Annotated in this window: 50 protein-coding genes and 1 tRNA gene (2 of these 51 running past the window's edge); 40 read left to right on the forward strand and 11 right to left on the reverse strand. The window is 45.0% G+C overall.

Translation table 11 applies throughout. The features are described 5' to 3' along the window. Positions 1-1818: the 3' portion of an acyl-CoA dehydrogenase gene (locus VC28_RS15815; RefSeq protein WP_231591791.1), read on the forward strand. Its footprint begins 600 nt before the window's first position; the window shows 1818 of its 2418 coding nt (coding positions 601-2418); its start codon lies beyond the left edge, outside the window; the stop codon is at positions 1816-1818. A gap of 94 nt (positions 1819-1912) precedes the next feature. On the opposite strand, the gene VC28_RS15820 is transcribed toward VC28_RS15815, so the two are convergent. Next, positions 1913-3256, reverse strand: a complete 1344-nt coding sequence (locus VC28_RS15820) for a GGDEF domain-containing protein (protein WP_049631496.1) — start codon at positions 3254-3256, stop codon at positions 1913-1915. Positions 3257-3349: 93 nt separating this feature from the next. Continuing rightward, positions 3350-4222 (reverse strand): glycosyltransferase family 2 protein, encoded by an 873-nt coding sequence (locus tag VC28_RS15825; RefSeq protein WP_156184345.1) that lies wholly within the window; start codon positions 4220-4222, stop codon positions 3350-3352. A gap of 147 nt (positions 4223-4369) precedes the next feature. Between VC28_RS15825 and VC28_RS15830 the strand changes: the two genes are divergently transcribed. The 26 genes from VC28_RS15830 (at position 4370) to VC28_RS15955 (ending at position 32357) form a co-directional block, all read left to right on the forward strand. Beyond that, positions 4370-6064 (forward strand): GspE/PulE family protein, encoded by a 1695-nt coding sequence (locus tag VC28_RS15830; RefSeq protein ID WP_049631497.1) that lies wholly within the window; start codon positions 4370-4372, stop codon positions 6062-6064. 5 nt (positions 6065-6069) lie between these two features. After that, positions 6070-7260: a type II secretion system F family protein gene (locus VC28_RS15835; RefSeq protein ID WP_049631498.1), complete on the forward strand. Its 1191-nt coding sequence runs from the start codon at positions 6070-6072 to the stop codon at positions 7258-7260. Between the two features lie 66 nt (positions 7261-7326). Next, on the forward strand, positions 7327-7764 hold the full coding sequence (gene gspG / locus VC28_RS15840; RefSeq protein ID WP_049631499.1) for a type II secretion system major pseudopilin GspG: 438 nt from the start codon (positions 7327-7329) through the stop codon (positions 7762-7764). A 41-nt stretch (positions 7765-7805) separates the two neighbouring features. Then, positions 7806-8198 carry a pilus assembly FimT family protein gene (locus VC28_RS15845; RefSeq protein WP_049631500.1) on the forward strand — a complete coding sequence of 131 codons (393 nt, stop codon included), beginning with the start codon at positions 7806-7808 and terminating at the stop codon, positions 8196-8198. Beyond that, entirely contained in the window at positions 8195-8647 is a 453-nt protein-coding gene (locus tag VC28_RS15850; RefSeq protein WP_049631501.1) for a PulJ/GspJ family protein, read from the forward strand. Before VC28_RS15845 ends, VC28_RS15850 begins: the two co-directional genes overlap by 4 nt. Continuing rightward, a complete protein-coding gene (locus tag VC28_RS15855; protein ID WP_082191570.1) occupies positions 8634-9239 on the forward strand; it encodes a prepilin-type N-terminal cleavage/methylation domain-containing protein in 606 nt (201 codons plus the stop codon). Before VC28_RS15850 ends, VC28_RS15855 begins: the two co-directional genes overlap by 14 nt. Next, positions 9226-10290, forward strand: a complete 1065-nt coding sequence (locus VC28_RS15860; RefSeq protein WP_049631503.1) for a type II secretion system minor pseudopilin — start codon at positions 9226-9228, stop codon at positions 10288-10290. Before VC28_RS15855 ends, VC28_RS15860 begins: the two co-directional genes overlap by 14 nt. Then, a complete protein-coding gene (locus tag VC28_RS15865; RefSeq protein WP_156184346.1) occupies positions 10244-11317 on the forward strand; it encodes a hypothetical protein in 1074 nt (357 codons plus the stop codon). Before VC28_RS15860 ends, VC28_RS15865 begins: the two co-directional genes overlap by 47 nt. Then, positions 11307-11930, forward strand: coding sequence for a hypothetical protein (locus VC28_RS15870; protein ID WP_049631505.1), 624 nt, complete (start codon positions 11307-11309; stop codon positions 11928-11930). The genes VC28_RS15865 and VC28_RS15870 overlap by 11 nt, the downstream gene beginning before the upstream one ends. After that, a complete protein-coding gene (locus tag VC28_RS15875) occupies positions 11927-12448 on the forward strand; it encodes a hypothetical protein (protein ID WP_049631506.1) in 522 nt (173 codons plus the stop codon). Before VC28_RS15870 ends, VC28_RS15875 begins: the two co-directional genes overlap by 4 nt. 159 nt (positions 12449-12607) lie before the next feature. Beyond that, positions 12608-14887, forward strand: coding sequence for a type II secretion system protein D (locus tag VC28_RS15880; RefSeq protein ID WP_082191571.1), 2280 nt, complete (start codon positions 12608-12610; stop codon positions 14885-14887). A 200-nt stretch (positions 14888-15087) separates the two neighbouring features. Beyond that, positions 15088-16479, forward strand: coding sequence for a hypothetical protein (locus VC28_RS15885; protein WP_049631508.1), 1392 nt, complete (start codon positions 15088-15090; stop codon positions 16477-16479). A 105-nt stretch (positions 16480-16584) separates the two neighbouring features. After that, complete coding sequence (locus VC28_RS15890) at positions 16585-16857, forward strand: DUF4160 domain-containing protein (protein WP_197085548.1); 273 nt, start codon at positions 16585-16587, stop codon at positions 16855-16857. Then, positions 16854-17093: a DUF2442 domain-containing protein gene (locus tag VC28_RS15895; RefSeq protein WP_049631509.1), complete on the forward strand. Its 240-nt coding sequence runs from the start codon at positions 16854-16856 to the stop codon at positions 17091-17093. Before VC28_RS15890 ends, VC28_RS15895 begins: the two co-directional genes overlap by 4 nt. Before the next feature lie 149 nt (positions 17094-17242). Further along, positions 17243-18241, forward strand: coding sequence for a glycosyltransferase family protein (locus tag VC28_RS15900; protein WP_049631510.1), 999 nt, complete (start codon positions 17243-17245; stop codon positions 18239-18241). Positions 18242-18262: 21 nt separating this feature from the next. Beyond that, entirely contained in the window at positions 18263-19111 is an 849-nt protein-coding gene (locus VC28_RS15905) for a sulfotransferase family protein (RefSeq protein WP_049631511.1), read from the forward strand. Further along, complete coding sequence (locus VC28_RS15910; protein ID WP_049631512.1) at positions 19108-19878, forward strand: sulfotransferase family protein; 771 nt, start codon at positions 19108-19110, stop codon at positions 19876-19878. The genes VC28_RS15905 and VC28_RS15910 overlap by 4 nt, the downstream gene beginning before the upstream one ends. 20 nt (positions 19879-19898) lie before the next feature. Next, complete coding sequence (gene rfbA, locus VC28_RS15915) at positions 19899-20804, forward strand: glucose-1-phosphate thymidylyltransferase RfbA (protein ID WP_049631513.1); 906 nt, start codon at positions 19899-19901, stop codon at positions 20802-20804. Next, positions 20804-21352 (forward strand): dTDP-4-dehydrorhamnose 3,5-epimerase, encoded by a 549-nt coding sequence (gene rfbC, locus VC28_RS15920; protein WP_049631514.1) that lies wholly within the window; start codon positions 20804-20806, stop codon positions 21350-21352. Before rfbA ends, rfbC begins: the two co-directional genes overlap by 1 nt. Further along, complete coding sequence (rfbD, locus tag VC28_RS15925; protein ID WP_231591792.1) at positions 21349-22245, forward strand: dTDP-4-dehydrorhamnose reductase; 897 nt, start codon at positions 21349-21351, stop codon at positions 22243-22245. Before rfbC ends, rfbD begins: the two co-directional genes overlap by 4 nt. 39 nt (positions 22246-22284) lie before the next feature. Continuing rightward, positions 22285-23352, forward strand: coding sequence for a dTDP-glucose 4,6-dehydratase (rfbB, locus tag VC28_RS15930; RefSeq protein WP_049631515.1), 1068 nt, complete (start codon positions 22285-22287; stop codon positions 23350-23352). Between the two features lie 8 nt (positions 23353-23360). Further along, positions 23361-24152, forward strand: a complete 792-nt coding sequence (locus VC28_RS15935) for an ABC transporter permease (RefSeq protein WP_049631516.1) — start codon at positions 23361-23363, stop codon at positions 24150-24152. Between the two features lie 9 nt (positions 24153-24161). Further along, on the forward strand, positions 24162-25403 hold the full coding sequence (locus VC28_RS19340; protein WP_082191572.1) for an ABC transporter ATP-binding protein: 1242 nt from the start codon (positions 24162-24164) through the stop codon (positions 25401-25403). A 310-nt stretch (positions 25404-25713) separates the two neighbouring features. Then, on the forward strand, positions 25714-26331 hold the full coding sequence (gene cysC / locus VC28_RS15945) for an adenylyl-sulfate kinase (protein WP_369799059.1): 618 nt from the start codon (positions 25714-25716) through the stop codon (positions 26329-26331). A gap of 24 nt (positions 26332-26355) precedes the next feature. Beyond that, positions 26356-29796, forward strand: a complete 3441-nt coding sequence (locus VC28_RS19885) for a glycosyltransferase (protein WP_197085549.1) — start codon at positions 26356-26358, stop codon at positions 29794-29796. 11 nt (positions 29797-29807) lie between these two features. Next, on the forward strand, positions 29808-32357 hold the full coding sequence (locus VC28_RS15955) for an acyltransferase family protein (protein ID WP_049631518.1): 2550 nt from the start codon (positions 29808-29810) through the stop codon (positions 32355-32357). A 17-nt stretch (positions 32358-32374) separates the two neighbouring features. Here VC28_RS15955 and VC28_RS15960 read toward each other — a convergent pair. From VC28_RS15960 to tviB, 4 genes are all read right to left on the reverse strand, one after another. Then, a tRNA-Arg gene (locus VC28_RS15960) sits at positions 32375-32451 on the reverse strand. Positions 32452-32529: 78 nt separating this feature from the next. Next, positions 32530-33444 (reverse strand): XrtA system polysaccharide deacetylase, encoded by a 915-nt coding sequence (locus tag VC28_RS15965; protein WP_049632462.1) that lies wholly within the window; start codon positions 33442-33444, stop codon positions 32530-32532. Between the two features lie 37 nt (positions 33445-33481). Further along, positions 33482-34492, reverse strand: a complete 1011-nt coding sequence (locus VC28_RS15970) for an NAD-dependent epimerase (protein ID WP_049631519.1) — start codon at positions 34490-34492, stop codon at positions 33482-33484. Between the two features lies 1 nt (position 34493). Further along, positions 34494-35768, reverse strand: a complete 1275-nt coding sequence (tviB, locus tag VC28_RS15975) for a Vi polysaccharide biosynthesis UDP-N-acetylglucosamine C-6 dehydrogenase TviB (protein ID WP_049631520.1) — start codon at positions 35766-35768, stop codon at positions 34494-34496. A gap of 86 nt (positions 35769-35854) precedes the next feature. On the opposite strand from tviB, the gene VC28_RS15980 reads away from it, so the two are divergent. The 7 genes from VC28_RS15980 (at position 35855) to VC28_RS16010 (ending at position 45565) form a co-directional block, all read left to right on the forward strand. Continuing rightward, positions 35855-37393, forward strand: a complete 1539-nt coding sequence (locus tag VC28_RS15980; RefSeq protein ID WP_082191573.1) for a TIGR03013 family XrtA/PEP-CTERM system glycosyltransferase — start codon at positions 35855-35857, stop codon at positions 37391-37393. Between the two features lie 68 nt (positions 37394-37461). Then, positions 37462-38079 (forward strand): XrtA/PEP-CTERM system exopolysaccharide export protein, encoded by a 618-nt coding sequence (locus VC28_RS15985; protein ID WP_082191574.1) that lies wholly within the window; start codon positions 37462-37464, stop codon positions 38077-38079. A 44-nt stretch (positions 38080-38123) separates the two neighbouring features. After that, the gene (locus tag VC28_RS15990; RefSeq protein WP_049631522.1) at positions 38124-39644 is read left to right on the forward strand and encodes an XrtA system polysaccharide chain length determinant; all 1521 of its coding nucleotides are present in this window, start codon (positions 38124-38126) and stop codon (positions 39642-39644) included. A 25-nt stretch (positions 39645-39669) separates the two neighbouring features. Continuing rightward, positions 39670-40455 carry a tyrosine-protein kinase family protein gene (locus tag VC28_RS15995; RefSeq protein WP_049631523.1) on the forward strand — a complete coding sequence of 262 codons (786 nt, stop codon included), beginning with the start codon at positions 39670-39672 and terminating at the stop codon, positions 40453-40455. Between the two features lie 15 nt (positions 40456-40470). Further along, positions 40471-41775, forward strand: coding sequence for a hypothetical protein (locus tag VC28_RS16000; RefSeq protein ID WP_049631524.1), 1305 nt, complete (start codon positions 40471-40473; stop codon positions 41773-41775). Positions 41776-41838: 63 nt separating this feature from the next. Then, positions 41839-44466, forward strand: a complete 2628-nt coding sequence (locus tag VC28_RS16005; protein WP_049631525.1) for a tetratricopeptide repeat protein — start codon at positions 41839-41841, stop codon at positions 44464-44466. A 70-nt stretch (positions 44467-44536) separates the two neighbouring features. Beyond that, on the forward strand, positions 44537-45565 hold the full coding sequence (locus VC28_RS16010) for a GNAT family N-acetyltransferase (RefSeq protein ID WP_049631526.1): 1029 nt from the start codon (positions 44537-44539) through the stop codon (positions 45563-45565). Between the two features lie 15 nt (positions 45566-45580). Here the strand turns inward: VC28_RS16010 and VC28_RS16015 are convergent, their stop codons facing one another. Genes VC28_RS16015 through VC28_RS16030 form a run of 4 tightly spaced genes read right to left on the reverse strand, consistent with a single transcriptional unit; the run spans position 45581 to position 50127 of the window. Next, positions 45581-46876: a FemAB family XrtA/PEP-CTERM system-associated protein gene (locus VC28_RS16015; protein WP_049631527.1), complete on the reverse strand. Its 1296-nt coding sequence runs from the start codon at positions 46874-46876 to the stop codon at positions 45581-45583. A 24-nt stretch (positions 46877-46900) separates the two neighbouring features. Then, positions 46901-47908 carry a polysaccharide deacetylase family protein gene (locus VC28_RS16020; RefSeq protein WP_049631528.1) on the reverse strand — a complete coding sequence of 336 codons (1008 nt, stop codon included), beginning with the start codon at positions 47906-47908 and terminating at the stop codon, positions 46901-46903. Between the two features lie 3 nt (positions 47909-47911). Beyond that, positions 47912-48919 (reverse strand): polysaccharide deacetylase family protein, encoded by a 1008-nt coding sequence (locus VC28_RS16025; protein ID WP_049631529.1) that lies wholly within the window; start codon positions 48917-48919, stop codon positions 47912-47914. Positions 48920-48951: 32 nt separating this feature from the next. Further along, positions 48952-50127 carry a carboxylate--amine ligase gene (locus VC28_RS16030; RefSeq protein ID WP_049631530.1) on the reverse strand — a complete coding sequence of 392 codons (1176 nt, stop codon included), beginning with the start codon at positions 50125-50127 and terminating at the stop codon, positions 48952-48954. 209 nt (positions 50128-50336) lie between these two features. On the opposite strand from VC28_RS16030, the gene VC28_RS16035 reads away from it, so the two are divergent. The 6 genes from VC28_RS16035 (at position 50337) to VC28_RS16060 (ending at position 57067) form a co-directional block, all read left to right on the forward strand. Then, the gene (locus tag VC28_RS16035; protein WP_049631531.1) at positions 50337-51458 is read left to right on the forward strand and encodes a glycosyltransferase; all 1122 of its coding nucleotides are present in this window, start codon (positions 50337-50339) and stop codon (positions 51456-51458) included. 23 nt (positions 51459-51481) lie between these two features. Further along, positions 51482-52057, forward strand: a complete 576-nt coding sequence (locus tag VC28_RS16040; RefSeq protein WP_049631532.1) for an arsenate reductase/protein-tyrosine-phosphatase family protein — start codon at positions 51482-51484, stop codon at positions 52055-52057. Positions 52058-52097: 40 nt separating this feature from the next. Continuing rightward, positions 52098-53081: an acyltransferase family protein gene (locus VC28_RS16045; protein ID WP_197085550.1), complete on the forward strand. Its 984-nt coding sequence runs from the start codon at positions 52098-52100 to the stop codon at positions 53079-53081. 15 nt (positions 53082-53096) lie between these two features. After that, the gene (locus VC28_RS16050; protein ID WP_049631534.1) at positions 53097-54374 is read left to right on the forward strand and encodes an O-antigen ligase family protein; all 1278 of its coding nucleotides are present in this window, start codon (positions 53097-53099) and stop codon (positions 54372-54374) included. Between the two features lie 623 nt (positions 54375-54997). After that, the gene (locus VC28_RS16055; RefSeq protein ID WP_156184347.1) at positions 54998-55774 is read left to right on the forward strand and encodes a hypothetical protein; all 777 of its coding nucleotides are present in this window, start codon (positions 54998-55000) and stop codon (positions 55772-55774) included. 132 nt (positions 55775-55906) lie between these two features. Beyond that, a complete protein-coding gene (locus VC28_RS16060) occupies positions 55907-57067 on the forward strand; it encodes a glycosyltransferase (RefSeq protein ID WP_082191576.1) in 1161 nt (386 codons plus the stop codon). Here the strand turns inward: VC28_RS16060 and VC28_RS16065 are convergent. Further along, on the reverse strand, positions 57048-57671 hold the 3' portion of the coding sequence (locus VC28_RS16065) for a CapA family protein (protein WP_231591894.1). It continues 384 nt past the right edge of the window; only the last 624 of its 1008 coding nucleotides appear in the window; its start codon lies beyond the right edge, outside the window; the stop codon is at positions 57048-57050. The two genes, VC28_RS16060 and VC28_RS16065, sit on opposite strands and share 20 nt — an antisense overlap.

Genomic DNA, 57671 nt, shown 5'->3' on the forward strand with positions numbered 1-57671 from the left:
GCCGTTACCGCGATGGTGCCCAACTCCCTTGGCCCAGGTGAGCTGTTGGTGAAATACGGCACCGAAGAGCAGCGCCAACGCTGGCTGCCCGGCCTTGCCAATGGTACTGAAATTCCCTGTTTTGGCCTGACTGGCCCAGAGGCGGGTTCCGATGCAGGCTCAATTCCCGATACCGGTATTGTGTGCAAAGGCATGCATGAAGGGCAGGAAGTCATCGGCCTCAAGCTCACTTTCAGCAAGCGCTGGATCACCCTTGCGCCAGTAGCCACGGTGGTTGGTTTGGCGTTCAAGCTGTCTGACCCTGAAGGTTTGCTGGGCGATCCATCCAAAAAAGAATACGGCATTACCTGTGCGCTGATCCCCGCTAAACACCCGGGTGTGGAAATCGGCCTGCGCCATAACCCCGGCTCGCCGTTTATGAACGGGCCGATTTTCGGTACCGATGTATTTATCCCGCTGGATTGGATTATTGGTGGCGCAGCCATGGCCGGTAAGGGCTGGCGCATGCTGATCGAATGCCTGGGTGCCGGTCGCGGTGTTTCATTGCCGGCGCTGTCTACTGCCAGCGGCGAAATGAACTATCGCCTTGTGGGTGCCTACGCGCGCATCCGCCGCCAGTTCAATATGGAAGTGGGCAAGTTTGAAGGTGTGCAAGAAGCCTCCGCTGAAATTGCCGCGAGTGGTTATGCACTGGAGGCGATGCGTCAGTTGGTCACCAAAGGTTTGGAGACCGGTGCGCCGTCAGTAATGACCGCGATGGCGAAATACCATGCAACTGAATTGATGCGGAAATCAGTTGAGCACTCAATGGACATTGTGGGTGGCCGCGCAATCCAGAAAGGCCCACGCAACTTTTTGGTGGCCTCTTATCACTCGGTGCCCGTGGCGATTACCGTAGAAGGCGCAAACATTTTGACCCGCTCGCTGATGATTTTTGGTCAGGGCGCAATGCGCTGCCATCCGTTTTTGTTTGAAGAAATGCAAGCCATGCAGCTGGAAGATTCAGCGGAAGGTTTGAAGAAGTTCGACAAATTGTTCATCAGTCATTTGGGCCACATTTGCAACAATATGCTGCGCACCAAAGTGCTCGGCATTCTCGGTGGCCGTTTAAGCAGCGTGCCTGCCAATGCCGATGATTTCAGTAAACGTTGGTATCAACGCATTAATTTGTTGAGCGCTGCGCTGGCATCCATGTCGGATATCGCACTGGGTATTTTGGGTGGCAATTTAAAACGTCGCGAGCTTTTGTCTGCGCGTTTGGGTGATGTGCACAGCCAATTATTTATCGCCTGTGCGATATTAAAATTCCACTCCGCGCATCCGCGCACCCGCGCAGAAGATGCCCATGCGGAATATGCATTGACGCGCGCGTTGTATATCGCACAAGAAGCGCTGCGCGATTTTGCTGATAACTTCCCGCAAAAATGGATCGCCAAAATGATCCGCTTTGTGACTATGCCGTTTGGCAATATTGTCAATAAACCCAACGATAATTTAATTCGTGAGTTGGGTGATTTGATTATGGAAGAAAATCCGGTGCGTCAAATGCTCGCGCAATATTTGTATGTGAGCCATGATCCACAAGACGCTGCAGGCCGCGTAGAAAGTACCTACCAATTGCTGCTGTCATTAGGGCCTGTGTGGCATGCGTTTCTCAAAGCCAAAAACAGCGGAAAAATTTCCGGTGCAACAACGGAAGAATTGGCAAAAGATGCGGCGGCAAAAAATATTATCCAACCGCACGATGTTGCTAAAGTGGTGGAATACGATGCGCGCCGCTTCGATTGCTTGTTAACCGATGCATTTGAGAAGTTGTAAACACGGTCGTCAACCCAAGCAATAAAAAACCCCGCAGTGCGGGGTTTTTTATTGTGCCTGCATTTAGCTGTACTTACATTGAACCGTGCTTGCATTAAACCGGTAAATTATCTGTTGCCATCACGCAACAATTCCGCCCTTGGGTTTTCGCGGCGTAGAGTGCGTTGTCTACCCGTTTGAAACAGGTGGCAAAATCCTCATTGTCCCGTTTTTCGCTCACGCCAACACTAATAGTAACGCACAAGGGGTTGTGCTGCTCAAATAGGGTTTCATTAATCAATACCCGAATTTTCTCCGCCAGAATGAACGCCGTTTCTTTGGTAGCGTCCGGCATGATGACGATAAATTCTTCGCCGCCCCAACGCCCCAGAAAATCGTGTTGATTAATGTGTTGGTTAATAATCGCTGCAATATTTCTTAAGACCCGGTCACCAGCATCGTGCCCGCGCCTATCGTTAATCCGTTTGAAATGATCTATATCAATCAGCATTAATGCAAAATCAGGCAGTGCTCGCCGTTTGTCGGAATTTTTATGAAGGCTGATTAACGAACTAATAATGTTGTCGATTCCAAAACGGTTATAGGTTTGTGTGAGTGCATCCACCGTGGAGAGGTGGCGGAATTTATCTTTTTCTAACTGCAAACGCGCATTTTTATCGCTGAGTTGGTGAATGATGCTGACATCGTGCTTGCTTTGTTTATTGAGCTGGATCAACTTGATAATGGCATAGAAAAAAATGCCCAGCATCCAACAGAAAAGAATGAGCAAATACCAGTGTTCGGCAGAAATCCACTCGCCTGCAAATTCGATTTTTTCAATTTGCATGTCGTGGTTGCCCGGTTCCATGCCTTCGACATAATCGATACCCAATGTCATTGCATTGTGCATATCCGGGCGCGATAACTCGCGCGGTATGTCGTAATCCGTTAACCACCAGTCAGCAACAGAAAATTCATCCAAGCCTATGTGTAATTCATTTTCCAGATCGCCGGTGTGAAGATTGATGTAGTTGAATTTGGTGCTGTTAGCATCTTGGGTGTTGGAATACGCCGGATCAAAATTGCGGATATACACGCGCAACCGGTGCGCACTGCCGGTGTAGCGGAGTTTCAGGTTCAAATGTGTGTAACCGGAAAGATCGATGCCGGTATCGAGTGCTTTTTCAAACAGCGCGTTAAAACTGCAAGCAAAATAGTCGCTGTTGGTGATATGAGGGTAATTGCAGCGCCAGATACTCTGGTCTTGATCGAGCCAAAACGCTGCTGGCGCATTATCACCCGCACTGTTGCCCTGCGCAGAAGAGTAAAAATATACATTGATGTCTGAGTTGGGCCAGACGGTAAAGCGCTTTTGCGGAAAAAATTGTTGCGCAAACACCGCTACCAGCGTGAGCAGGATGGCTACTAACAGCGCGGAGTTAAAACTCTTGTCATTCATGGTGAGCGTGATGTCGCAACCGGTTAACCCGAACGTAAAGAAAGCCTTTCAAGTATTGATGAAATGAGGGAATTGTCCAGCAAGGCTCTGCCATCAACGCCTGCGAATAAGGCTGCGCAGTGCGATCAGCGCAAATCGTGCCCAGATGGCAACTAACACCAACGCCAGTAGTGGCAGCGCAGGAGCGGTGTGAAAAAATTTAAGATAAAAACGGCTCATGCCTTTGTGCTTGTGCCATTCCACAAACAGTGGGCGCGATTTGCTGCAAGTGCCTTGATCGTGGGTGATGGGTGCTGAAGGCACAAAGAGAATGTCCCAGCCGGCGCGGATAAAGCGCATGCACCAATCCAGATCTTCACAGTGCAAAAAATACCCTACATCCCACAGACCGACCTGCGCAATTGCCTCGGGTTTAACCAGCATGCATGCGCCGGAAATCGCCTCGACGGTGATAGGGCTGTCGGGCAGTGGTTGCTGGTGCAGGTTAAAATCCACCAACAGCGATGGCCAGCGCTTGGCGAGCGCTTGCAAACCAAATGCGCGTACCAGCGTGCGGCTTGGGGTCGGTGTCAAACGGCGGCCGCCGGCTTGTTCGCTGCCATCGGGGTTCAATAACAAACCGCCCACCATGCCTGCCTTGGGATTACGGGTGAGCTCCTCAAAGAGTTCGGCAACGCTGTTGTTGCCACAAATGCAATCGGGGTTGAGGAAAAACCAGTAAGGGTGCTGCGCTGCGCGTGCACCTATATTGCAGGCTGCGGCAAAACCGAGGTTGGCGGTATTGCGGATAATCCGCACGCGCGCATCGCCCGCAAACTGCGCTTCAACCAATGCGATGCTGTTATCGCGTGAGGCGTTATCCACCAGAACCACGTCGCTCACCTGATCGATAACAGACCGGATGCAGGCCACTAAACCCGGCCCGGCGTTGTAATTGACGATGATGGTGGAGATGGGAGGTGCCACAGTGATATCCGCTTGGGTAAAAGTCCGCGAGCATAGCGGATGTGCGGACGGACTGCATCCGCAGGCTGCATGGGCAAGTGGCGCATTTTGCAGTAGTATGCCAAGCCATTTATGCCGTAAGTGCAAAGACAAGAGTGAAGTTGAAACGTGGATAAACTGATTGGCGAAATGCTCATCGAGCGCGGACTGGTTCAGCCCGACGACATCAAAAAAGCCCTGCAATTACAGCAGTCGGTGGGTGGGCGTATTGGTGCCGGTTTGGTGCGTATGGGCGCAATCGCCGAGGAGCAGTTGCTTGAAGTCTTGTCGCAGCAACTGGAAATTCCGGTGGTGCAATCCGGTAAGGGTTTGCCCGATGCCAGCGCGCTCTACAGTTTTATCCAGCAGTCCCGCTTGGACATCAATTGGTGTATCGATAACCGCGTATTGATCTGGAGCCCGGCCGAACAGCAATTGCATTACACCGGTCGCGATCCGCTTTCCCCGTTTGTGCGCGATGTACTCGCCTATCACTATCCGGAATTCGCCATTCAGCCTTGCCTGTTATCCAGCCACAGTCTGGACATCCTGATCGATTATTTGCGCAAAGAGCTCAATGCCGAGCGCTTTTTCTCGGAAGGCAGCGAAACCAAAGGCCTGCGCGAACTTGCAGAAGAAGCACCGGTAGTCGAGTTGGTAAACAACATTTTCTCCAAAGCCGTGGCCTTTAACGCCTCGGATATCCACCTTGATCCGCAGGAAGAAGTCTTCCGCGTGCGCTTGCGTGTGGATGGTGTATTGCAAACTCATCTGGAGCAGCCGATTGACCGCTACCCGGCGGTGGCCTCGCGGGTAAAGCTTATTTCGGAAATTGATATCGCCGAGCGCCGCCTGCCGCAAGATGGCCGTATCACCACCCGCGTCAACGGCCGCGAGATGGATGTGCGCGTGTCTACTTTGCCCGGTGTGCACGGTGAATCCATCGTTATGCGTCTGTTGCCTAAAGATCGCAAAGAGCTGTCGCTTGCTACCTTGGGATTGGAGCAGGACCATCTGGATCTGGTGGGCTCGCTGATGCAGGAAGCGAACGGGATTGTATTGGTAACCGGGCCGACCGGTTCCGGTAAATCCACCACGCTCTACGCTGCCCTGCAGGAAGCGACTGACGGCACACGCAAAATCCTCACTGTGGAAGATCCGGTCGAATACCAGTTGCCGGGCATCACCCAGGTACAAGCTCATGCCGAAATTGGCTACACCTTTGCCAAAGCCCTGCGCGCGTTCTTGCGTCAGGACCCGGATGTGATCATGGTGGGTGAGATCCGCGATCTGGAAACCGCGCAAATTGCGATCCAGTCAGCACTCACCGGCCACCTGGTGTTATCCACTTTGCACACCAACGATTCGCTTTCCGCGTTCACTCGTTTGATCGATATGGGCGTTGAGCCATTTCTGGTGGCTGCGCCTATCAAGGCCGTACAAGCCCAGCGCTTGGTGCGCAAAGTCTGTAAACACTGCGCCAAACCAACGCAGGTTCCGGAATCGATCAGTGCCGAATTTGCCAAGCTTGAGCGCGGCTTTCTTGGCGAGCATTTTGTACCGATCTGGATGGAAGCTGTCGGTTGCGCCGCCTGTAACCACACTGGCTACTCCGGCCGTATGGGGGTGTACGAGATAGTCCCGATTTCGCCGGAGCTGCACGACATGATTATCGCCAACACGCCAGTGACCGAAATGCGCAAACTGGCGCGCAGGCAAGGCCATAGATCCATGTATCAGGACGGCTTGATCAAAGCCGCCAAAGGCCTGACCACGGTAGAAGAAGTCATGCGGGCAACCAATATTGATGCGGATTCCGAGTAGCGGCCATGCAATTTAGTTACAAAGCCCTCGACCAGCAGCAATCGGTGATCAGCGGTGTTATCGAAGCCACTGACGAACGCGAAGCTGCGCGCCTGATCCGCGAGAAAAACCTGCAACCCCTGACGGTGGCACCCCATGAGGAGTCCTCAGGGAATATCCGCAAAAAACTCGGGCGTGAGGAAATTACCGTCTCCCTGTTCGAGTTGACCACCATGCTCGAATCGGGCGTTTCCATTGCCGAAGCCCTGCAGTCGCTGCAGGAGGCGGATTCCCACCCGCAGCTGCGCAAATTTTATCGCTCAGCGTCAGAGCAGCTTCAACGAGGAGCCAGTTTTGGGCAGGCGCTACGTGCGGCAGATCTAAAATTACCGCCGTATTTCATTCAATTGGTTGAGGCGGGCGAAGCATCCGGGCAGTTGGGGCAGACCATGCGCCGCGGTGTGGAGCAAATGGAATATGACCTGTCGGTGGTCAATGAACTGCGCAATGCGCTGATTTACCCGGCGGTATTGGTGCTCACCGGTATCAGCGCTGTGGCACTTATCTTTATTTTTGTAGTCCCAAAGTTCGCCAATTTGATGGATGGCAAGCAAGAGTTGCCGATGCTGGCGACGGCAGTGCTATCGACGGGCTTGTGGCTCAATGAAAACTTCTATTGGGTTGCGGCAGCGGTCGTGGTGCTGGGTGCAATGTTGGCGATGCAGTTTGCAAAACCCGAAGTGCGCCAGACACTGTTGGATAAAATGTCCGGCCTGCCAGTGTTTGGTCGCTGGCTGGCCGAATCCGATATCGCCCGCTGGTCATCGGTCATGAGTGCCATGCTCTCCAGCCACATTGAACTCACGCGGGCATTGGATTTGGCGCGCGCCAGCGTCAAAAATTCGCGCCGCAACAAAGCTCTGCTGGCGGCGTTGAATGCCGTGCAATCCGGCGGCAGTTTGTCCAAGGCGTTGCAGGACAACCAAATCCTGAATGCCACCGCCTACAACCTGATCCGCGCGGGCGAAAAAACCGGCCGTCTTGCCGAGATGCTGCAAGCCGTCGCCAAAATTTATGAAAACTCCGGCAAAAACCGGATGAAACGCTTGTTGTTGTTAATCGAACCCTTGGCGATTGTGTTTATCGGGATTGCCGTGGGGGTGATTATTCTGGGGTTAATCCAGGCGATCACCAGCGTTAACGACGTAGCTATTTAAGAAATCCCCTAGCCCTTTTTAAAAGGGGCTGGGGGATTAACCATGAACATTTTTAAGAGAGACGTTATGCGTAATACACACACTCGCCAACGCGGCTTCACCATGATCGAACTCTTGGTGGTACTGGTTATCCTTGGTCTGCTGGCGGGTCTCGTCGGCCCCAAAATGTTTGGCAAGGTCGATAGCGCCAAAGTCAAAACCGTGGAAACCCAGCTCAAATTGCTGAAATCGGCGTTGCAAACCTATCGCCTGGATATGGGCGAATACCCCAGCACCCAAGAGGGCTTGGGCGCGATTATCCGCTCGCCCGACAGCGCGCGCGCCCAGCAAAACTGGAAAGGGCCTTATCTGGATGAAGAAATTCCGCTCGATCCATGGGGAACTGCCTACCAATATCGTCGCGAAAAAAATGGCCTGCAGGATTTCACCCTCTATTCATTGGGTGCCGATGCCAAACCCGGCGGTGAAGGTCTGGATGCCGACATAGGTTTGGCGACCAAATAATCCTTTTTCTCGCCAGTAGAAATCCCAACAGCAGAAACCCTATGAACCCGCGCGCCGGATTTACCCTTATCGAATTGTTGGTGGTACTGATGATTCTCGGGCTCACCAGCGCGCTGGTGCTGCCGCGCTTGCCTGCCATTTATGAGCAATTTCAAGATAAGTCCGATCAGGAGCGCGTCGCGCAGCTACTTTCATCGCTCCCGTTAAAAGCCTATACCCGCCAGCAAACCATCACCCTCAAACCAGAAGATGCGCTGCAAGTCTTGCGCAACGAAGGTTTGCAGCTGGATGGCCAGCTCAAGCTGCATCTCAAACAACCCATCACTTATCAACCGAATGGTGTTTGTCTGGGTGGTCAAATGGATGTCGAGCTCAACGGCATCACCCGCCGCTTACAGCTAGACCCGCCTTACTGCGAGCCGCGTGAACAATGACCAGGCAGCGCGCAACAATACCCAAATCCTCTCGCGGTTTTACGCTGGTCGAGGCCATGGTCGCACTGGTGATTTTCTCCATGGCGGCGATGGGTATTTACAGTTGGATCAATACCAATCTCATCTCCCTCAATCGCGTCGCCGTGGTGGCAGAATCAGAATTTGTGGTGAATTCGGCTATCGAACGTCTGAAATTGGTGGATTTGCGCAGCGAAACCGAGGGCTCGTTTAATGTCGCGGGCTACGATGTGCAGTGGCGTGCGGAATTAGTGGAGCCCTGGCGGCAAGGGCGCACCCCGCAAGGTGCTATCGGCCTCTACGATTTAGGCTTGTACAACCTGACGTTGGATCTATTCAAAGAGAACCGCTTGGCTACTAGCTATCAATATCGGCAAACCGTTTATCACCAAGCGCGCGAATTCAAAATTGAGGGCGATGATGACTTCTAATCGCCTCCATAAACAACGTGCGTTTACGCTGATTGAAATGTTAGTGGTGATGATTATTGTCGCCATGGTAGTCACTTTGATTGTGCAGGGGTTTGGCTACACTCTGGGTGTTTACCAGCGGGTGGTGAGTAAACAGAGTAATGCTTACCAGCAGGCATTCGCCTATCGCTGGTTTACCGGAAGCTTGCAAACACCAATTGCTATGCGCCCTAAAGACAGGGGTTTGCAGGGCGATGCCAACCAATTAAGTACTTATAGTTATCAGCCTTTACTGGCGCAGCAGGGGATAAAAACCTTGATTGTCTGGGAATTGCTCGACAACGGCGGTGAGTTGCAGCTGGCTTATCGGGAAGCTGGCCAGCAGTTTCCAGTACAGCGTTGGCCTGGTGCCAGCGGGTACTTTGAATATCTAAGTGAACAAGGTCAGTGGTTACCTCGTTGGCCAGAGGAAAAAAGGGAAATACAGCCACTCCCCAAAGCCGTCCGCTTGGTGGTGAGCCGCGGCGATGAAGTCTTCAACTATGTTGCTGTGAACACCATGCGCCTGCGTGCTGAAGTCACTATGGATGAGGTGATGTATGGCCGCGATTAAACCCTTGCAGCGCCAGCAGGGGTTTATCCTTGCTGCCACCCTGTGGGTACTGGCGATCATGTTTATCGCTGTCGGTATTTTTCATGCCTATGTGCAAAACAAACTGCAATTGGCTACCCAAGCTAAAGCCAATCTACAGCAGCAATTGGATGCGTATTCAACATCGCAAACGGTGCTGTATCTCCTCGCTGGCTCACGCATGACCCGCTCGGGTTTAACCTTTGCGCTACAGGATGAATCGGCTTACATAACAGAAGATGGACTGCTGATTACTGACCCCGTGGGCGATGAAATGCTATTGGATGGCACCGACTATAAAGGGCTTGGCGATAGCTTTTTTAGTATTCAGGATCTCTCGGGGTTAATCGCTATCAATGTGCCAGAGCCTTATGACTTGGTGAACATGATTGAAAAAGTTGAGCCGAACCCTGTAACTCGTGCGCAATTAATCAGCCGACTGCAAGACTATATCGACTTGAATGAGCAGGTCAGGCTTTCCGGCGCAGAGAAAGAGGATTATTTACGCGCAGGCTTGGCGCTGCCCACTAATGACTATTTGCGCTCCGAATCGGAGCTTTATCGTGTGTTGGGCTGGCAGCAATGGCTGGAGTCGCATCCGCAATTTCGTTGGCAGGAATGGTTGAGTGCGCGCCGCGATTCGGTTATGAATTTGAATGTCCTGCCAAAAAGCTTACTCATGGGATATTTGGGATTAAACGAGGAGACAGCCAATCTCTTGATGCAAGAGCGAGTGACTAATCCATTCCGCACAGTAGAGGATTTTGTCGCCCGCACTGGTTTGCCGATGAATCTGGAAGAGGAAAAATACCGTTTTTTTCCATCCAATGAATACCGTTTGCGCTTTTGGGGGAGGGGGGGACAAGCCGAAGTGATTAGCCTACAATTGACGCCCAACGGCATATTTGGCCCTTGGCAAATCAACTACCGGTATAGTGTCCAGCGTGTTAATGAAAATAACGAACTTTCTCCCCCGGCAATGGCGCTTGAGCAAACCAGTCTCTTTGGTCACGCCTTGGGTGATAACCGCTGAGGGCGCTCTACCCTTAAATGAGTTGTCGGCTGCCAATCCAATCCAAATGGATTCAGCACGCGTAATCCTGCCGCGCCAATATCTCTTCTATATATATATCGCTTTAGCGAATGTACCTAAAAGCCTGCGTGCGAATGTGATCCAACAGCGCATCCAACAAGTCAGCCCTTTTTCCAACCCGGCAAGCTGGATAATCCAGGAAGATAACGCAGCACAAGTCTGGTTTTGGGATGCTGCGTTAATCGCACAGCATCGCATAGCAAATCCACACCTGCCCCAAGCAGTTTTGCCTGAGCCACTATTAAGAGCTCCCCAGCAGGAAGGGTTTTATCTACAGGCCTGTCTGAATGGATGGGATATGCAATATTGGGTTGAGGGCGAATTGCGCTATACCCGTTGGTTGCCTATCAAACCGGATACACGAACCTTAGCTGATTTTGTCCGCCAGTGCGGCAAGAATACGGCTGAGGCTAATTGGGTGGATCTTGAAGTAGCGCTTATGGATCGCCCCTGGAATGAAAAACCCTTTTGGACAAAAGAAACCTTAACCAATGAAAAAATCGCCACCAAACTGATTGCCGGTGTGTTGGTCGCCTGGGTGTTTCTGGAGTTGGGTTTGGGGCTTGGTACCCAAATAAAATCGTCCTGGCTTGCTGCGCAAGTTGCTGAAAAAAATGAAGCCATGATGGACCTGGTCAATCAGCGCGATGGCGCGTTACGCCAGCAGGAATTTAATCAAGCTATCGGCCAATTAGTGTCTGCGCCATCACCATTATTTTTGTCTGCGCAAATCCACCAGTGCTTGGCCGATTTCGATTTCGCCATTCTGGATTGGCAATACCAGCGCGGCCAGTTGGTATTGCTGCTGCAAAAAGAGGGACTGGATACGCGGGCATTAATTGAATCCTGTGCGGCTAATCCGGTATTTACCGATGTCCGGGTTGAACCGGGCCTCACGCCCGAGCAAACACGTGTGTTGTTTAGCTTGCAAGGTGAGCCATCAGAGGGGCAAACCGATGCTGAGTAATCTGCACAAGGCGCTGTTACCTCACTGGCTACAGCTGCAACAACAAACTGCCGCTAATCCTCGCCTGCGTTGGATGCTTTGGGGCATCCTTTATATCTTCCTGATGTATTTCGCACTGAGCCTGGGCGAGTGGCGCGCAGAACAGCAGCAAGAGATAAGCCAGCTACAACGCACCGCGACGAAACTGGAACAGTTGGAATCCCAAACCGAATGGCCGGATCGCTGGGCAGCTGAACAAGCCGTGTCATCCCAATTACAAAATCGTGTTTGGAAAGCCAAAACGATTGGCTTGGCCGAGGCAGACCTACAAAACTATCTGCGCAACCTGATCAATAACCACAATGGCGATGGCTTGCGCTTGCGTCTGGCACCCACAGAAACGGTGGTGATCGGCGGGGAAAATATGTTCAAGGTAAGTGCCGATGTATCAGCCGTGTTGAGTGTTATGCAAATCGATAACCTGATGCGCGCCATGGCAGAGCATCCACAGGCTTTGCTGGTTGAGCGCTTTTCTTACAGTGCCCAACGTTCCGGCCAATTTAATATGCTGGTGACTGCGTATTTCAGTAGTGCAGAAAATGAGACCAGCACAGAAAACGGAGCCCAAAAATGAGCCTGTTGCAACGTTTTGCCCAGCTCCCGGCGCATGAGCAAATTGTCTATACACTTGCCGCTAAATTGGCAGGCCTCGCATTTGTACTGGGTATGTTGTGGGTAATGCTGGGTTTGGGCGATCAATCCCCAGCGGCGGATAACGACTGGCAAGCATCTCAATTACCCAAAACAGAAGATGCAATGGGGCTTTACGTCACCGTTGCAGAAAAACCGCGCTGGTTTTCAGAGGCGGGAATGCAACAAGCCAAGCCAGTGGAAGATCCAGCAAAAGCACTGGAAGGTAAACCGGAAAGCTTGCGCCTGACCGGCTTGGTCACCAAAGGCGATACACGCTACGCTCTGTTTGTGCCGATCATTGCCTCCGCTGCCACAGGAAAATCCTCCGTGCTGCAATTTAAGGAAGGCGATAAATTGGTAGGTGACTGGCAAGTAACAACAATTGAAACCAATCAGGTGCAAGTCCGTATGGGCGATGAAACCCGCACCCTCAAAATGTATCAGCCTAAAGCAAACTAATCGCAAATCGTCATTCCCGCGTGGGTAGATCCGCATCAGCGGGAAGTCGTCATCCCCGCGTGGGTAGATTCGCATCAGTAGGGAGTCGTCATCCCCACTCGCGGGGAGATCCATAGGCCTTAAACCCAAAAAGCTGGACTCCCGCGAGCGGGAGTGACGATGGCGCGTACACAAAACCTTGCGCACCGTCACTTAGTTAATCAAACTACCCGCCCAATTAGCGTCACTCTATGTCAGCCGGGAATTCCATACATGTTCAGCGTAAAAGCCAGTTCTGTTGTTAATACCAGTATAAAAACACTTGCCTCTATCAGCGTACTTATGGCGCTGACCAGTTGCAGTAGTGTCTGGCATAAACCCACCCAAACAGAGCGCGGGCAGGAATTAATACGTCTGGAGCCAGTGCGTGAACCCAAAGAATTCTCATCATCAGCAAGCCAGCCCCAGACGCAACAGCAACAAGTACCCCAGACCAAAATCAAATCCGGCCCATCGGTAACTATCGGCAGTACAGTGGCCGATGCCCAAGCGCAGGAGCTAGCGCTAGATCTCAAAGGCTCGCCCATCGCCGGCAATTATCACAATATGCCGTTACCAGTGTTCATTAATGAAGTCTTTGGTGAGCAACTGGGTTTGTCGTTTACCCTGGATCCACAAATCGAGAAACAAGAAGATCTCGTCACCCTGCGTTTAATAGAGGCAGTTCCTCCAGCGGAATTATTCCGTATAGCCCTGCGTACCTTGAATACCTACGGTGTTGCCGTGTCGCAACAAGGCGATGTACTCAATTTTGCGATAGATAAAAACATCACTGCCGGTGAGACACCTTTATTAGTCAGTGGCCGCGCCCTTCCGGAAGTGCCTCAATCCCACCGCCCTGTGTTTATGTTTGTGCCTTTAAAAGCAGTCACTAACTCCCGGGTTGCCGGGTGGGTTCGAGATGCCCTGACGGGAAAAGATATTCAGGTTAATGAAGACGCAATGCGCAATGCGGTGTTGTTAAAAGGTAAACCAGATCTGGTTAATCAAGCCTTATCAATTATCGAGGTGCTGGATCAGCCCATGATGCGCGGTAAATTTTCGGCCAGTATCGAACCCGCTTTTGTGAAAGTGGATGCGCTCAGCAGAAACCTTAAAGAGGTTTTGAATGCTGAGGGTTACGATGCCCAAATCAAATCCCAAATTGGTTCTATTATCCTGATTCCGCTGGAGGGAACCAACCAGCTGATCGTATTTGCCGCCTCCCAGCAAATCATTAACCATGTGCGCGAATGGGTGGATGTATTGGATCGCCGCCAACAAATGAGTATCGATCAAGGCATTTTCACTTACGAGGTGCGTAATACAGAGGCCTCCCATATTGTTGATCTACTTAATAGTTTCGAAGGTGGCTCATCTGGCTCCACCAGCCGTAGCGGTGGATTGGATTCGGCCTCTAGCGGTTCGGCAGTGTCCGATGTCACCACTACCTCAACCTCTATGGGGCAGGGTTCAGGTGCTCAGTCCGCAACTGCCAGAGTAAATGGCGGCAGCTTTGTGGTGGATACCAACCGCAACACCATTATTTTCAAAGGCAGTGGTCAGGCATGGTTAGACATGCTGCCTGTAATCCAGACTTTGGACAAAGCGGCACCATCTGTATTGATCGAAGTGTTGCTGGCAGAAGTTACCCTGAATGACAAAGAACAAACCGGTTTTGAGTTTGTCGCCAAAGGCTCGCAAAGGGTAGGCGGAAAACTCTACAGCACCACCTTTGGTACTCTGGGTGGTTTGGGGGTTGGCTCCGCAGGGCTAAGTGCAACTTTAGATAACGCAGGGGAAACCCGTGCATTGTTAAACCTGTTCTATGAAAACAAGCGTGCAGAAATCCGCTCTCGCCCGCGCTTGATGGTCAAGAGCGGCCAACAAGCCACTATAGATGTAGGCACAGAGATTCCAACGCTAGGCTCATCCAGCGGTGTTACTACCGGCGGCTTGGTCGTTCCGCCAAGTATTACCAACCGCAAAACCGGTGTACGTTTGACGGTAGCACCTATTGTCCATGCCTCTGGTCATGTAGATATAGAGATCGATCAAGAGCTGAGTGAAGCGCAACCCAACGAGAGTAGTGGTATCGATTCCCCCAGTATTTTTAATCGTAAAATCCAAACCACCGTCACCCTGCAAGACGGCGGTTCAATCTTACTCGGTGGTTTAATTTCCAGCTCTAACTCATTGGGAAATGTAGGGGTTCCATGGTTTGGAAAATTGCCTATAATTGGCAAACTTCTGAGCGCAGACAATAACTCATCAGCGCGAACAGAGCTGATGGTGATGATCATTCCTTACGTCATCGACAGTCCTGCAGAGGGGCAAGCGGTTACTAAAAGCATCCAGCAGTCTTTTCAAAACCCCGAAGTTTGGGGTGAATCTGGTTCAGAAGCTGTTCAGAATGATTAAGCTCTAATCAAAACCGGCGTGATTTAAATCCAAAACCACGCAAAAGGGTTGGCTTTTAATAACTTAGGCTTGATCTATAGGTTTGAAGCGGTATATTCTTGGGCGGTCTTTAAATCGTGGGATTGCTCTTGCAGACCCAAGGACCCAAGACCAATCAAATCAACGTTGATTATAAATTCATGAAATAGGAGTTAAACCATATGGTTTCCAAGAAAATTTTAGGAGTAGCTATCGCTGCTGCTATGTCAGCTCCAGCATTCGCTGTTATCGACATGACCGGTGGTACTGGTGGTGCTGGTGCAGGTGCTGTTGTGTATGCAAAAGAAGCTATCACTACCGGTCAAGTTACTGATGGTATGGTTCAATTGACCGCTGCTGGTACTGAGTTGAACACCGTTGCTGACCTCGGATTCGGTGTATCTGCTGGTTCTCATGCTTTTGTTCGTTTCAACTTGACCAACGCTAAATTCAAGACTGCCGTTGTTGCAGCTGATTTGACTTTGCCAGGTCAAACAGTAACTACTAACTACATCGTTACTGTTGCTCAAGGTGGTGCTGTTGGCGACAACTATGTAATTTTTGACGTTACTGCTGTTACTGCTCAGACTCAAACTCAAGATGTTCAACTGGCTCTGGCTGGTCTGCAAGTAAGCCCAACTGCTGCTACCACTATCAGCTACGCTCACTACAGCACTTCTCCAAACGCTGTAGGTCAAACTGGTGCTCTGGCAACTGACAGCTATGCGGGTATCAGTGTTGCCGAAGTGTTGGTTCCAACCGTAGTTGCAACTGACCGTGTTGCTGACGTTACCACTACACCAGCATTTACTGCATTCGTGAACCCTGCTTCAGCGACAGCTCAACTGGGTACTGTTGAGTTCAAGTTGACCGCAGGATCATTGACTGCTGTTGGTGCGCCAGTGACTGCTTTGAACCAAGTTATCAATGTTGCTGACGGTCAGTCTTCTATGACTGTTGCTGGTGACCTGAGCTTCACTACTGACGCGAACGCTGCTGCTACAGCTGGCAACCTGACTTTCGGTGGTTCTGCTTCTGATACCGCAGCTACCAACGTTCCATCTGGAAAGCACAGCCGTTTCACCACTGCGGCTCTTGCTGTTAACACCGCATACGCAATTGCTGTGACTGCTAAGTCTGCAATCAACGCTGGTGCATACTCTCTGAGCACCAACTTGGTAGGTATTGCTAACGCTGCATACGGTCCAACCAATAAAACTGCTTCATTGGGTACAATTACTCGTAGCGGTACTACTGTACAAGTTCCATACGTAACCACCTTTGGTGATTACAACCAACGTTTGGTTCTGGTTAACCGTAGCAACTTGGATGCACCTTACTCCATTACTTTCACTCCAGAAGCTGGTGTAACTGCAACTGCTAAAGCTGTTGCAAGTGGTACTTTGGCTAAAGGCAAAACCTTGATTCTGAAGGCTACTGATGTAGTTGAAATCACCGGTGGTTCACGTACTGCTGCTACTATCGTAGTAACTGCACCAAACACTACCATTGATGCTGCTACTACTTCAGTAAACTTGTCTGACAAGTCTACTGACACTGTAAAACTGAACTAATAACTCAGTAATACAAGCAGTAAAAATAAGGGCGCTTCGGCGCCCTTATTTTTTGGGTGCAATTTGGGTAAGCTTTATGCGTATTTTTTAAAAGGAGTTTTTAACATGCCAACGATTTCGATGTTTTATGGGATTCTTATAAGGATGTTTTTTCGCGATATTGAACGCCACAACTTGCCACATATTCATGCGGACTATCAGGGGTATGTTGCTGTGTACTCCATTTATGACGGAAAGTTGCTTGCTGGCCAGCTTCCATCGAATAAACATAAGCTTGTTGTTGCGTGGATTGAAATACATAAAGATGATTTACTCGCCGACTGGGAATTGGCGGTAAATGGTAAAAAACCGTTTCCAATCAAAGGGCTGGATCAATGAAAATTGCCGAGTTAAGCGTCAAGCCTAACTGGATTCTGTCTATAGTCACAGAAGATGGTCGTACGGGTGAATTCGATGTAAGCCCATATCTTCAATACGAAGTATTTGAACCACTTAAAGATCCCGCAGAATTCGCCAACATATTTAATGGCAAATACTTCGTAGAGTGGGAGTGCGGTGCTGATCTTTCCGCCGATACTATCGAAAGCGGATTAAGTAAAAAAACGGGCAATTAATTCTAAGGCGTATAAGCGAAAGCTTCGGATAAGTAGGGAATCGTCATCCCCGCGTGCGGGGATCCATAGGTTTTAAGGTCAAAGGCTAGGCTCTCGCGAACGGCAGTGACGATTAGGTGTTTAAGCGAGAATGTCAGTAGTGTGTTTAAATGGCGCATCAAAATCTGCATGGAAAAACCATGTTCTCGCATGTCGCCAACAATTCGCCAGTACCTAAATCGATTATCTTCTATCGCGATTTCCAGGAATACACCGGCGGCCATCAAAAAGTGGCTGATTACTTTCAGCACTTACGATCTTCCTCCGAATTCATACCGCAAATCTGTTTTTCCAAGAGCTCCTTGTGGAATTCGAGTAATCCCTGGTTTCCTGATTATCAACAGCAAATCGAATATATTCCGGGTAATTACGATTACGCTTTTCTTGCGGGTATGGATTGGCAAATGTATTTGTCAGCGCCGCGTGTACATAATCAGCCGGTTATAAACCTCATTCAGCATGTGCGTCATGCTGATCCTGCGCAGCCAATGCATCAATATCTCAGTCAAAAAGCGGTTCGCATATGTGTATCGCGCGAAGTGGAATTAGCGATTAACAATACAGGGCGAGTAAACGGGCCGGTATTTACCATCGATAATGGAATTGCTCTGCCTTCGCTTTCTGGAGTTGAAAAGCGGCACCAGATATTTGTTTTCGGGCCGAAAAATCCGGTGCTGGCGCGAGAGTTGGTCGCTGAATTGGAGGTGGCGGGAATTAAAACGCATCTTGTGGATCATTGGCTGCCGCGTGAACATCTATTGGAGAAGTTGGCAGCAAGTCAGATTGCTATTTTATTGCCCAATCTGACGGAAGGGTTCTATTTGCCTGCATTAGAGGCCATGCATTTTGCCGAGCTAACCATAGTGCCCGACTGTGTAGGCAATCGCAGTTTTTGCCATGATCGCCAAAATTGCTTCTTTCCCGAGTACAATACCCCCGCTTTGGTGGCTGCAGTTAACGATGCATTGCAACTGTTAAAGCAGCCAGAACAATTGAACATTTTTAAACGGAATTGTGCGAGCACTCTGGCTTATCATTCGCTTGAGCGTGAACGCAACGAATTTCTGGGTCTGATGCGACAGCTGGATTCCATTTGGAGCTCCTTGTAACGCTAATCAACGGATTAAGCTTTGATTTCAAATACCATTTTACTAACGGGTTTGCCTCGTGCAGGTACTACGTTAAGTTGCCATATTCTTAACAGCTGCCCGAATACTCTAGCGCTGCATGAGCCATTGCGACCGGTAGATTTTAATCCCTCAGCAGGTATTCATGATGCTTTGGAATATATTGCACAGTTTGCAGCATCAACGCGTGAGCAAGTGCTAAATGAAGGGAAGGCACTAAGCCAGCAAAAAGATGGTGCGGTGCCTGAAAACCCTGTGGCTGCAAATGCGATACAAAATGGCTTGCGCCCTATGGATGTGAGTCTGGATTTTATTGACGTAAGTGCGCGCAATCTAAATCCGCAATTTAATTTAATCATCAAGCACAATGCGCTTTTTACGGCGCTCTTGCCAGAATTGGCTGCAGCATTTCCGGTGTTTGCGGTTGTGCGTAATCCCTTGGCGGTGCTGGCCAGTTGGAATTTGGTCGATTTACCAATCAACAAAGGCCATATTCCTGCAGCAGAGCAATTTGATAATGCATTAAAAAATCAATTGGCAAACACAGCAGATGTATTGGATCGCCAATTAATTATTCTTGAATGGTTTTGTGAGCGATATTGCCGTTATTTATCTGGGCGCTGGTTGCGCTATGAAGAATTTGTATCAACGCCTTTATCACTGATAAATACATTGGAGTTACCTGCGCCTGAAGAGCATCCCCCTATCCGCAACAGCAAAAATAGCGGTTACGATGTGATGCTGATGGAAAAACTCTATGCTCGTTTAAATACTAAAGGCAATGCAGTCTGGCAAATATATTCGCGCGATCAAGTAGATGCATTGATGGATTCAATCAGGCGCAGCGCATGAAAACCCTGGATTTTATGATCGTAGGCGTGCAAAAAGGCGGTACAACTGCGCTCAGTTTTTTTCTTGATCAGCATCCACAACTTGCGATGGCAAGTGGGAAAGAGGTGCATTTATTTGATGCGCCTGACTATTCATCGCAATGGAGTTGCGAGCAAATCAATCAGCGATATGCATCGCATTTTGATAATGTTTCAACGGATGTATTGTGGGGCGAGGCAACTCCCATTTATTGTTATTGGCCCGAAATCGCCGCAGAGCTGCAGCGTTATAATCCAGCCTTAAAACTGATTATCATTTTACGCGATCCGGTAGAGCGAGCTATTTCACAATATGCGATGGAAAAATCGCGCGGCGATGAAACATTGCCATTGTGGTTGGCATTGTTGTTGGAGCCATATCGGTTATGGCGCGATCCGAGTCGTAAACAAGGTGGAGCGCGTCGCTGTCACTCTTACGTGAGCCGAGGAAACTATAGCCAGCAATTAAATAATCTATGTCACTATTTTTCGAGCGATCAAATCCTTGTTATAGAAAATAATGAGCTAAATAGCCGACATAAAGAAACATTGGAAAAAGTGGAGCGCTTTTTAGGGGTAAGTGCAGAACAGTTACCGGAAACAGCGAACATTTTTAGTGGCAACTACGATCGCAACCATTATCGGATAGTACGTTGGTTACTGAAGTGTTATTACCGATTCAGTAATCGGCAATTGAAAAAGCAATTACTGAAAATGGGGTGCAACCCCGATTGGAAGTGGCTGAGCTAAAAAGATTGGGAAGATAATTCATGCAGCAAAAAAACATCGCAACCAGCAAACGCAAAGGCATAGTGCTCGCAGGTGGATCAGGTACACGGTTGTATCCCATCACCAAGGCAATCAGTAAGCAAATTGTCCCTATTTACGATAAGCCTATGATTTACTATCCGCTGACAACATTAATGTTGGCGGGCATTCGTGATATTTTAATTATTTCTACCCCGCGCGATTTACCAACTTACCGTGAGCTGTTAGGTAACGGTAATGAATGGGGGCTAACTATCACTTACGCTGAACAGCCATCGCCCGATGGCCTCGCGCAGGCATTTATTATTGGTGAGGAATTTATTGGCGATGATAATTGTGCATTAGTGTTGGGCGACAATATTTATTACGCGCACGATTTTTCCCAAGTGTTACAGCATGCGAATAACCGCCAAACTGGCGCAACTATTTTTGGTTATCACGTAGATGATGCGCGCGCATATGGCGTAGTGGAATTCGCTGACGATGGCACTGTGTTGTCGATTGAAGAAAAACCGCAAAAACCAAAATCAAAATACGCAGTAACAGGCTTATATTTTTACGATAACCGTGTCATTGATATCGCCAAATCCATCAAGCCATCGGCACGTGGCGAGCTGGAAATTACCGATGTCAATAAGGCTTATTTATCGATGGGTGAATTAACCGTTGAGTTACTAGGGCGCGGAGCTGCCTGGTTGGATACTGGAACTCACGATAACTTACTGGCAGCGAGTCAATTCATCCAAACAATAGAAAAACGTCAGGGATTAAAAGTTGCTTGCCCGGAAGAAATTGCATTTCGCATGGGTTATATCGATAAAGAACAGTTAATTAATCTTGCCAAACCATTATTAAAAAGTGGCTATGGCGAGTACCTTATGAATATTCTTGAAGACCGGGTGTTTTAATGGAAGTTATTTCTACCGCAATTCCAGATTTGTTGTTATTCAAACCCAAAGTGTTTGGCGATGAACGCGGATTTTTTTTGGAAAGCTTCCGTGAAAGCTGGTTTAGTGAGCGGGGCATAAGCGTGAACTTTGTGCAGGACAATCACAGCTCATCAAGCAAAGGTGTATTGCGTGGTTTGCATTATCAAATAAAAAATCCGCAGGGGAAATTGGTTCGTGTTACGGCGGGTGAAGTTTACGATGTTGCGGTTGATTTACGCAAAAGCTCCCCTACTTTTGGCCAATCGGTCGGTGTTTATCTCTCTGCGGAAAATAAAAATATTTTCTGGATTCCACCAGGCTTTGCGCATGGTTTTTTAGTGCTAAGCGAGCATGCTGAATTTAATTATAAATGCACAGAGTATTACGCACCGGAACATGATCGATCATTGTTATGGAATGATCCCGTTTTAAATATTAAATGGCCTTTAGGTGATATAACGCAACCAGTTTTATCTGCAAAAGACCAGCTTGCACTTCCACTATCACAAGCCGAGGTTTTTCCGTGAGTAGTCAGCAATCCAATATTAAAGTGCTGATAACGGGTGCAACTGGTCAGCTGGGTTTTGCATTGCAGCAAACACTACCTGCTTTATTAAAAGGGCTGCCCGTAGATGCGCATGCATTGACTCGCCAAGAATTAGATCTTGCTAATGTTGATAATATTTCAACCGTGTTGAGCCATTATAAGCCTGATATTGTAATCAATACTGCTGCCTATACTGCAGTGGATAAAGCGGAATCAGAGCCTGAACTGGCACAGTTAATTAATCATCATGCAGTTGATGCAATTGCCCGTTGGTGCGCACAGCAACAAAAAACCTTGGTACAAGTATCTACCGATTTTGTCTTTAATGGAAAATCCTCCACACCTTATTTGCCAGAAAATGAGTGTGGTCCGTTAGGTGTATACGGAAAGACAAAGCGGGCAGGTGAGTTGGCTGCGTTAGCGACAAATCCTGATACCTATGTGGTTCGCACTGGTTGGGTTTACTGTGAGCAGGGTGCTAATTTCGTCAAAACGATGCTGCGCTTGGGCGCTGAGCGAAAAACTTTGGGTATTGTGAGTGATCAGGTAGGCACACCAACTTATGCTATTCATCTGGCGCAAATGATTTGGACATTACTGGATAAACAGCCTGCGCAAAAAATATTTCACTTCTCCGATGCGGGAGTTGCTAGTTGGTATGATTTTGCCTGCGCAATTTTTGCTTTTGCAGAACAAAAAAAATTGCTGTCCAATTCTCCAGATGTGAAACCTATTCGTACTAGCGATTATCCAACACCAGCGACTCGCCCTGTTTATTCTGTATTGGATAAGTTCCAGACATGGGAATTGTTAGATATTCAGCCTGTGCATTGGCAAGATGCACTATGCGTAATGATGGAAAAAATTAAATAACCATTTTGGTGTTCAGGCTAAATAGTAAAGAGTAATTCAATGAAAAATATTTTAATCACCGGCGGTGCGGGTTTTATTGGCAGCAACTTTTGCCATTATTGGGCACATAAATACCCGCAAGATAAGCTGATCGTTTTGGATTTGCTCACCTATGCCGGGCATCGTGAAAACATCCAGTCTTTAGAAAATGCGCAATCATTTATATTTGTACAGGGTGATATTGGTGATCAAGTATTAGTTGAATCACTATTTGAATTACATCAGATCAACACTGTCATCCATTTTGCTGCCGAATCTCATGTGGATCGCTCTATTCATGGGCCGGATGCATTTATTCAAACCAATATAATGGGGACACACAGTTTGCTGAAAGCTGCAAAGAAATTTTGGTTGGATGCCGGCGTTTCTGATCATCATTTTCATCATGTCTCCACCGATGAAGTTTACGGATCTCTTGAAGCTGATTCACCAGCATTCACAGAGAGCACACCTTTTTCGCCTAACTCTCCGTATTCTGCATCCAAGGCTGCATCCGATCACTTGGTGCGCGCATACCACCATACTTACGGTTTAAAAGTTACCACCAGTAATTGCTCGAATAATTACGGTCCATACCAGGATAATGAAAAATTAATTCCACTCGTGATCCATAATATTTTGCAGGGTAAAGCACTGCCTATTTATGGTGACGGAAAAAATATCCGCGATTGGTTGTATGTGGAAGATCATTGCCGCGCGATTGATTTGATACTGCATAAAGGCAAAATCGGCGAAGTTTATAACGTAGGTGGTGAAAATGAATGGCGCAATATTGATATCGTCAATTTGATTTGCGAAAAAGTAGATAAAGCCCTTTCAGAAACCCCCCAGCTTATCGCTATGTTTCCTGATGCGCCCTATGCCAAAGGTGGACAAGCAAAAAGTTTGATTACTTTTGTTAAAGATCGCCCAGGGCATGATCGCCGTTATGCGATTGACCCAAGTAAATGCCACGCTCAGTTGGGTTATCACCCAGTGGAAAGTTTTGAAACGGGCATTATCAAAACCATTGATTGGATGCTGCATAACCAAAATAATCGCCGCCAAAATAGTAACACGGCTAAATGAGCTAACGAATGTTCACTCACGCATGGAAATATAAAACCCTGATTTGGCAGTTGCTGCGTCGCGATGTGCACTCACGCTATCGTGGCTCTGTGTTGGGGTTGTTGTGGTCTTTGGCAACGCCACTATTGATGTTGGCGATTTACACGTTTGTGTTTCAGTTTGTATTTAAATCCCGCTGGACAGATGCCAGTGGTGAAACCACATTGAATTTTGCCATTATTTTATTTCTTGGCTTAAGCATTCATGCCATGCTGGCGGAAATTCTCACTAAATCGCCACAATTGATTACGGGCAATCCTAACTTTGTTAAGAAAATAGTATTCCCTCTCGAAACCCTTTCCTGGGTAACACTATTGGGTGCGTTATTTACGTTTTTGATCAGCTTTTGTTTATTGCTAATATTTATTTTTATTGAGTTGCATTCCATTCCACTTACTGCACTGTTGTTGCCAATTATTTTATTACCTTATTTTTTATTGCTGCTGGGTATTTCCTGGGGATTATCGGCACTGGGGGTATATCTAAGGGATATCCAACAAATAACAGGCACCCTTTCTACCTTGCTGTTATTTTTAAGTCCTATCTTTTATTCGGTACAAATACTGCCTGAAAATTTACAATCACTGATTTTTTTAAATCCATTATCGTTTGTAGTTGAGTCGGCAAGAGCAGTACTCATCTATGGAAATTTACCGGATTTTGAAGGCTTGGCTATTTATACTGCGGTTGCACTAATTATTGCTGTGAGTGGCTATGTATTTTTTAGCAAAGTCCGCCCCGGCTTTGCAGACGTTTTGTAGGTTTGGAAAATGATACGAGTCAGCAATCTATCCAAAACCTATTTAATCTGGCGCACGCCCTTTAGCCGGCTCTTTGTGCCATTAGTCGTCCGTTTGTTACGTCCTTTTTTCCCCCAATACTGCCATGCACTTTTTAGTCGGGAATGCCAATCTATCCGTGCATTGGAGTCTGTAGATTTTTGTATTGAGGAAGGCAATAGTCTGGGCATTATTGGGCTTAATGGCAGTGGTAAAAGTACATTGCTGCAAATTATTGCGGGGACTCTGCAGCCCACGAGTGGCAGTGTTGAGGTAAAAGGGCGTGTCGCTGCCTTGCTTGAATTGGGGAGTGGCTTTGATCCTGAATTTAGCGGGCGCGAAAATATTTATATCAATGCATCTATTCTTGGGTTAACTCGCGCAGAAATTGATGCGCGCTACGATGCGATAGTCGCGTTTGCAGATATTGGCGATTTTATTGATCGTCCGGTAAAAACCTACAGCTCTGGCATGATGGTACGTTTGGCATTTGCCGTGCAGGTGCATGTTGACCCGGATGTACTGATAGTAGATGAAGCCCTGTCGGTTGGTGATGCCCGTTTTCAGGCAAAAGCATTGAATAAAATTGAAGAGATTTTAAAGCGCGGAACCACACTGCTGTTTGTGGGACATGATTTAAGCGCTGTGCGTTCCTTTTGTAATCAAGCCATTTTGCTTGATAAAGGGCAGGTGATTAAATCAGGGTTGCCCGATGATGTTATTGCGGATTATCTCTTTTTAGTACAAAAAGACCGCATTGCTGAATTGAGTAATGGGCTTGATGTTGCGCGCAATGAAAAAGGTTTTGCTGTGCATGGTTTTGATGTGGTACAGGCAAGATTCAGGGAGATGGGGCAGCATGCAACGTTGGCATTTAATCAAAGTTTAATTCTTGATGTTGATATCGTAATGACGATCGATGTTGCTTCACCAGAATTGATAGTCGATATTATTGATAATCGCGGTATGCAATTGACAGGCAAGCGAATTACGATTCCCCGGTTTAATGGCGAAAAGCGTGTTTCTATTAATATGGCCTGTGGTTTTCAAAAAGGTATTTATCGTGTGCGCTTGCGGTTGGTCAATGCCCCGAGTATTGAACAAACACTTCTTATGAGCCGCTATGATGATTTATTGTCAATCGAAATGATTGAAGATGTGCGCGATAGGTTCACAGGGTTATTTCCTATTCCAATGACTATTGATTGGTCTTCTGCGGATAGAGTTGATTAAGGAACAATGTATGACGCTCACTGCAAACCAGTATCAAGCAAAAATTGAATGGCGCGCTGCTCGCTCTTTAGTGGCAGGCCGTAGCTATATTTTGGATTGTGACGATCAGAAAAATCCTGTCACTATCACGGCAATAAAATATCGCCTTCATCCGGAAAGTGGCGAACATCTTTCAACAAAAAACTTGAATACTGGCGAGGCAGGTGTTGTTGTCATCAGTACAGTCAAAGAATTAAATGTTACTCCTAATACAGGGAATGCATTGGAAATTTATGATGCTGATACACACACCCTGGTAGCGATAGTAGAAATTCAATTCGCATTGCGTCGCTCAACCAATATTCGTTGGCAGCAACTCAGCATCGATAAGGCTGCTCGTGCACAACAGAAAAAACAAGTGCCTGTTTGTATATGGTTTACGGGGCTTTCAGGCTCTGGCAAATCTACCATTGCCAATTTGTTGGAAAAACGCTTATACGATTCAGGTAAGCATACTTATTTGTTGGATGGCGATAACGTACGCCATGGATTAAACCGTGATTTGGGTTTTACCGAAGCAGATCGCGTAGAAAATATTCGTCGCATTGCAGAAGTGGCAAAGTTAATGGTAGATGCGGGGTTGATCGTAATTGCCTCTTTTATTTCCCCTTTTCAGGCTGAACGCCAAATGGCGCGCGAGCTCTTTTCCAAAGATGAATTTATCGAAATTTTTATAGATACGCCCTTGGCTGAATGTGAAAAGCGCGATGTAAAAGGTTTGTATGCGAAGGCACGGCGTGGTGAATTGAAGAATTTTACGGGTATCGACAGCGCTTACGAGCGCCCCGAGCATCCTGAATTAACGCTTGATACCTGTTTGCTATCTGCTGAAGAGTGCGTAGAAAAAATTATCCAGCATTTTTCGGCGCTACAACTTGTAAATAAATAGTTAACGCTTTTAAAGAGACCGGTTGTGATTAAAACCAAAAAACTGATTGTTGTATTGGGCATGCATCGTAGCGGCACTAGCACTGTCGCCAACGGGTTGGCCTGTATGGGCGTTAATTTGGGTGATGATCTTTTGCCTGCGGGTAAAGACAATCCAAAAGGCTTTTTCGAAGACAAGGCAATCAATGATCTGAACATTGAAATGCTGGATGTGATTGGCCAGGATTGGTTTAGTTTATCTTTGGTAACAGATGTGCAAGTGGATCACTTGGTTGAAGCTGGTTATCTGGATAAAGCGGTGGAATTACTGCGTACCAAAATAGAAGGGCACGAGTATTTTGGTTTTAAAGATCCCCGTGTTTCAAAATTGTTGAAATTCTGGAAAAAAGTATTTTCTCAGTTTGATTGTGAAATTCATTATGTGCTCTGTTTGCGTCACCCATTAAGCGTAGCCAATTCAGTCCTGAAGCGAAATAAAACGCCGATTAAAAAAGGCTACTTGCTATGGTTAAGTTACAACCTGGCGATAGTGACAGAATTGGCTAATACCCGAATAATAGCGATTGATTATGATCAGCTCATGGAAATGCCTGTAGATAAATTGCAAATCCTTGCGCGTGAGTTGGGGCTTGAGGCTCAGCCAGAAATGGTGAATCGGTTTGCCAGTGAATTTCTGGATGAAAACTTGCGGCATACCACCTTTACTGAAGTAGATTTGCAAGATGACCCCCAATGCCCAGCAGAAGTTATTTCGGCTTATTCGTTGATGAAAGGATTGACCCAGCTAGATAACAGTGCAGCGCTCTCAACATTTTCATCGCAATATATAGCGCACAAGAAAAAATTAGATGAAGAGTTTTTGTTGCTGGATCAAATAGAAAAAGCAGCGATAGAGTATGTATACACCAGCGAAAATATCTCCGGTTTAAAACAATTAGTAGAAGAAAGAACCCAGTGGGCAAAATCGTTAGAAAAAGATTTGGAAGATCGTACTTACTGGGGTAAAACACTTGAGCAATCGCTTAAGGAAATGACCCAACAGCATAAGGATGTGCAAGAAAATCTCGGTTCCGCACTGGCAGAGTTATTAGTTGTACAAGATGATTTGGTGGAAAGTGCGCGTCAGTTGGCGGAGCGCAATCGCGAATACGATATCGAGCGGGAATCGAATCAACGCTTGCAGCAGTATCTCGCAGAGGCAGAGCAGCGCCACCAACAAATCATAAATTCCAACTCATGGAAGCTGACTTTACCTTTGCGTGTAATAGGGAGAATATTTCGCGGAGAAACCCAATTGTTAGTGGCATCGATGAAGCCGGGGTTGCAACGTTTTGCGCGTGCCGTGCACAAACGTTTACCACTTAGTCCACGTGTAAAAAATGCACTTGCAAGTGTTGTTTACCGCATTGCCGGGCCAATGTTTGAAGGTGTAGTGCACTATGAGATGTGGCGCCGTAGCGGCCGACCTGATGCACCACAGCTGGCTATTCAGGGTGTGGTTTCGCGCGAAGAAATTAATGCCGTGCTCAATACCTTGGTGATGCCGCGCGCAGAACAGCCTTTGGTTTCGGTCATTATTCCGAGTTATGGTAATTTGCCCGTAACCTTGACATGCCTTATGTCGATTGCACGCCACATACCCAAAGCTTCAATTGAAGTCATCGTTGTTGAAGACCATTCGCCCGATCATGAAATCCATTGTTTACAGCAAGTGCAAGGTTTGCGTTATGAGGTTCACCCGGAAAATTTAGGATTTTTGCGATCCTGTAATCGCGCAGTATCTTTTGCTAAAGGCAAATATATTTATTTGCTGAATAACGATACTGAAGTGACAGAAAATTGGTTGGATTCGATGTTGGATGTTTTTCACTCCCATGCCGACTGCGGCATGGTGGGCTCCAAATTAGTATATCCCGATGGTCGCTTGCAAGAAGCGGGTGGTATTTTATGGAAAGACGGATCGGCCTGGAATTTTGGGCGATTGCAAAATCCGCAACAACCCGAATTTAACTATTTAAAAGAAGCCGATTATTGTTCTGGTGCATCCCTGTTAATTGAAAAAAATTTTTTTATTGCGCTCGGTTTATTCGATGAGCGTTATGTTCCTGCTTATTATGAAGATACTGATTTAGCTTTTAAGGTACGTGCAGCCGGAAAAAAACTCTATTACCAGCCTGCGTCAGTCATTGTTCATTATGAAGGTGTGTCTAATGGAACAGATACAGGTTCTGGAATTAAGGCCTATCAGATTGCTAACCAGAAAAAATTCTATGAGAAATGGCAGTCTGTTTTATCCAAACATTTTAATAATGCAGAGAGTGTATTTACTGCTAAAGATCGCAGTTGGACCAAGCCATGTGTAGTGGTGATAGACCACTATGTTCCTCAGCCGGATAGAGATGCTGGTTCGCGCTCGACCATGGCAATTATTGCCGGCCTGCAGGCAATGGGGATGAATGTAAAATTTTGGCCAGACAACTTATGGTACGACCCGGATTACACGCCTGCATTACAACAGTTAGGAATAGAAGTTGTTTATGGCGCTGAATACAGTGGCCGGTTTAAACAATGGTTAATGTCAACCGATGGTGCAGTAACTCACGTGCTGATTAATCGCCCTCACGTTGCCGCGAACTATTTGAGTGACTTGCAATTTTTTCCAAATATACGCAGTGTTTTCTATGGGCACGATTTACATTTTGAACGCTTGCAACGTGAATATGATATCAATCCATCTGCAGCATTGAAAAAAGAAATAGACCATTTTTATGCACTCGAAACATCTGTGTGGAAATCCATGGATGTCGTCTTTTATCCCTCGCAAGAAGAAGCAGATACCGTTAAACAAATAGCGCCCAGTGTAAACGCGGCTGCAGTGTGCCCCTATATCTATACCGAACTGGATCGCTATGCATCACGCTCTGTTGTCTCTGGCAATAAAATTATTTTTGTAGCGGGTTTTGGTCATCCACCCAATACTGATGCGGCGGTATGGTTTGTTCAGGATATTTTCCCAAGGATCAAACAGTCCTGCCCTGATGCAACCCTGTATTTAATTGGTTCGCGTCCTACCGATCAAGTATTGAAACTTCAATCTGAATCGATTCATGTGACTGGTTATGTGACTGACGAGCAACTGGTCGAACATTATGCATCTGCACGCGTTGCTGTTGTTCCTTTGCGTTTTGGTGCAGGCGTCAAAAATAAAGTTGTAGAAGCTATGGCATACGGGGTGCCATTAATTACGACTGAGGTAGGCGCACAGGGATTGTCTGGCATAGACAGCATTATCCCTATCACCAGCGACACGCAATTATTTGCTAACCACGTTCTTTCTGTGATGAATAGCGATGAGCAGTGGATCAGATTGTCTTCAGCAGGCAATGCTTATGTGAGCCAGCATTTTTCATTGGACGCGATGAAGCAAACGTTAGCGGTTGCATTTTCAGCGGGACAAGAGCAATAGAACGGAAACTTATGCACCTACAACAATTATTAAATCCTAAAAGCAATAATCTGGACTTGTTCAGACTTGTCGCTGCATTGTTGGTCATCTATGGACATGCGCCTGCATTTATTCCGAATGCTGTGAGCACAGATGTGGTTGCCAGACTCTTGGGCTTTGATTATTCAGGCTCTTTGGCGGTGAAGTTTTTTTTCATGCTGAGTGGTTTACTGGTTACCATGAGTATTATGGCGCGGCCTCAGCCGGTTGAGTTTGTAATTAAACGAATAGCAAGAATATTTCCAGGCTTATTGGTTTGTTTGGGCATTACTGTTTTTATTGTAGGCCCTTTGTTTACGCAACTGAGTGTCATTGAGTATTTTACACAATCCGCAACCTGGAACTATTTGCTGCACAATGCGCTGCTGTATCAACTTGAATGGAACTTGCCGGGAGTGTTTTCTGCTGGAAAAAACACAGTGGTCAATGGCTCGCTTTGGACGTTGCCGTTGGAAATGGTCTGTTATTTATTTTTGGTGGCTTTCTATACATTAGGTATATGGCGTTACCGACTATTTTCCAGTCTGTTTTTGTTAGCGATTATTCTAGCTTCATTTTTTCTGCCGCATTTTTTGCCGCCGGCATTTGCTAATCATCAAGAGGCAACTCTGCTAGCTGGTTGTTTTGCATTGGGTGCATTATTTGCTACCCATAAAGATGTCATCCAGATTAATAGCCGGATCTTACTGGCATTAATACTGTTGAGTGTTTTGCTCTGGTCTTCACCTTTAAAGATACTGTTGTTTTATATTAGTTTTTTTTATGCATGTCTCTATTTGAGTGCGCTACCTTCGATTGTAGAAAAACTAAAATTACCAGGTGATGCATCTTATGGAGTATATATTTATGGTTTCGTTATCCAGCAATCAGTTGCGCATTTGTTTCCCCAGCAAGGTGTTGTATTCAATCAGATAGTGTCGGCAGTTGTTGCCCTCGGGTTTGGTTTTATGTCCTGGTTTTTGGTAGAAAAGCCAGCCATGCATGCAGTGAAAAATGTTCTCTCTTCCGATGATCAAATGGCTACGTTAAAGGCTTATGGTGTGAACGCGCTACAAAAACTCTCTCTGCTTTTTAATGGGAAAAATGCGATCAATTTACTGGCCTTGGTGCTCATTGCCTGGGCAACCCATTTTGTTGCGTTATATTTTATATTTCCCGGACATTACAGTCCTTTGGCGTTTCATCATTCAGATTTTTATATTCCAGCATCATTCGCTTATGCAGTAGGTGATGGCTATAGCTTCGCGAACTTACTTAACTGGCCGCGTCCATTATTTATGTGGGTGTATAAATTTACTGGTTATTTTGGCCATCCAGGCAGTGTGGCTTGGGTAGTGGCCGTCGTGTTTTTGAATTGTGCATTGACTGCATTATTGGCTAAACGATTACTCAGATTGGATTTTGACCGTAAATTTGTACTCTTTTTTGCGTTGTATTGTTTCCTGTTATTTACACAACCTTATTTTTATACGTTCTATTCACAGGATATAGGCTCACAAGTTTCTTATCTGCTGCTCTTGTCAGGTATGTATTGCTTTTTGCTCTTATCAGAACGCCATGTGTATTCGGGGGCAGCTATTATTTTTGTGTTGAGCTGTTGTGCGTTTCTGGTTAAAGAGACCTACATTCTTGCGTTCGGTTTTATCGCATTTTGTTGGTTTGTGGTTTATGTGCGCCATGACTGGAAAAAAGCAATTGCTCCCGGTGTAGCTATTTTTGTAGCAGGGGTCATTTCTATTTTGATCAATCTGCGCTCCAAATCTGTTTTTGTAAATCCCGATGCACAGGCGGGTTCCAGTTATCACATGGATCTCAATCCGCTTAGTGTGCTCAAGGAGTTGGCGCGTTATGCTAGCGAAGGCATCGCGCCTATTGTGTTACTGGTTTTTGCATTAATTATTTTTCAAGTTCACCAAGCCTACAAAAATCGCTGGATGACATTAAGTGCATGTTTGTGTTTGATATTTGCGTTTTTGTCGTGGTTGCCGAATGCGTTATTGCCAAATCATCATTATGAAGGTTATTCATTTAATGGCCTTTACGTATGCTTTTTGTTGCTATTTTTTGTAGTAAAAATGGCGCAGGACAATATCCATTTCAAGCGGGTGTTAACTGCGGTTATTGTCTTGGTGCTATTGAGCCCCTTGTCGAGCATCCATCGATATGAAGGAACACGTAATACTTGGGTGTTGGCAATGGAACAGGTACAAAAAAATATGTTGGCGGGATTTAATCGCGCAACAGCGCAGCTCATCGATAGACCGGAGCCTATTCGGGTGTTGGTGAGTGGTATAACTTCGCCATTTCATCCATTTGCATTTCCCCAGTCTATCCGCTCTTTCAACGGGGGAGAAAATGCATTTTATTATTTCATCCCACCAAAAGATTTTCCGGCTAATCTCGGTAATCGTATTGATCTGGTGCATTTTATCGCAGAGGCCGATAAAGAAAATTACACCTACGAACAGGAATGGAAGTTTGATGACCAAGGCAACTTGGTGGAGATTAAAAATCTGAAATAGAGAGGCGAGTAAAAGAGTGGCGCACCTGACTGGATTCGAACCAGCGACCAACGGCTTCGGAAACCGCTACTCTATCCAACTGAGCTACAGGTGCGTGTATGGTGAGATGTTGGTGATAGATATTCACCGAGGGCGGCGATTCTACTGCCCTTAATGAATTGCGTCCAGTTTACTACTTGTGATTTAAATCGATTGCCAGATCGTTAATGCCCAGTTGTTTATGAATCTGCGCAGATCCGATACTTTCGCTCATGGTGCCAAATTGAAAATCACCCAGCATACGCTCCAGTCGTGGCAAGCAACGTTTTAGGTTGGTGTAGTGACGGAAGTTACTGAACCAACTGGCGTTGGGTACTCGCGGCTGGTCTGGGTCAATTTCCCATGGATGCAAATAAAAAATCTGCGGCTTTGTTTGATTGAGGCTTGCTCGCTCAAATAGCCATTTGGAAAGCAAATAGGGATATTGACGGAAATAGCCCCCACCGGCGGCAGGAACAGCCTGGCCTAAAACCTTGGCGGTTGTCAGTGGAAATTCCAGCAAGGTAGCGCCACTGGTGGTGACGATGCGGTAAGGTTCTTCCGGGCTGCCCGGAATACCATAATTATCATGTCTTGTCGGGAAGATGCTTGAATCCCATGTAAATCCCAGCTCGACCAGAATATCCAGCGCCCAGAGTGATTTGCGGGTGATTGAATAGCTGGCGGCGCGGTACCCTGTGATAGGCGTTTGCGCCAGATCTTCCAGTATCTGTTTTGATTTCGCAGTCTCTGCGCGGAACACATCCGGGTTTTGTTTATAAATCAGCTGATGGCTGTAACCGTGAGAAGCAATCTCGTGACCTTGCGCGTGAATTGTTTTCACCAGCTCAGGATAGTGTTCTGCAACCCAGCCCAAAATAAAAAAGGTAATTTTGATATTGGCATCATCAAACAATTGCAGCAGGCGATGGGTATTGGCCTCAACACGTGACGGCCAGTTTTGCCATTCACTCGGCTTAATGACGTCGGCAAAAGCGGCGACGTGATAATAATCTTCCACATCGACTGTCATTGCATGAGTGATGTTGTTCTTTTGTTGGGTTTGCATAATAAATAGGCGACCTTTAAAGCTTTGAATATAAGCGTCAGGAAATTTTGTAGTAGTGGCGATACCATTCGATAAAGCGTGCAACGCCATCCTCGATACTGGTTTGAGGTTTGTAGCCTACAGATTGGATCAGCGTATCGACATTGGCATAGGTATCGGGCACATCGCCTGGTTGCATGGGCAGTAGCTTTTTGATTGCAGTTTTCCCCAGCCCTTGTTCCATAAGTTCAATAAATTTCAGCAGTTCAACTGGGTTATTAGAACCGATATTGTAGATGCGATAGGGGGCGGCAGAGCTGGCTGGATCTGGGTTTGCGCTATCCCATCCATGATTTGGTCTTGCCGGGTTATCCAGTGTATGAATAATGCCGGCTACAATATCATCGATATAGGTAAAATCACGCCGATGTTTGCCGTAATTAAACACCTCAATAGGCTCACCGCGTGCAATTTTGTTTGCAAACAAAATTGGAGCCATGTCAGGGCGACCCCATGGGCCATAAACTGTGAAAAAGCGCAAGCCGGTGGTTGGGATCTTGAACAGATGGCTGTAGGTGTGCGCCATTAATTCATTGGATTTTTTTGTCGCAGCATAAAGGCTGACTGGATGATTGACGCTATGGTTTTCCGCAAACGGCATTTGGGTGTTGGCACCGTAAACCGAGCTGCTGGAGGCATACACAAGATGTTCTGTGCCGAAATGTCGGCAGGCTTCCAGAATGTTCAAAAATCCTGTGATATTGGAGTCGATGTACGCTTGCGGGTTGCTCAGTGAATAACGTACTCCCGCTTGTGCTGCTAAATTAACGACTCGTTGCGGTTGATGCGTTTTGAATAATTGATCTATTGCAAATTTATCTTCCAGTGAGATACGCAAATCCATAAAGCCAGGCTGTGATGCTAGCAGACCCAAGCGTGACTGTTTTAGCTGCACATCATAATAATCATTGAGGTTATCGACACCTATAACCTCATCGCCGCGCGCCAATAATTGTTGGGCAAGCGCGGCACCAATAAATCCAGCTGTACCGGTCACCAGAATTTTCATATTACAGTCGCGCGTCTACGGCATTTTTGGGAAGAATGTGTTTTACATCGAACAGTACGTGGTTAGGGGCACCCAATGCACGAATACCTTCTGCACCCATTTCGCGGAATACATCGTGCGCTACACAAATGATAATTGCCTGATAGCTGCCGGGTACAGGCTTATCGATTAGATCTAGTCCATATTCGTGTTTTGCTTCAGCAGCATCAGCCCAGGGATCATAAATCTGTACGTTGGTGTTATAAGTGCGCATCTCTTCAATAATATCGATCACACCGGTGTTGCGCAGGTCGGGGCAGTTTTCTTTGAAGGTCAATCCCATAATCAACACATTGGAATCTACAACATGGGCTTTACGCTTGGTCATCATCTTGACGACCGAATCGGCCACGAAAGCGCCCATTCGGTTATTGATACGGCGACCTGAAAGTATGACTTCAGGGTAGTAGCCTACCTGTTGTGCTTTGTGTGTCAGATAATAAGGGTCAACGCTAATGCAGTGACCGCCAACCAGGCCGGGGCGGAACGGCAAGAAATTCCATTTAGTGCCGGCTGCTTCAAGCACTTCCAATGTGTCTATTCCGAGGCGATTGAAAATCAACGCAAGCTCATTCACCAATGCGATATTGAGGTCGCGCTGGGTGTTTTCGATCACCTTGGCTGCCTCGGCAACCTTGATGCTGCTAGCCTTGTGGGTTCCAACGGTCACTACTTTGCGGTATAGCGAATCTACATAGTCTGCCGTTTCAGGTGTTGAACCCGAAGTAATTTTGACAATGTTGTGGATGCGTCTTTGTTTATCGCCGGGATTGATGCGTTCAGGGCTGTACCCCGCAAAGAAATCTTGATTGAACACAAGACCGGATGTCTGCTCGATGATCGGAATGCAAATTTCTTCTGTGCAGCCCGGGTAAACGGTCGATTCAAAAATAACGATGGCGTTTTTCTTGATTACCCTGCCGAGCAGTGCGGACGCTTTTTCTAATGGAGTAAGGTCAGGCTGATAGCTGTTATTAATAGGGGTGGGTACGGTAACAATATAAACATCAGCACCTGCGATGTCCGCTTCTGTGGTGGTAAATTCCAGTTGATCTGCTGCCTGAAGCTCTTCTGCGGTTAGTTCCAGGGTGTGATCGGTTCCTTTCCTCAGTTCATCAACTCTTACCTGATTGATGTCAAAACCGATTGTGGCAATTTTTTTGCCGAATTCAACGGCGAGGGGTAGGCCAACATAGCCTAGGCCTATAACACAAAGCTTGGGGTTGCTTGCAAACATGATTATTCCTTAGCGGGACTGGATCCACAAATGGGTCACTAAAATAGCATATTTGCTTCAATTTTAAATGATAGCGGTCAGTTGAAATGCGAATTGGCTATGTCTATGTGGCGGGGAAAGTTCCTGCGGGAATAAATCGAAATATTGTCATAAATCTTGATATAATCCGGCGCTGTAAACATTTCTGTCATATTAACTTGAAGGAATCGGGTTTGTCCTATATTCGTCTGAATAAACACTATATCCACATACCGTATCTCTGCCTTGGTGTGGTGGATGCGCTTATTGTTGCCGGCGTTGCCTGGGCAATCCAATATTTTGGTTTCTATGCTAATGCTGGCGATATATCCAACACGCCCTCTTTTTCGTGGTTACCAATCATCACTCTCTCCTTGGTGTTGAGCTGCTGTACGCTATCCATGGGGGTATACACTGCGTTGGTTCGTGAAGGTTTCTCCAGCATGGTCCTGCGAACAATGGTGAGTTTTTTCCTGCTGGGCAGTCTATCTCTGTATCTGATTAATTTGTTGTTCAATGGCTCCTTTATCAATCAGTCACTGATTTTCTGGAGTGTTTTGTTATCCACCATAATGGTGTGCTTATCCCGTTGGATTTTTGTCAAAATTGTTGATGTTGATCAGCTAAAACGACGAGTTGTGATTTACGGTGCGGGCAGCAAAGCCAATAAGCTACTCATTGATCTGGCACCTGATGTTAATGTGTTGGGCGTAAAAATTGTAGGTTGTATCCCCAGTGCAGATGAACCTGTAAAAGTTGATGCTGCCTTGATTATTCAGGAGCCTTCAGACTGGTTGTCATTTGCCAAGCAGTTTCAGATTTCCGAAATTGTGATTTCTCCCGATGAACGCCGCCGCACGAATGGTGATGCGTTTCCATTAAGTCAATTTTTAGACTGCAAGCTTGCGGGTATTCCATCCAGTGATGCATTGAGCTTTTGCGAGCGTGAGCTCGGTAAAATTGATATATCACTATTACAGCCGGGCTGGATGCTATTTTCCGATGGGTTTAAATATTCGAAGCGTCGTATGCTAGCAAAAAGATTATTTGACTTGGCGTTGGCGTCGGTATTTTTAGTCCTGCTATGGCCACTTATGCTGCTTACTGCATTAGCGGTCAAGCTGGAAAGTCCTGGTGCTGTGTTGTACCACCAAATACGTGTTGGCCTTAATGGGCGTGCGTTTCGTATTTATAAATTTCGCAGCATGAGACAAGACGCAGAAAAAAATGGTGCGGTTTGGGCAAAGAAAAATGACTCGCGGGTGACACGTGTCGGTGCGTTCATCAGAAATACACGTTTGGATGAGTTGCCACAGCTTTACAATGTATTTGCCGGTCATATGAGTTTTATTGGCCCTCGTCCCGAAAGGCCTGAATTTGTTACTGAGCTTGCTCAGCAAATACCATTTTATGAAATGCGCCATAAAGTTAAGCCTGGGCTAATGGGGTGGGCTCAATTGAAATACCCTTATGGCGCTTCTGTAGAAGATGCGAAAAATAAGCTGCAATACGATCTTTATTACACCAAGAATCATAGCTTTTTTATGGATATGCTCATCATGATTCAAACGGTAGAAATTATTTTATTGGGCAAGGGCGTTCACTAGGGTGTGTTTTTATAACTGGATGCATGAATCACTCGACTGTCATGATTAATTACTGAGGGATGTTCTAAATGAAAAACAGATATTTTGTGATTTCAATCTTTTTGTTGTTCACCACTCTTTTCGGATGTAGTAGTAACAGATCGGTGCAATCTCCTGCGGCTGCAGATGCAGCGGTATTGGAAGAGTACAAAATAGGTGTTGGCGATGCGCTATCGATTAATGTGTGGCGCAATCCTGAATTATCTCTCAGTGTGCCTGTTAGACCTGATGGAAAGATTTCCATGCCATTGATCGGCGATGTTTTGGCGGCAGATTTAACGACAGAGCAGTTGTCAAAAAATATTACGGCGAGCCTTACAACGTTTATCAGAAGCCCACAAGTTACAGTAATTGTTGCAAATCCTAGTAGCTCTGATTTCCAGCGTCGAGTCCGAATTACCGGTGCTGTTGCCAATCCGCAATCTATCCCGTATCGAGAGGGTATGACCGTCCTGGATTTGGTTTTGCTAGCTGGGGGTACCAATCAATTTGCCTCAGCCAATAAAGCGAAGCTTTATCGCAAAGTGGGAGGCGAATTAAAAGTCTATCCAATTAAGCTTGATGATTTGATCAATGAAGGTGATGTAGCAACAAATTATGCGTTGCAACCGTCTGACATAGTTACCGTGCCAGAGAGAAATTTTTAATAAAGCAGGCTTATAAATTCCTGAAACACCAATTGAGATAGTTCATGGATAAAGCATATCTAAGAGATTTATTGGCTGCACTGCGCGCAGAACTAATCCGTTTTCGGTTTTGGTGTGCACTGTTGTTTTTAGGAGTGGCCTATCTATTTCTATTCGTGGGCCTCATTTGGCCCAAAAATTACACTACTAAAGTAGTGTTGTTTGCAGATGTCACTAATATTATTGAGCCCCTACTTAAGGGGCGCGCAGAGATAACCAAAATTGACCGGTCTGCACAGGCCAGCGAAGTTATTTATACGCGTCGGATAATGCTGGAAACAGCTAAACAGGCCGGCCTATTGCAAAATGGTGCGACAGAAGAACAACAGGATGCAATTGTTGCCCAGTTACGGGCAGGAGTGGTGGTTGCTCGCGAACGTAATGAAAATTATGTTCAGCTTAGCTACACGGCGACAAATCCTGATCGTTCTTTTGAAATCTTAAATGCAGTTGTTAATGTGTTCATTGAGGATACGGCAAAGCGAAAGCGTGACGAAAGCGTTGGTGCTTATAATTTTATCGATGCTCAGGTTCAAACTTACAAAAAGCAACTGGAGTCAGCAGAGGAAAAATTAAAAGAGTTTAAATCCAAAAACACCGATGGTAGTGAGGACGCAGTGAGTGCTCGCATAGCATCTTTGCGTCAAGAGATCGAAGGTTTAAAAATAACCATAGAAGAAACTCAATCGCGAATAACAACAATTGAGCAGCAATTAAATACTGAAGGGCAATATTTGCAAACTAAAGGGCAAATAGATGAATTAAAGCAACGTCGGCAAGCTCTGAGCTCGCAATTGGAGCAGATGCTGCTGAGTTATCAGGAAAATTATCCAGATGTGGTTTCGATTCGCGCACAAATCAGTGAATTGGACACTGCGATTGGTAAAATCCAACAGTCGGGTGGAGAAGTCTATGGCAGCACCGACAAAGTGCAGAACCCCCTTTATGAAGAGTTGCGTAAGCAGCTTGCTGATGCTGATGTGAGTTTACGATCGCAAAAAAGAAGAATGCAGTCATTGCTTTCGTTGCAAGAAGATGAATATGCGAGACAGCAGCGTATTGCTGCCAATCAAGCGACACTTTCGGATTTGACTCGTGACTATGATGTGACGAAAAAAGTGTATGAAGAGATGTTGCAGCGTAAGGAGACGGCTCGTATTTCTATGACGCTTGATATCGAAGGGCAGGGAGTATCTTATCGTATACAGGAGCCTGCTGCCTTCCCATTAAAACCATCGGGTTTGCACTTTATCCACTTCGCATTAGTAGGTCCCTTTATAGGGTTGTTGTTCCCATTGGGATTATTAATTTTATTTATACTCGTTGACCCTCATGTGCGCTCGGCAAGGGTTTTACAAAAGCAATTACCACCTGACATAGAAGTAATAGGTGTGGTGCCTCACTACAAATCACCCATTGGTGAACGGCTGCTTAAAAAGGATGTTCTATTGATTTTCTCGGTGGCGGCAGTTGGAATGATTTGTTATCTAGCAATTGTCATCTATTGGTTGGTTGCCAAAGGTTGAACCTATTGATTGTCAGGATGGAACAATGGACACGCGAAAAGAAAAAAACTTAACTCAACTGATGGATGATGTTGATGCGCTCGTTGAGGCAAGCGATCACTTGGTAAAAAGTGCAGTAATGGAGCACCGCAAGCGCGAAAAAATTAAAAATATGGAAATGCCGCAGCTATGGACTCAGGATGAGCTCTATGAAAAGAAAATTGTTTTTACCGGCATGCGCCAGCGTGATGTGTTGAATGCATTTCGTGAGGTGCGGATTAAGCTATTGAGTCGGCACCATTCGGATAACATGGTCGTGTTAGTTTCCTCCGTTGCGATGGATGCGCCCTCTAGTTATTTCAGTTTTAATCTTGCGGCTACATTTGCGCTGGATCAGCATAAAACGGCTTTGTTCGTTGATTGCAATCCTTATAATTCTGATGTCGATAAGTACGTAACGTGCGACATAACTGCAGGGTTGTCGAGCTATTTAACAGACTACACTGTTCCCCTGAAAAATATTATTTATCCTAGTGGTGTTGAGCGGCTACGTGTTATTCCTTCAGGGGGAGCAAGTGAATCTGCTGCTGAATTTTTTAACTCAAAACGAATGGAAGTTTTGGTAGCAGAAATAAAGTCGCGTTACCCTGATAGATTTATCGTGCTCGATGCCCCCTCAATTCAACAATCAACTGAAGCGAGAATTTTGGCGAAGTATTGTGATCATGCCTTATTAGTTGTGCCGTTTGGAAAAGTGGTTGCCGATGAGGTTCTCTCTGCAGTAGACGCGGTAGGGAAAGAGAAATTTGCTGGTCTTGTTTTCAATCATTGATGAGTGAGGCGGGTCATGCGCAGCAAAAAAATACTCAGTAAAAGTCGCTATCCATTAGTAATCCTTTCATTATTCTGTAGCTCCCCACATGCTAATGATATTAAAGGTACTCTGTCAGCAACAAGCTTGTTTTCAGATAACACGTTAAAAACCCAGGAGGATCCAATAGAGGAGCGTCAGGATCTTTACCGGGCGGGGCTTACCGCTGACTACACAAATTGGTTGGTTGATGCAAAAGCCAAGTATGAATGGGTTTCACGTCAATACGCTGAGCAATCACAAACTGATGATCGATATGCGGAAGGTAATTCCAATGTTGTTTTTGGCAAAGAAGAAGATCCGCTAGCACTCGAATTGAATCACTCTCGTAGAATTCTATTAATTACACCTGATGCAGTAGCTCTTGCTGAAAATGAACAAGAGCGTGAGATGATCTCGGTGTTGCCTGAGATAAGAGCAAGAATTTTTAAAGCAGATAGGCTTTTTCTCTCAGGTGAATTCATGCAGATAAGCTTTCCTGATAATGAGTTACAGGACTCACAGCGAGATGGTGTCGCACTGGGTTGGTTGCACCCTTTATCACCGGTCAGTCTTTTACGTCTAAATACCAGGCAACAAAAAATCAGCTTTGAGCACTTTCCTATCGCAGACTACACGTTTTCCAGTGCAATGCTGGCTTATGGTGTTGAGTTGCGTAAATTAAAATACGGTCTGGAACTTGGATATAACCAGAGTAAACCAGAAGATGGTGAGAAAAATGGCGCACCTTCATATTTATTATCTGTCAGTTACCTTAGTGGCTTTAATCAGTTCGACTTGAGTGCAAGTCGTGTGCTGACAGATACATCAATCGGAAACGGTAATCTGGAGGGAGTATCTGGTGTACCAAGCAGTGATGGTCTAACGCAGACAGTAAATAAAATAGATCGATCCAGTGCAAATTTGAGCTGGCAAACATCCATTATTTGTGCGCGCTGCCAATTTTTCGTCGGAATTTCTGGCGTCGAAGATGATTATCTTGAAAAAGATGAAACATCGTTGAGTGCTTATGCTCGTGGACGTTTTACTTACACCTTCTCATCTGCTTCAAATTTATCGCTCAGCATTGTTAAGTCTGATGTCGATTTCGACAATCAATCCACTATTCGCGACTATGAACTTAATACTGTTTCAGTTGAATATGTATATTATTTTGATAATGGTCTTAGTGCGCGTTTGGGTGCAAGAAATGAAGACAGAAAAGCCAAGGATGACGGTGAAAATGAATACGGAACCTACAAAGAAAATGTTTACAGTATTGGTTTAGGGTATAGCTTTTAAGATTGAGTTAGTAATTTTAAAAAGAGTGTAGATAGGAATAATACCGACAGACAGGTGAAGACAATGAACAGCATTTCGAAAATAATAGTTATCTCGCTCTGTATAACTTTTGCTGCATGTAGCGATAAACAAGAAAAAAATATTGAAGACTCAAAGCGCCATGTCAGCTCTGCAAAAGTATATCAAGAGCAAGGGCAGTACAGGGCTGCAATTATCGAGGCAAAAAATGCCATTCAATTGATGCCTGAGTCGCCTGAAGGATATATCAGTCTTGCGCGGATTTATAACGAAATCGGTGCTAGCAGCGCTACGCAATCAATGCTGTCGCCAATCGTTGATAAATTGCCAGAGGTATCGACCGAATTGGCGAATGCACATTTCCTTAATAGAAAATATCTTACTGCAATTAACACTATTACTTCTTATCCTGCTGATGCATCTCGACAGGAAGATAGGCAGCGTCAGTCCTGGTTGAATGCAATGTCCAACATCTATCTTGGCAATAGAGAGGGCTATGAAATTGCATTGAAAGAATTTGTTGCTGTCGGAGGGAAAGAGAGTGAGGCAAAGTTCATCACTGCCAGTTATCTTGTTTCAAAAGGCGAAATAGAAAATGCAAAAGTAGTTCTGACTGAAGTGTTGGAAGCTGAGCCTGAAAATGTCGATGTGCTTTTCACAATGGCCAATGTTAGTCTCTATCTTAAAGATCTTGAGGGAGCCGAGCGTAATCTTACCCAGGCACTTGGGCAGCTCAAGAAAACTGACATAATCAACACCAAGAGAAGTCAAATAATAAGCTTACTAACGGATGTGTTAATTCAGTTGGGGCGCACTAGCGAAGCTTATACTTATCAAAAACTTCTTGCAGAATCCAATCCCGAAGGCAGCGCAGCGCAGCAGCGATTTAATGATGCGATGGAACTGTATCAACAAGGTAAATATGCAGAAGCTGAGGTTATTCTGCGTGAGTTAAGAGAGCAATTTCCTAACGATAAAAACACCGGCACATTATTAGGCTTAATCGAATATCAACAAGGATCCAATCGTAAAGCGGAAGACTTATTTGATGAATTTATTGATCCTGAAACCGTAACCCCTTCAGTGCTGCAAGCTGCCGCGCTGGTCAAGTTTCGTAATAATCAAATTGATGACGCTGTTGCTCTACTAAAAAAATCTGCTGATAGCCAACCTAATAATCCGGTTGTGCTTGCAACTTATGGATTGGCTTTACTCGATAAGGATCCAAAGAGTTCAGAAGGTGTGATTGTGTTAGAAAAAAGCCTTGCGCTCGATCCAAGGCAACAGCGTATCCGGATTGCACTCGCAAATCGGCACATAGCGTTGGGGCAGCAAGAACAAGCAGTGGCGCAATTGCAAAAAGCTTATCAAGAACAACCTGATGACTTTTATATTCAGCAATCTTATTTCAAGGCTTTGTTAGGTAATGAGCAGTCGGAAAAGCTTGAAGAAGAAATTAATCGATACAAAGATAAAAACCCGGATAGCTCACGAGGATACTTTTTTGATGGTTGGTATCAATTCCAACAAAAAAATTATAAGGCTGCTGAGCAGCAATTCGAGAGAGCTATTGCCGTAAGCGATAGCAGGGAAAAAAATCTTGCGTATGCAGGTCTTGCCCAATTATATGAAGCACAAGATCAAGTGCAAAAATCGATCACTGCATGGCAGTTTGCATTACAAGAAGATCCTGGAATGGTTGTTGGCTATTCTCGTTGGTTAGCTCAGATGCGTAAGCTTAATCGCGACTCTGATGCATTGGTCTTTTTGAATGGATTGGAAGAAAAGACTTTGCGCTGGGAGCCTTCAATTGTGCTTGCGCAGCTCTATGCTTCAATGAAAGAGCTGGGTAAGGCAATAAAACATGCTGAATTGGCATTAGAACGTAGTAATCAAAATGCGAATGTTAAACAGCTAACCGCAAATCTTTACAGAGTGCAAGGCGTTCAATTTAGGAGCCAAAATAAATTACCTGAGGCTCGCGAAAGTTTAATGAAAGCAGTAAAACTACAACCGGAAAATGCTAGCTTTCTAGGTAATCTTATTGAAACTGAAATCGCCGCAAAGAATATTCCAGAGGCGCAAAAACTGCTTGATCAATTTATCAAGGTGCCAGAGAACGAAGGCGAACGTTTATTTTTGCAGGGTTTGATTCGTTTTGCCGAAGATAAGAAAGAAGAAGGGATACAGCTCTATCTTGATTCTTGGTCTGCCAAACCAATGGAATCTGTTGCCGAGCAAATTTTTGCTTATTATCAAAAAGCGGACGATAAATCCAAAGCAGAAGAATTTCTTTCATCCTGGATTGAAAAAATTCCAGAAAGTAAAGCGGCTTCTTTAATGATGGCAGTTACGGCGCAAGGCAAAAACAATATGGATGATGCCCTGACATGGTACGAAAAATCAGTTGCATTAAATCCGAACATGCCAGCTGCGCTTAATAATTTGGCGTGGTTATACTACGAGCGTAAAGATCCTCGTGCGTTGGAATATGCCAAAAAAGCTTATGAGATGGCACCTAATAGCGCACCTATTGCCGATACTTATGGATGGATTTTGGTAGAAAGAGGCGAGCTGGCAAAAGGTATTGAGATACTCTCCAAGGCAGTACAGCTTGAGCCTGACAACAAAGAAATAATAGATCACTTAAAAGAAGCCAAGAGTCGTCAATAGCCACGACAAAATCGCGAGTCTGCAGTTTTGTGGCTCGCGATTTTCTTTTTATAGCATCGAAATTACCGGTATGTCTGATTTTTTCCCCGCTACTAATTACCCCGGCATTTTTGCTAGTCATGAATGGGTCGATGCTTGGCAAGATGCGTGGTCAGATTGTGTTGATATTATTGCACTGCAAAGGCACGCTGATCCTGAAAATTGTCGCGATGGTTTTTATACTTACCAGCTAAAAAAATTAGCGTGTATAAAACTAATAACGCTTTTCTCTGCTGGCATATCAACACCCGCTAGTCCGAGCTTAAGAAGCGAATACTTTAATCAAGATAAAAAACATGTTGGTGCACTCATTCGGTCCGCTTTGAGGTTTGATTGGGATCAGTTTTATATTCCTGATGTTATCTTAGGGTCTGATGAATATCATGAGTTTTGCAAAATTGCACATGAAGAAAATGTAAAGCTGATTATCCGGGATCAATCAATAAGCTATGCTGTTCAGCTTAAGCACAATACATTTGTGGATTACCTGAAAGGATTGGGTAGCAATACTCGATTAAAGTTATTTAACAAACGAAAAAAGCTTTTTTTGTTGGGCGATATCCGGATAGAAAATCTCTGGCCAAACGTCGACGCATTTATTGATGTGTTAAATCAATTTCATCTGCAGCGTTGGGGGCGACCCTGTTATTCAGGGCGTAATCGAGTACAAATCACGCGCTTTTTAAATCAGATTGCGCTTGCTGGTGGCAGGCCGGACTTGTCTATTATCTATTGTAATGATGATGCAATATCTGCAGTATTGGATTTGTCGTATCTAGGCAGAATTTATAATATCCAATCGGGTTATCGTGAAAAGTTCCAAGATGGTATTTCGCTTGGAACGCTACATTTTGGTTTTCAACTAGAGAAAGCATTTTCCTCTGGTGCAGATTATTATGATTTTATGGCAGGTAATGGCAAGAATAGCGATTACAAAAAGTCACTTGCTACGCACAGTACCACACTGGTTAGCTTGATGCTTGTGCGCAGCAGATGGCTGCAGGTATTGTATTTGGCAAATAATCTGCTCAATCGAATCAAAAGCCTACAGAAGCCTTAATTGAGTAACTGGGGGTTAAGGTATTCCTTTAATAATATGAGGCCCCAGTAAATTCGCTGCCCATAAAGGCAGCCACTTCCACAAAGCGACAAATATTTTTAGCTTGGGATTATCGGGGTTCATTTCTGGTCTGGGTGTGTTTGGAGGCAACACGCAGTACCAATAATGCTGACAGGGTTCTGCCCCCCATTGTTTTTTAAATTTGTAAGTACCTGCATCCAGTGTTGATCTACCAAAGTCAAAATATACACAGCCTTTTTGAATGGCAAACGATAAGATTTTTCGGTACATCCACATGTTGGTATTGTATTTATTGGCTGATTTTAAGGTCGAAGCCCAAGGGATCTCCATTAGTGTTCCATAGCTCACTAAAAAACCACATGAAACAGGTTTTTTATTGATGTAGACAATAATAATGTTCGCATCCAAATCATCGTGGTTGAGAATGTTTGCAAACCATGTTTTCGCGTATACCGGTGTTCCGAGATCACGCATGTTCTCTGAGAAGACCCGATAAAAATCATCGAGTAATTCCTGTTTGCCGATTTTCACTTGGGGTGAAAATTCATCAGCTTTTTTATACTGTGCACGGATTTTACTGCCTAGTGTTTTATCGAGCGATTCATCATCTGTTGGTAAGCGCAATAACATAGAGGCTTTTTTGGTTGATGGGTTGTCACCGAGCCCTTCATGAATACTGCGTATTTCAATGTGTTGCAATCCAAGTTGTGCACGTACACCGTCGAGTGATTGCATTAGAGACATACAAACATCGTTATATTCACTCACTACGCCACCATAGTTTAAATAAGGCATGGAAACACCAAACTTTCCAAATAATGGCGATGAAAAAACAGTAAATGGAATTCCGCCGAGTAGATCCCCAGTGATTGAGCGAGCGCAAAGAATGAATGATTGATGACCAAAAGTTTTTTTAACGACCTGTGCCCAAGCAGGGTTATGGCTTGGCAGCGTAGTTTTGTTATTCCGTATAAACTCCGCCCAATCGCTCACCAAGTCGAACTCTACTAATGTAATACGTATTTCGTTATTCCAGTTATGTTCTTTATCAATCAACGAGAACGCGTGTGTAGATTTCGGCTTAGCTAGCGTAATTTCTGGTGCGGCATTTTTTATTTCAGCTGCTTTTTTTATATCGGCTTCCAGCTGGGCAATTTTTTGTGAAATTTCCTTCATTAATGCCAATTGTTGCGTGTGCTCGGGCGTATTTTTTTGCAAATGTTTGAATTTGCCCGAGATGATTCCTTTCTGGGTCTTTAGTGATTTTAGTTCGTGGAGCTGTTGTTCCATTGTTACTCTCATTGCCAATCAAAATTAAATGCGACTGCGAATATATTCCAGCCAAGATGAGTAGCGGACAAATTTTTCGAAACTCGCGGGAAAGCTGTGCCGATTAACCAGAAACGGCTGTTGTTCAATTTGTCGCAAGCTAATATTGCCTGGCATGGACGTCACTGCGCCGATAAAAAAATTCGTGTTTTTGACCAGTTCGGTATGCTGTTCGGAAAAATCGCTCAACGCTCTTCCTGATGGATAACAAAATACCCGTGAAGGGTTTTCCAATTCATGTGCAAGTAAATCGTGTGCTCGTTGTAATTCGCTTTTAATTTGTGTGTCCGACAAAGCAGAAAATACCCTGTGGCTGCAGGCATGAGAGCCAATACGTAAGCCAGCTTTTTCTGCCTGGCGCAAACTATTCCAACTGCTTGGCTTGTAGTTCGATGGAGCGGGTTTATGTGGATCAACATCGAGCGCATTCAATAGTGAAGCGACGTATTGGTCGAGTTGATTTGCCGGTAAGCTTTTTCCAAAACGCGTAAGCTCTCGACGACTAATACGCTTTTTTTCTGGTGTACTAAAATCCAGTACAAATGTTTGATTGTTGAAATGAAAATTCAGCTGGGATTGACGGGCATTCCAAATTGCATCGCTGATCCTGGAGTCCCAGGGCCAATCAATACCCTCTACCATATCGATGATGGTAAACAGTGTTGGTTTGCATTGATGCTTTAATAAAACAGGGACTAATTGATCCAGTTGATCCTGATAGCCATCATCGAGTGTAAAACACAGTGTAGGGTGTTTCGGTTTTTGTTTTGCCAGCGCCTTTTCAATTACTTCGTCTACTGAAGCAAATTCAAATCCGGCGGCTTTTGCATATAGAATGCACTGTTCTAATAGTTCAGGGCTTACACCATCATAAGCGCCATCAAGCGGACGCGGACGATGAATCATATAAATAGTGACGTAATGCCCTACAAGCATGTTCATCAATGATGCGATTGGGCGCGATGTGAGTGTTCGATAGAGAAACGCACTCATGAATCAAGTCCACCCTGATAAACGCGCACCCAACAAACGCGCCGAATGGCTAACATTTTCATGTAAACCAATGCGGCAGAGTTGATGAGCCGGGGTGGTGCGCGCATTCACAATTCCGCGCTGGGTGGTTACTGCTGCAGTGTAAGTATTGCGTACAGCTTCCAATGCTGTTGCGTTGTAATCACCATTTGGAAAACAAAAAATATCTATTGCCTGTGGCAGTTGTTGAGTGAGCAAGGCTTTGCTGTCAACCACCTCATGCATAATGTCAGCTGTGGGCAATGCGTTGTTGAGGCGCTTATGGTTACAGGTATGCGACCCGACTTTTAGCCAGCCTGAATTCACCATAGTGCGCAGTTCATCCCAGCTCATCAGTCCCCGTGGAAGCGCAAATGCGAGATGTTGTTGCCATTCAATAGCATCCAGTGCTGCAAAAATATCAGCATCGCTGAATTGTTTGAGGGTGCGAATAACGGCAGCCATATATTCGCGGTCACTGGTGTCGGTTACCGATGGAACCTGCTGTAGCGCAAGCGCGAAAACCGGATGTTCTGCCATCGCTTTGGTTGCGTTGCTTGCCAATAACGCGCTGACCAAATTGGGCCAGAACTGGAAGTCAGTGCCCATTTTTTCTACCACAGCAAACAGGGTGGCCGGCACTTGCTCCTGTTGGATTATCGGTAACGCGAATTCGTAATTATCGTACCATCCGTCGTCAAAGGTAATCGCGCAGGCGCGGCGTGGAAGTGATTTTCCGCTTGCACGTAATTGCAGCCATTCGCTCAAATCCATTACATCAAAATGTAATTTCAACTGGCGTAAATGTAACGAGAATGTTTCGGGAGTCACTATCATTCCCGGCTCTTCCAAACTGTAGCGAATATCGTCTTTAGGCAAAATCCGGTGATACATCAACACCCAGAGCTGTGGGTCGCGCCCAAATCCGGCAAAGCGATGTGGACCAAATTGATTGGCTGCACTAATAACGCATTGCTTGATAAGTTGTTTCATAGCTGTGTTGGTCCGGTATTGATGGAGATGCTTTACGCGCGCCCAAGCAGTTGGCGTAGATACGTTTTAAATTCATAAATACCGGGGCCCATATCACCTAGCCGATTGGTTTCATGCCGCGTATTAAAGGGCGATGGTATTAAAAAAGTAAGAATACGTTTGAGTTTGTAGCCCAAGGGATAAGCGCTTTTCAGGCACAGATATAAACTGTCCAGATCTCCCAACAACCAACGCAGGCGCTGTCCTTGTTTGTAATTGTCGGGGATATCGCCTTGGATGCCCAGCTCTGCTTGTACCAGTAGGCGAGGAAAGTCCACACCGGCATCAATCGATAGTTGCAATGAGCCCCAAAAACGTGTGTTCACTTCCATCAGGTAAGGCATTCCCTCGGGCGTTACCCTGAACTCTACCATAGCAACCCCATGCCACTGTACGTGGTCTAATAGTTGTTGGGCGTAGTGTTTGAGTGTTTCATCAACTGCGACACTCTCGCTTAATACACTCACACCGCCTTGCGGGGGTTTTTCGCGCAGACGCTTGTGGGCAAAAAAAGTCACCGGTTTCCCTTGGTTGTATAAGCAAAACAAGCCTGCACCCGAACCAGGAATAAACTCCTGAATCATAAAAGGATACTGTGCCAGATAGGGTGCGCTGGCGAGGGCATCCTGTAAATCCTGTTCGTTGTGTAATAGTTTTACACTGGTAGAGATCCAGCCTTTGGCGGTATAGATGCGCGATAAACAGGGTTTGATTACGCAAGGGTAGGTGATGTCTTGTAGCTCAAGATCGGCACTGGAAGAAAGCCGCCTGAATGCAGGCACTGGCACGCCGGCAGATTTTGCCTGCTCCAACAAGCGATATTTATCTGCGAGCGACATAACTGTATCGTAATTGGCAAATGGCAGGCGCACATCCCCCAATTGTTCACTGTGCATCAGCAAAAGTTGGCTGGTGATCTCTGTAACTGGAATGACCAATGAATAATGCGCTTCTGCACAGATCTGTTTAATCCAGCGCAAATAGGATTCAGGCTCATCGGCTGAACTGGGAGATTGCAAATAAGCGGTGGAATATTTGGAATGGGCAGCCAAGGCAGATGGCGTCGAGTCGGCGGTAATGATGCGAACATTTTCCAGTTTGCCCAATGAGCGCGTAACGGCTAGAGCGCTTCGCTGTGCAGCGTCAAGAACAAGGATAGTGTGTGTCATGTCTCTGCAACCGGCCCTAGTTAGCAAAAAAATCAGCAAAAAACAGCAACCAAAAAACAATTGTATTGCTGTACAAATATGCATTGCATGGCAATGTTTTATGCGAAAGCCGGAATCATACGGATTGCCTAACAAATCCACAAGCTTGCAATAAGAAGGTGATAGAATGCGCTCTTTGCATATATTCGCACTATCAATCGGAAGGAATAATGACCGATAAAAAACGCACTATTCTTCATGCGATAGACACCACCGGCCCAGGTGGTGCGGAAACTGTTTTCCTTGATATCGCACAGCATCTTCATCTTCCCTATTATGACAATCTTGCCATCATCAAAGGTTCAGGTTGGGTAGAAGATCAATTAAAGCTACGTGGCATTCGCTATCGAATTGTAAAACCCTTTGGATTTTTATCTATCCCTTATTATTACCAGCTGTATAAATTAATTCGCCGTGAAAATGTTGCGTTAATCCATGCGCATTTGCTTGGTTCGGCTCTCACCTATTCGATTCTCTCGCTGTGTACGCGTTTGCCACTCATTGCTACCTTACATGGTCGTGTTGACATCAATCCGCGTGAACGATTCGTTTTTATCAAGCAGGCGATTATGCGTATGGGTGTGGCCAAGCTCATAGCGGTCAGTCGTGACCTTGCAAGCTATATTGAAGCGCGCAAACTTTTTCCCCGTAAAGCAATTGATGTTATCTATAACGGCGTTGACCAGCATCGTTATTCCGCTGGGGCACCAGAAAAATTAAAAGCACAGTTGCAGCTTCCTGATAATGCAATACTCATTGGCAGCCTTGGCAATATCCGTCCAGCGAAAAACTATGAGACCTTAATTTCCGCTGTTAGCTTGTTGAAAAATCCGCAGCTGCATTTTGTTATTGCTGGGCACAAAAAAAAGGATTTGATGGAAAAGCTGGAAAAACAAATGCAAGAGCAGGGCGTAGCAGCGCAAATGCACTTCATCGGTTTTTATGACAACACCCCTGAATTTCTTGCGCAATTGGATATGTTTGTACTCTCATCCAGCTCTGAAGGTTTTTCTATCGCCACCATAGAGGCTATGGCAGCGGGCTTACCCGTAATCGCTACTCGTTGCGGCGGGCCAGAAGAAATATTGCATCATTTAACTACAGGTTATTTGATTCCCACTGAAAATCCCGAAGCACTTTCTGCTGCGATTAAGCACTTGCTGGATAATCCTGCACTTGCATCGCAATTAGCAAAAGCCGGGCACGATCATATGCGCATCACCTTTTCATTGGGAGCAATGCTTCAAGCGTATCAACAACACTATTACAGCTTGCTCCATGAAAATGACTAAGAACAATCACTGAAGGTAAAATTGTGTCGGTATCAGAAGCTATTAAAAATCGCTTTGGTTCAAAAAAAGGCATGCTGCGTTATTTCATCTATGAAGTGCTGCGTGCTGTTGGTGTGTATCGAAAATTAGAAAAAATAGATTTCACACAAGTAAAGCGTTTGGTATTTGTTTGCCAGGGCAATATTTGTCGCAGCCCATTAGGTGAAGCTGTTGCACGCCAGCAAGGATTCCCAGCTATATCATTTGGGTTGGATACGCGCGGAAATGATCCGGCAGACTCGCGTGCAATTGCATGGGCACAATCTAATGGCTACAGCTTAAAAAACCATATCACTACACGTGTGGATCAATACGAACCACAGGCCGGAGATCTATTAGTTGGCATGGAACCGCGCCACATCCGCAAATTACAATCCTTGTTTGCCCAAGCACCGGTTCAAATTACGTTGATAGGTTTATGGTTGGAATCACCTTTGGCGTATTTGCATGATCCATACAATTCAAAACCAGAATATTTTTCTCGTTGTGAGCAATTAGTTGTTAGTGGCGGGATTAAAATTGTGCATTTTTGCGAGGTCAATTCCAAAGATGCATCATAATAATCAAATAAATAGCGCGAACGTAGTTAGCAATAATCGTGTGGCAATATTAGATTTGCTTAGGTTTATGGCAGCAATTTTCGTGCTCTTGTATCACTATCACTACTATCTTGTAAAAGTGGCAGGTGACAATTCTTTTGCGCTATTTAAATTCGGTTATTTAGGAGTTAACTTTTTCTTTATGCTGAGTGGCTTTGTCATTATGGCATCTGCACATAATCGTAGTGCGATTAAGTTTGGCTTGTTAAGAGCGCTTCGATTGTATCCTGCGTTTATAAGTTGTTTGATTATTACCTTAGTGGTGCTCTACCTGTTCGGAAATGAACTACCGTCAGTATCAGCTATTTTACTAAATGCATTGATTATAAACGATTACTTTGGAGTCCCTAATGTTGATGGTGTGTATTGGACGCTTCAAGCAGAATTAAAATTTTACGGTTGTGTTTTTTTACTCATTTTATTTAGTTTTCTATCCCATTATCGGGTCTGGTTAAGTATTTGGATTGCCTTAGCAATTAGTTTTCATTACTTCTCCCAGCCGTTTTTTTTAGGTTGGCTAATTAGCCCAACATATTCATTTTTCTTCATCGGCGGTGTTTCTGCGTATTATATATTCAACAATGCAAAGGATCGTTTTGCATGGTTCATTTTTATGCTGACTATGGCTTTCTCGCTTGTGAAATCCTGGGAGCAGATAACAGGATTTTGTTGGGATGCAAGGGAGATAGACAGAATGGTGGCTGCGGCAATTACTTTTTGCTTCTATCTATTGTTTATTTTTTTGCCTCAGCTAAATAAAAAAATAAAGCCGTCGAAATTAATAGCCGTATTAGGTGGAATGAGCTACCCGCTGTATTTAATTCATAGTCGCGCTGGATTGGAGTTGGTTGGCGGCATTGAAGGGGTTGTGGGTATTTATGGCGCGTTGCTTATTGCTATTTTTGCTGTTCTTGCCACTTCTCTCCTTGTTCATCTTTATATAGAAAAGCCAATTTTTAAGCGTGCAAATGCATATTTGAGATAACAGGTCTGAGTTTGTATGGAAGAGCAAAAAAAAATAGATGATTTCTATGCCTTCAAAGTTAAAAATATGTGGGCTTATTTTAAGTCCCAGCATTTTTCATTTTGGATGATCTGCGGCTATCTGTTTTTTGAATTTGTGAAGCCGCAGGCTCTATTTCCTGCAATTAGTATCATTCCTTGGGCACAGTTATTACTAATTGGTGCGTTGGCTGGCGTGTTTACCGATCCAACCATCAAGAGAGTGTCGTCTGCTGCTAATATATTGCTTGTGCTTTTTTCAATTATGATCGCTATATCAATTTTTGGTGCTAGTTATCCTGATGTATCCAAAAAATATTATCTGGATTTTTATAGTTGGGCGATTATCTATTTTTTAATTATTAATATTGTGAATACCAAGGAAAGATTTTATATATTTTTAATAATTTTTATTGTTGCTGCAGGGAAAATTGCTTTTGGTACTTCGAAAAGTTGGGTTTCTCGTGGGTTTTCATTTACATCGTGGGGATTAATGGGGCCAAAAGGCTATTTCCAGAACTCCGGAGAATTAGCAATTTTAATGTTAATGCTTTTCCCGTTGGCGTTTTATCTATATTTCCATCTAAAAGAGCGCGTTAAAACATGGGAAAAAATCCTATTGGCACTTTTTTGGATTTGTCCTGCTTTGACCATAATGGGCGCTAGTAGTCGCGGTGCGCAAATCGCCTTTGTTGTAGTGCTTGCTTTTATGTTTAGAAAAAGCATTTTTAAAGTAAAGTCTTTGGTTGGTATTGTCATTCTTTGTTCGTCCTTGTATTACCTTTTACCGCAAGAGCAGAAGGATAGGTTTGCTGCCGCTGGTGATGATAAGACATCTCAGCAGCGACTTCTCTATTGGGAGAATGGTTGGGAGATGATGAAAGATCACCCGTTGACCGGCGTTGGTTTTTTTAACTTTATCCCTTATTACAATGCGCACTATGCAGATGATGTTCTATTTACAGATAGGGGCGCTGAGCTGCCGCATAATATATTTATTCAGGTCGGTACAGATGCAGGCTTCATAGCATTATTTCTATTTATTTCGCTTATTCTATATGCACTGATTAGCGCTTCAAAGATAGCAAGAAATAATAGGCTAGAGCCAATAGATCGAGCTATAGGTGCTGGGCTTGGTTACGGAATCATAGGCTATGTTATTGCGGGGCAATTTGTGACTGTAACTTATTATCCTTTCTTTTGGGTGCATCTCGCTTTTATCGTAAGTTGCAGTAATATTTACTTCGCAAAAAAGGCACATCCTAGCGCTAAATAGATTAAATGAGGTGTATTCCTTAAATGCTTGGAGAATTTAGGGCATCATAATTGTCTGGGATAGCAGTATGTGCCCATGAAGCTGCTTTCGCACTCATTCTGTAGGTGAAAATGAGTGCTGGTACAAGCTATTTTTCTGCGTTGGGCAAAGGGCTTTTTGAGCGGATAACAATAAGTAAAAAACAGAGTGACTGTAATAAGTTTAAGCAGTTTATGATTTCATCGTTTTTCTTCTAATAATTTTCTTGTATCAGGTTTGGCGGGAATTCAATCTAAGGTTATAAACGCTTTCTTGTTAGTTTTAAGATGATTGAATTCAGCTAAGTAAAGCCAAAATCTATTTACTTGCAGTTCAGATTTGAGTATTGCCGTAACACTTTTTCTCGGCTTAAGCTTTTAATGAATAAAAAATAGAGCGCTGCTTCCTAATAATATCTTGCCCATGTTTAAGTTGATGTTTTTCAACAAATATTGTTTTTCTATGAAGAGGATGAAAATGGATGTTTGTAGTTCTATGTTATAATTAACAAGCTTCTTTCTATACCAAGACCCGCTTTTTCTCAAGGCATCTCACCAACAATCATCTCTTTCATAAAAGGCACGTTTATTATGAATGTTAACGTTATGAAAACTGTCATTACTGGGACTCTTTTGCTTTGTTCCCAAATTAGCGTAGCTGATGTTATTTTCAGTGACGATTTTGAATCAGGTAAGGCATCATCTTTATGGACAGATTTAACTAGCGTTGCAGTCGTGCCGCTACCTAGTGCTACCGGTCGAGCGGGATCTGCAATGCGATTTACCTACAAAGGTAATGCCGACGATACGCAAGATGCTTTTGCGGAGGCTCGCTTTGATTTGAAGGCGGAGTATAAAAAGCTGTCGATTAAATATGACTTATTTGTTCCGGAAAATTATATTCATCAAAAACCATCTGATCGAATAGATAATAATAAATTTTTCCGACTGTGGCGCGAGAAATATACCGTTGGTGATCATATAGGTGCTTCAATGTTATCTGAGCCGGATGGTGACTCGCTTTTGGGTGTTGATTACAAACTAGAGCCTACTTGGGGGATTTCTACAGGAATCGACCCTAAAGGAAACTTTATCAGCGCGGCTGATCGTGGAAAGTGGTTGGCTATAAGGATAGAGGTGGAAGCGCCTGTAAGTGCAACTCAGCTTGGTGCAATCAGGATCTATAAAAACGACAAATTATTTGTTGGCACAAATAAAGTAACGGATGTTGAGCCTGGAGAGCAGGGATGGAGATACGGCTACTTATTGGGATGGGCCAACTCGGGTTTTAGAGCTGACACGTTTCTCTATATCGATAATGTGCAAATTGAAGATTCGGTGTCCCAAAAACCAAAGCCACCTGAAAATACTCTGGTTAGATAATTTTAGAAAAATGAGCAAGTATGTTGCTCATTTTTTATTTGTAGATGAATTATGGTGAGGTAATTTGTGTTACGGAAAAAGGTTTTATGGATTTCGCATTTTTTACCATTTCCGGTAAAGAGCGGTGCCCAAATGAGAAGTTTCAATTTAATGAAGCAGTTGGCTATTTATCATGATGTGAATGTTGTATGTGTCGTTCAGGAGTCGGTGGTAAAGAATTACTTTCCCTCTCTGGAGGAGGCGATAGAAAAAGCGACTCCCGCATTTTTGTCTTTTTGTCAGAGCGTCAGCTTTGTATCCATTAGAAGCCAGCGCCGATACGAAAAAAAAGCTAATCTCATAAAATCTTTATTCTCAACAAAAAGCTATGCAGCATCTCGGTTAGAAAATAAAGTTACTCGAGATGCTATTAAAAAAGCTGTGATGAATGTGAAACCGGATGTAATCCATTTAGATACAGTTGCCGCAGGGGTTTATTTGCCGTTATTCGAAGATATAGATTTGGTCTTAAATCACCATAATATCGAATCTGAAATGATGCTACGAAGGGCGAGAGAAGCTTCAAATTTTTTACTAAAAACGATTTGCTATTTGGATGGCTTTAAAATTCGCATGTTGGAAAAAAAACTTTTTTCAAAAGTGAAGAATCATCTTGTTTGCTCTGATCTTGATAAGATGCGCTTCTTAAGCCTTTTTCAAGGGGCAAATATCTTTGTTGTTCCGAACGGAATCGATTGCACATTGCCTTCTATAGATAGATCACCTGTTCATGGAAAGTTGCTATTTATTGGTGGGCTTGATTGGTATCCAAATTCGGATGCGATGCGCTTCTTTCTAAAATCAGTTTGGCCCGACCTAAACAAGATAATGCCTGAGGTTACTCTCGATATTGTAGGGAAGTGCCCCCCTAGTGACCTAATTGAAATTGCAAGTGCCTACACCAATGTAAAGCTTCACGGGTTTGTTGATGATATATCCGGTTTTTATAAAGAGGCATGGATATATATATGCCCTATAATGGATGGTGGCGGCACAAAGCTAAAGGTGCTAGACGCAATGGCCAATGGGGTATTATTAGTTGCTCATCCGATAGCAATGGAAGGTATAGATGCTGTTCCTGATGAGCATTTTAAGTTAGCTGATAGCGCACATGAGTTTGTTGCTGCTATTTCCGCTATTAAAAATACAACTGCAAATCAAATAAAAAGTATAGAGCATGCTGCGAAGACGCTCATACAGGAAAAATACGACTATGAAAAAATTGGTAAAGTGCTTAGCTCTGCCTATTTGTAGCTTTTTTTTGACCTAGAATTTTTCTTTTGAAAAAAATAGCTTTTAATCGAGTATTTCCCTTGAAAATGTTCCGTAAATGATAGAGTACTTTTCTTATCTGTTGATTCTTGATTGAAGAGCCTAGATTGTAAAGAGTAAAAGAACCATCAATTTTGACTGGGTTTTCTACAGGAGTTGGAACCGCACCATCGTGCATAATTTCTATGGGCCAAACTTTAGTTTCAAGCTTTTTGTCTGGCCCTATGTTTACCTCAAGTATCCCGCTCTTCAATAATCTTTGATCCCAGCACAGATCAAAGACGAAGTTACCCAGTGAATATGCGCAAACAAAGTTATCTTCTGCTTCGATCTCATAAAAGAGGTGAGGATGACTCCCCACTACGATTCTTACCCCAGCATCTTTCAATTTTTTTGCAAGCTCTCTTTGATATGGAAGGGGGGATGTTGACTCTTCAAGCCCCCAATGAAGCATAACGATTAAGTGATCTACAGATGAAACAGATGCTCTCACAAGTTCAATAAAGGCTTCATCCAATCTTTGGTAAAGATTTTGTTTTTTGTCTGTGTTGTCTGGTACATCAGATGCTGCGAGAAAACCTATTTT

Source organism: Cellvibrio sp. pealriver (genome assembly GCF_001183545.1).
Taxonomy (GTDB): Bacteria; Pseudomonadota; Gammaproteobacteria; order Pseudomonadales; family Cellvibrionaceae; genus Cellvibrio.

Coding starts and splice junctions, on each gene's coding strand:
- VC28_RS15820 (WP_049631496.1), bottom strand. CDS start 3,256: ATGAATGACAAGAGTTTTAACTCCGCGCTGTTAGTAGCCATCCTGCTC.
- VC28_RS15835 (WP_049631498.1), top strand. CDS start 6,070: ATGCAATTTAGTTACAAAGCCCTCGACCAGCAGCAATCGGTGATCAGC.
- gspG (WP_049631499.1), top strand. CDS start 7,327: ATGCGTAATACACACACTCGCCAACGCGGCTTCACCATGATCGAACTC.
- VC28_RS15845 (WP_049631500.1), top strand. CDS start 7,806: ATGAACCCGCGCGCCGGATTTACCCTTATCGAATTGTTGGTGGTACTG.
- VC28_RS15850 (WP_049631501.1), top strand. CDS start 8,195: ATGACCAGGCAGCGCGCAACAATACCCAAATCCTCTCGCGGTTTTACG.
- VC28_RS15855 (WP_082191570.1), top strand. CDS start 8,634: ATGATGACTTCTAATCGCCTCCATAAACAACGTGCGTTTACGCTGATT.
- VC28_RS15860 (WP_049631503.1), top strand. CDS start 9,226: ATGGCCGCGATTAAACCCTTGCAGCGCCAGCAGGGGTTTATCCTTGCT.
- VC28_RS15870 (WP_049631505.1), top strand. CDS start 11,307: ATGCTGAGTAATCTGCACAAGGCGCTGTTACCTCACTGGCTACAGCTG.
- VC28_RS15875 (WP_049631506.1), top strand. CDS start 11,927: ATGAGCCTGTTGCAACGTTTTGCCCAGCTCCCGGCGCATGAGCAAATT.
- VC28_RS15880 (WP_082191571.1), top strand. CDS start 12,608: ATGGCGCGTACACAAAACCTTGCGCACCGTCACTTAGTTAATCAAACT.
- VC28_RS15885 (WP_049631508.1), top strand. CDS start 15,088: ATGGTTTCCAAGAAAATTTTAGGAGTAGCTATCGCTGCTGCTATGTCA.
- VC28_RS15890 (WP_197085548.1), top strand. CDS start 16,585: ATGCCAACGATTTCGATGTTTTATGGGATTCTTATAAGGATGTTTTTT.
- VC28_RS15895 (WP_049631509.1), top strand. CDS start 16,854: ATGAAAATTGCCGAGTTAAGCGTCAAGCCTAACTGGATTCTGTCTATA.
- VC28_RS15900 (WP_049631510.1), top strand. CDS start 17,243: ATGGCGCATCAAAATCTGCATGGAAAAACCATGTTCTCGCATGTCGCC.
- VC28_RS15910 (WP_049631512.1), top strand. CDS start 19,108: ATGAAAACCCTGGATTTTATGATCGTAGGCGTGCAAAAAGGCGGTACA.
- rfbA (WP_049631513.1), top strand. CDS start 19,899: ATGCAGCAAAAAAACATCGCAACCAGCAAACGCAAAGGCATAGTGCTC.
- rfbC (WP_049631514.1), top strand. CDS start 20,804: ATGGAAGTTATTTCTACCGCAATTCCAGATTTGTTGTTATTCAAACCC.
- rfbB (WP_049631515.1), top strand. CDS start 22,285: ATGAAAAATATTTTAATCACCGGCGGTGCGGGTTTTATTGGCAGCAAC.
- VC28_RS15935 (WP_049631516.1), top strand. CDS start 23,361: ATGTTCACTCACGCATGGAAATATAAAACCCTGATTTGGCAGTTGCTG.
- VC28_RS19340 (WP_082191572.1), top strand. CDS start 24,162: ATGATACGAGTCAGCAATCTATCCAAAACCTATTTAATCTGGCGCACG.
- VC28_RS15955 (WP_049631518.1), top strand. CDS start 29,808: ATGCACCTACAACAATTATTAAATCCTAAAAGCAATAATCTGGACTTG.
- VC28_RS15965 (WP_049632462.1), bottom strand. CDS start 33,444: ATGCAAACCCAACAAAAGAACAACATCACTCATGCAATGACAGTCGAT.
- VC28_RS15970 (WP_049631519.1), bottom strand. CDS start 34,492: ATGAAAATTCTGGTGACCGGTACAGCTGGATTTATTGGTGCCGCGCTT.
- tviB (WP_049631520.1), bottom strand. CDS start 35,768: ATGTTTGCAAGCAACCCCAAGCTTTGTGTTATAGGCCTAGGCTATGTT.
- VC28_RS15980 (WP_082191573.1), top strand. CDS start 35,855: ATGCGAATTGGCTATGTCTATGTGGCGGGGAAAGTTCCTGCGGGAATA.
- VC28_RS15985 (WP_082191574.1), top strand. CDS start 37,462: ATGAAAAACAGATATTTTGTGATTTCAATCTTTTTGTTGTTCACCACT.
- VC28_RS15990 (WP_049631522.1), top strand. CDS start 38,124: ATGGATAAAGCATATCTAAGAGATTTATTGGCTGCACTGCGCGCAGAA.
- VC28_RS15995 (WP_049631523.1), top strand. CDS start 39,670: ATGGACACGCGAAAAGAAAAAAACTTAACTCAACTGATGGATGATGTT.
- VC28_RS16000 (WP_049631524.1), top strand. CDS start 40,471: ATGCGCAGCAAAAAAATACTCAGTAAAAGTCGCTATCCATTAGTAATC.
- VC28_RS16005 (WP_049631525.1), top strand. CDS start 41,839: ATGAACAGCATTTCGAAAATAATAGTTATCTCGCTCTGTATAACTTTT.
- VC28_RS16010 (WP_049631526.1), top strand. CDS start 44,537: ATGTCTGATTTTTTCCCCGCTACTAATTACCCCGGCATTTTTGCTAGT.
- VC28_RS16015 (WP_049631527.1), bottom strand. CDS start 46,876: ATGGAACAACAGCTCCACGAACTAAAATCACTAAAGACCCAGAAAGGA.
- VC28_RS16020 (WP_049631528.1), bottom strand. CDS start 47,908: ATGAGTGCGTTTCTCTATCGAACACTCACATCGCGCCCAATCGCATCA.
- VC28_RS16025 (WP_049631529.1), bottom strand. CDS start 48,919: ATGAAACAACTTATCAAGCAATGCGTTATTAGTGCAGCCAATCAATTT.
- VC28_RS16030 (WP_049631530.1), bottom strand. CDS start 50,127: ATGACACACACTATCCTTGTTCTTGACGCTGCACAGCGAAGCGCTCTA.
- VC28_RS16035 (WP_049631531.1), top strand. CDS start 50,337: ATGACCGATAAAAAACGCACTATTCTTCATGCGATAGACACCACCGGC.
- VC28_RS16050 (WP_049631534.1), top strand. CDS start 53,097: ATGGAAGAGCAAAAAAAAATAGATGATTTCTATGCCTTCAAAGTTAAA.
- VC28_RS16055 (WP_156184347.1), top strand. CDS start 54,998: ATGAAAACTGTCATTACTGGGACTCTTTTGCTTTGTTCCCAAATTAGC.
- VC28_RS16060 (WP_082191576.1), top strand. CDS start 55,907: ATGAGAAGTTTCAATTTAATGAAGCAGTTGGCTATTTATCATGATGTG.